The sequence below is a fragment of the Paenacidovorax caeni genome (assembly GCF_001298675.1).
Lineage (GTDB): Bacteria > Pseudomonadota > Gammaproteobacteria > Burkholderiales > Burkholderiaceae_C > Paenacidovorax > Paenacidovorax caeni.
Window position 1 is genome coordinate 1 of sequence record NZ_CYIG01000036.1, and the last position, 41,050, is coordinate 41,050.

At 64.2% G+C, this 41,050-nt stretch carries 36 protein-coding genes, 1 other RNA gene, 2 pseudogenes and 1 other annotated feature; of the genes and pseudogenes, 16 read left to right on the forward strand and 23 right to left on the reverse strand.

Features of this window, described 5'->3' with window-relative positions; all coding sequences use genetic code 11:
* A pseudogene (locus BN2503_RS20550) lies at positions 1-183 on the forward strand (peptidase M48); the annotation flags it as partial.
* A gap of 55 nt (positions 184-238) precedes the next feature.
* Here BN2503_RS20550 and rnpB read toward each other — a convergent pair.
* An RNA gene (gene rnpB / locus BN2503_RS14360) (RNase P RNA component class A) lies at positions 239-576 on the reverse strand.
* Positions 577-648: 72 nt separating this feature from the next.
* On the opposite strand from rnpB, the gene BN2503_RS14175 reads away from it, so the two are divergent.
* The 3 genes from BN2503_RS14175 to BN2503_RS14185 all read left to right on the forward strand — a co-directional run bounded on the left by BN2503_RS14175 (position 649) and on the right by BN2503_RS14185 (position 4,769).
* Positions 649-1,908: an HD-GYP domain-containing protein gene (locus BN2503_RS14175; RefSeq protein ID WP_054257311.1), complete on the forward strand. Its 1,260-nt coding sequence runs from the start codon at positions 649-651 to the stop codon at positions 1,906-1,908.
* A gap of 95 nt (positions 1,909-2,003) precedes the next feature.
* Entirely contained in the window at positions 2,004-2,921 is a 918-nt protein-coding gene (gene cysK / locus BN2503_RS14180) for a cysteine synthase A (protein ID WP_054257312.1), read from the forward strand.
* 63 nt (positions 2,922-2,984) lie between these two features.
* Positions 2,985-4,769: an alpha/beta fold hydrolase gene (locus BN2503_RS14185; RefSeq protein ID WP_054257313.1), complete on the forward strand. Its 1,785-nt coding sequence runs from the start codon at positions 2,985-2,987 to the stop codon at positions 4,767-4,769.
* A 12-nt stretch (positions 4,770-4,781) separates the two neighbouring features.
* On the opposite strand, the gene BN2503_RS14190 is transcribed toward BN2503_RS14185, so the two are convergent.
* Positions 4,782-5,639: a hypothetical protein gene (locus BN2503_RS14190; protein WP_054257314.1), complete on the reverse strand. Its 858-nt coding sequence runs from the start codon at positions 5,637-5,639 to the stop codon at positions 4,782-4,784.
* Between the two features lie 381 nt (positions 5,640-6,020).
* Between BN2503_RS14190 and BN2503_RS14195 the strand changes: the two genes are divergently transcribed.
* Positions 6,021-7,751, forward strand: coding sequence for an NAD(P)/FAD-dependent oxidoreductase (locus BN2503_RS14195; RefSeq protein WP_054257315.1), 1,731 nt, complete (start codon positions 6,021-6,023; stop codon positions 7,749-7,751).
* A gap of 42 nt (positions 7,752-7,793) precedes the next feature.
* On the opposite strand, the gene BN2503_RS14200 is transcribed toward BN2503_RS14195, so the two are convergent.
* The 12 genes from BN2503_RS14200 to flgB form a co-directional block, all read right to left on the reverse strand.
* Positions 7,794-8,282 (reverse strand): hypothetical protein, encoded by a 489-nt coding sequence (locus tag BN2503_RS14200; RefSeq protein ID WP_054257316.1) that lies wholly within the window; start codon positions 8,280-8,282, stop codon positions 7,794-7,796.
* 190 nt (positions 8,283-8,472) lie between these two features.
* Positions 8,473-9,354: a protease HtpX gene (gene htpX / locus BN2503_RS14205; protein ID WP_054257317.1), complete on the reverse strand. Its 882-nt coding sequence runs from the start codon at positions 9,352-9,354 to the stop codon at positions 8,473-8,475.
* An 87-nt stretch (positions 9,355-9,441) separates the two neighbouring features.
* Positions 9,442-10,236, reverse strand: coding sequence for a DUF3025 domain-containing protein (locus BN2503_RS14210; RefSeq protein ID WP_054257318.1), 795 nt, complete (start codon positions 10,234-10,236; stop codon positions 9,442-9,444).
* The gene (locus BN2503_RS14215; protein ID WP_054257319.1) at positions 10,233-11,060 is read right to left on the reverse strand and encodes an NYN domain-containing protein; all 828 of its coding nucleotides are present in this window, start codon (positions 11,058-11,060) and stop codon (positions 10,233-10,235) included. The genes BN2503_RS14210 and BN2503_RS14215 overlap by 4 nt, the downstream gene beginning before the upstream one ends.
* A 17-nt stretch (positions 11,061-11,077) precedes the next feature.
* Positions 11,078-12,121, reverse strand: coding sequence for a dihydroorotase (gene pyrC, locus BN2503_RS14220; protein WP_054257320.1), 1,044 nt, complete (start codon positions 12,119-12,121; stop codon positions 11,078-11,080).
* A gap of 136 nt (positions 12,122-12,257) precedes the next feature.
* Positions 12,258-12,947, reverse strand: coding sequence for a flagellar basal body L-ring protein FlgH (locus tag BN2503_RS14225; RefSeq protein WP_054257321.1), 690 nt, complete (start codon positions 12,945-12,947; stop codon positions 12,258-12,260).
* An 8-nt stretch (positions 12,948-12,955) separates the two neighbouring features.
* A complete protein-coding gene (gene flgG / locus BN2503_RS14230; protein ID WP_054257322.1) occupies positions 12,956-13,738 on the reverse strand; it encodes a flagellar basal-body rod protein FlgG in 783 nt (260 codons plus the stop codon).
* Positions 13,739-13,758: 20 nt separating this feature from the next.
* On the reverse strand, positions 13,759-14,499 hold the full coding sequence (gene flgF / locus BN2503_RS14235) for a flagellar basal-body rod protein FlgF (RefSeq protein ID WP_054257323.1): 741 nt from the start codon (positions 14,497-14,499) through the stop codon (positions 13,759-13,761).
* Positions 14,500-14,524: 25 nt separating this feature from the next.
* Positions 14,525-15,772: a flagellar hook protein FlgE gene (gene flgE / locus BN2503_RS14240; RefSeq protein WP_054257324.1), complete on the reverse strand. Its 1,248-nt coding sequence runs from the start codon at positions 15,770-15,772 to the stop codon at positions 14,525-14,527.
* Positions 15,773-15,803: 31 nt separating this feature from the next.
* Positions 15,804-16,472 (reverse strand): flagellar hook assembly protein FlgD, encoded by a 669-nt coding sequence (locus tag BN2503_RS14245; protein WP_054257325.1) that lies wholly within the window; start codon positions 16,470-16,472, stop codon positions 15,804-15,806.
* Between the two features lie 3 nt (positions 16,473-16,475).
* Positions 16,476-16,880 (reverse strand): flagellar basal body rod protein FlgC, encoded by a 405-nt coding sequence (gene flgC, locus BN2503_RS14250; RefSeq protein WP_054257326.1) that lies wholly within the window; start codon positions 16,878-16,880, stop codon positions 16,476-16,478.
* 19 nt (positions 16,881-16,899) lie between these two features.
* Positions 16,900-17,325, reverse strand: a complete 426-nt coding sequence (flgB, locus tag BN2503_RS14255) for a flagellar basal body rod protein FlgB (RefSeq protein ID WP_054257327.1) — start codon at positions 17,323-17,325, stop codon at positions 16,900-16,902.
* Positions 17,326-17,503: 178 nt separating this feature from the next.
* Between flgB and flgA the strand changes: the two genes are divergently transcribed.
* The 3 genes from flgA (at position 17,504) to BN2503_RS14270 (ending at position 19,091) form a co-directional block, all read left to right on the forward strand.
* Positions 17,504-18,253, forward strand: a complete 750-nt coding sequence (flgA, locus tag BN2503_RS14260) for a flagellar basal body P-ring formation chaperone FlgA (protein ID WP_054257328.1) — start codon at positions 17,504-17,506, stop codon at positions 18,251-18,253.
* A gap of 111 nt (positions 18,254-18,364) precedes the next feature.
* Entirely contained in the window at positions 18,365-18,679 is a 315-nt protein-coding gene (gene flgM, locus BN2503_RS14265; RefSeq protein WP_054257329.1) for a flagellar biosynthesis anti-sigma factor FlgM, read from the forward strand.
* A 64-nt stretch (positions 18,680-18,743) separates the two neighbouring features.
* Positions 18,744-19,091 carry a hypothetical protein gene (locus BN2503_RS14270; RefSeq protein WP_054257330.1) on the forward strand — a complete coding sequence of 116 codons (348 nt, stop codon included), beginning with the start codon at positions 18,744-18,746 and terminating at the stop codon, positions 19,089-19,091.
* A 225-nt stretch (positions 19,092-19,316) separates the two neighbouring features.
* Here the strand turns inward: BN2503_RS14270 and BN2503_RS14275 are convergent, their stop codons facing one another.
* From BN2503_RS14275 to motA, 9 genes are all read right to left on the reverse strand, one after another.
* Positions 19,317-20,030, reverse strand: coding sequence for an RNA polymerase sigma factor FliA (locus BN2503_RS14275; protein ID WP_054257331.1), 714 nt, complete (start codon positions 20,028-20,030; stop codon positions 19,317-19,319).
* 6 nt (positions 20,031-20,036) lie between these two features.
* The gene (locus BN2503_RS14280) at positions 20,037-20,813 is read right to left on the reverse strand and encodes a hypothetical protein (RefSeq protein ID WP_054257332.1); all 777 of its coding nucleotides are present in this window, start codon (positions 20,811-20,813) and stop codon (positions 20,037-20,039) included.
* Positions 20,806-22,434, reverse strand: a complete 1,629-nt coding sequence (gene flhF, locus BN2503_RS14285) for a flagellar biosynthesis GTPase FlhF (protein WP_054257333.1) — start codon at positions 22,432-22,434, stop codon at positions 20,806-20,808. Before flhF ends, BN2503_RS14280 begins: the two co-directional genes overlap by 8 nt.
* The gene (flhA, locus tag BN2503_RS14290) at positions 22,431-24,524 is read right to left on the reverse strand and encodes a flagellar biosynthesis protein FlhA (protein WP_054257334.1); all 2,094 of its coding nucleotides are present in this window, start codon (positions 24,522-24,524) and stop codon (positions 22,431-22,433) included. The genes flhF and flhA overlap by 4 nt, the downstream gene beginning before the upstream one ends.
* Positions 24,521-25,696, reverse strand: a complete 1,176-nt coding sequence (locus tag BN2503_RS14295; RefSeq protein ID WP_054257335.1) for an EscU/YscU/HrcU family type III secretion system export apparatus switch protein — start codon at positions 25,694-25,696, stop codon at positions 24,521-24,523. The genes flhA and BN2503_RS14295 overlap by 4 nt, the downstream gene beginning before the upstream one ends.
* Before the next feature lie 113 nt (positions 25,697-25,809).
* Complete coding sequence (locus tag BN2503_RS14300; RefSeq protein WP_054257336.1) at positions 25,810-26,433, reverse strand: protein phosphatase CheZ; 624 nt, start codon at positions 26,431-26,433, stop codon at positions 25,810-25,812.
* A gap of 4 nt (positions 26,434-26,437) precedes the next feature.
* Positions 26,438-26,821, reverse strand: coding sequence for a chemotaxis response regulator CheY (gene cheY, locus BN2503_RS14305; RefSeq protein WP_074930231.1), 384 nt, complete (start codon positions 26,819-26,821; stop codon positions 26,438-26,440).
* Between the two features lie 65 nt (positions 26,822-26,886).
* Positions 26,887-27,822 (reverse strand): flagellar motor protein MotB, encoded by a 936-nt coding sequence (motB, locus tag BN2503_RS14310; RefSeq protein WP_054257337.1) that lies wholly within the window; start codon positions 27,820-27,822, stop codon positions 26,887-26,889.
* 39 nt (positions 27,823-27,861) lie between these two features.
* A complete protein-coding gene (motA, locus tag BN2503_RS14315) occupies positions 27,862-28,722 on the reverse strand; it encodes a flagellar motor stator protein MotA (RefSeq protein ID WP_054257338.1) in 861 nt (286 codons plus the stop codon).
* Between the two features lie 311 nt (positions 28,723-29,033).
* Between motA and BN2503_RS14320 the strand changes: the two genes are divergently transcribed.
* The 8 genes and pseudogenes from BN2503_RS14320 to BN2503_RS14355 all read left to right on the forward strand — a co-directional run bounded on the left by BN2503_RS14320 (position 29,034) and on the right by BN2503_RS14355 (position 41,024).
* Positions 29,034-30,245, forward strand: a complete 1,212-nt coding sequence (locus BN2503_RS14320) for a class I SAM-dependent methyltransferase (RefSeq protein ID WP_139235417.1) — start codon at positions 29,034-29,036, stop codon at positions 30,243-30,245.
* Positions 30,246-30,296: 51 nt separating this feature from the next.
* Positions 30,297-30,980, forward strand: a complete 684-nt coding sequence (locus BN2503_RS14325; protein WP_054257340.1) for a class I SAM-dependent methyltransferase — start codon at positions 30,297-30,299, stop codon at positions 30,978-30,980.
* Between the two features lie 135 nt (positions 30,981-31,115).
* A complete protein-coding gene (locus tag BN2503_RS14330) occupies positions 31,116-32,189 on the forward strand; it encodes a DegT/DnrJ/EryC1/StrS family aminotransferase (protein WP_233495086.1) in 1,074 nt (357 codons plus the stop codon).
* Positions 32,186-33,397 (forward strand): DegT/DnrJ/EryC1/StrS family aminotransferase, encoded by a 1,212-nt coding sequence (locus BN2503_RS14335; protein WP_054257342.1) that lies wholly within the window; start codon positions 32,186-32,188, stop codon positions 33,395-33,397. Before BN2503_RS14330 ends, BN2503_RS14335 begins: the two co-directional genes overlap by 4 nt.
* Positions 33,398-33,408: 11 nt before the next feature.
* Complete coding sequence (locus tag BN2503_RS19510; RefSeq protein WP_074930236.1) at positions 33,409-34,113, forward strand: WbqC family protein; 705 nt, start codon at positions 33,409-33,411, stop codon at positions 34,111-34,113.
* Between the two features lie 37 nt (positions 34,114-34,150).
* Positions 34,151-39,298, forward strand: coding sequence for a glycoside hydrolase family 99-like domain-containing protein (locus BN2503_RS14340; protein ID WP_233495087.1), 5,148 nt, complete (start codon positions 34,151-34,153; stop codon positions 39,296-39,298).
* A gap of 115 nt (positions 39,299-39,413) precedes the next feature.
* A pseudogene (locus BN2503_RS14345) lies at positions 39,414-39,865 on the forward strand (transposase); the annotation flags it as partial.
* Positions 39,692-39,808 (forward strand) — a sequence feature (AL1L pseudoknot). It overlaps the preceding pseudogene by 117 nt.
* 62 nt (positions 39,866-39,927) lie before the next feature.
* A protein-coding gene (locus tag BN2503_RS14355) for an IS3 family transposase (protein WP_233495088.1) occupies positions 39,928-41,024 on the forward strand; the annotation gives its coding sequence in 2 pieces (ribosomal slippage) (positions 39,928-40,180 and positions 40,180-41,024; 1,098 coding nt in all).
* Positions 41,025-41,050 lie beyond the last annotated feature (26 nt).

The following is a 41,050-nucleotide window of genomic DNA, read 5'->3' on the forward strand; positions in this document are numbered from 1 at the left end:
GGCGACCTGCTGCTGGCTATGGTGCAGGACGCGCGTTCGGGCGGCAAGGACCCGCAGCCCGGCAAGGCCACGGAGCCCGGGCAGGACGAGGCGCACCCCATCTGGTCACTGCTGAGCAGCCACCCCGATACCGCCGAGCGCGCGCGGGCACTGCGTGCCGGGCAGGCGCCCGGTTGCTCCTGAAAAAAGAGCTGCTAGCGCTTGCCCAGTAAGGGCTGGAGGCTTTTTTGAATGAAAAGTGTGAAGCGCGCCGATAAGCCGGATTCTGTGCATGCGGTTGCCCGCACGTGACCGCCATTACTCTGGGCCGGGTGTCGCCACCACGGCTCGGTGCCACCTACCCGCCAGCTCCGCGGAACCACGTCAACGCTGGCCTACTTGGTGTTGCTGCGCGTAGAGATTGCCCGTTTCACCCCCAGTGGTCTACCTTGCGGCACTCCCCTGGGACTCGTCTCTGTTGCTCTGATCCTCACCTCACGGTGGGCAGCCGTTAGCTGCTACGCTGTCCTGTGCAGTCCGGACATTCCTCCAGTGCCTGGTTTCCCAGATCGCACCAGCGGCGGTCTGGCGTGCTTCACGGGCGCGATTATCACCGCCCGCTGCGCCACCGCGCCATGCGAAGATGCTAATTTTTGCCTCCCTGCGAACATGAAGCACTCCCGACGCAAGGCAGCCCACCGCATCGCCGCCGTCACACTGTTGATGGCAGGCTGCGCCAGCCCTGTGGCGTGGCTGGTGTCACGCGAAAACGCGGAGCAGCAGGTCGTGGCGTTTGCCCAAGAGGAGTCGCGGCGGGTCATCGCGGGGCAAGAGTCGCTGCGCCTGGACGGCCCGAACGCCGCCGCCAAGGCAGAGCAGGCGGCCCAACTGCTGACAGGCGGGCTGTTCGAGATTGCGGAAATCTACAGCGCCGCCGGCGACAAGTTGGCCGAATCGGTCACCGCTGCCGGGGAGCCGCTGGAAGCCCAATTGCCACCGCATGGCAAACCGAGCTACACCCGGGCCTCGTATGAGAGCCTGCGGCTCCCAAGCGATCAATGGGTTCTGCGCGTGTTCGTGCCGCTGCGCGAACTGGCCGATGGGCCCATCACCGGCTATTTTGAAGGCGTCCGGTTGATTCCAGCCTGGCAACACGCGCAGATCCTGTCGGACGCCTTCATCGTGGCGCTGATGGTCTGTCTGGCGTCGCTGGTCTGCGGAGCGGCCATTTATCCCGTGGTGGTGCGCCTGGCAGAGGAGAACGAGCGCAAGGCCCGGCTGGTGCTGGAGTCTCACATCGCGATGATGGAAGCCTTGGGCCGCGCGATTGCCAAGCGCGACTCCGACACGGGCGCGCACAACTACCGGGTGGCATGGCTTTCGGCCAAGACGGGGGAAGCCCTGGGACTGCAGGGCGCACCGATGCAATCCCTGATTGCCGGCAGCTTCCTGCACGATGCCGGCAAGATCGGCATCCCTGACGCGATCCTGCTCAAGCCAGGGCGGCTCGACGACGCCGAAATGCAGATCATGCGCACGCATGTGGAACAGGGCGAGCAGATCGTGAGCGGCGCTGGCTGGCTCGACGGCGCGCGGGACGTGGTGGCAGGCCACCATGAAAAGTGGGATGGCTCCGGCTATCCCCTGGGCCTGCGGGGCGAACAGATTCCGCTGGCCGCTCGGATCTTTGCCGTGGCCGATGTATTTGATGCCCTCAGCTCGCGCCGCCCCTACAAGGAGCCCTTCCCGCCCGAACAAGTCATGCGCATCCTGCAAGAAGGCCGTGGTCAGCACTTCGACCCGCAGGTGATCGATGTCTTTACGGACCTGGCACCGGCCCTGCGTGCGCAACTGGAGGGCCTGGACGAAGAGGGCGTGAAAGGCCTGATGAGCGACATGGTGCACCGCCACTTCGATACGCTGCAATGAAGCGGGCCTTGCGCCCATATGCATATAACGCCGGTGGTGCATGAACCATCGCAAAATTGACGGCCTACCCACCTTCACGACAAAGGCGATTCCCCATGAAAGCTGACAACATTCTGCAAACGATTGGCAACACCCCGCATGTGCGCATCAACCGCCTGTTTGGCGCGGGCGCCAATGTGTGGGTGAAGTCCGAGCGCGGCAACCCGGGCGGCTCGATCAAGGACCGCATTGCGCTGGCGATGGTGGAGGACGCCGAGAAGTCCGGTGCGCTGCGGCCCGGCGGCACCATCATCGAGCCGACCAGCGGCAACACCGGCGTGGGCCTGGCCCTCGTGGCCGCCGTGAAGGGCTACAAGCTCATCCTGGTGATGCCCGAGAGCATGAGCATCGAGCGCCGCCGCCTGATGCTGGCCTACGGCGCTTCGTTCGACCTGACGCCGAAGGAAAAAGGCATGAAGGGGGCCATCGCCCGCGCCGAGGAGCTGGCCGCGCAGACGCCTGGCGCCTGGATTCCGCAGCAGTTCGAGAACCCGGCCAACGTCGCGGTGCACGAGCGCACCACGGCACAGGAAATCCTGGCGGATTTTCCCGAGGGCCTGGATGTGCTTATCACCGGCGTGGGCACGGGCGGCCACCTGAGTGGCGTGGCCAAGGTGCTCAAGGCGAAGTTTCCGCAGCTCAAGGTGTTTGCCGTCGAACCGGCGGCCTCGCCCGTGATCTCGGGCGGTCAGCCTGCACCGCACCCGATCCAGGGCATTGGCGCGGGCTTCGTGCCCAAGAACCTGGACACCAGCCTGCTCGACGGCGTGATCCAGGTCGATGCCGAGCCCGCACGCGAGTACGCGCGCCGCGCGGCACGCGAAGAAGGGCTGCTGGTGGGCATTTCCTCGGGCGCCACACTGGCCGCCATCGCCCAGAAGCTGCCCGAGCTGCCGGCGGGCGCCAAGGTGCTGGGCTTTGCCTACGACACGGGCGAGCGCTATCTCTCGGTAGAAGGCTTCTTGCCCGCTTGAGTGTACGGACGGTAGGATCGTGCGCACGCATGCCCCGCGCTGTCCACTATCTCACCCCGTACCATGAGCAAGAACCCCCTTCGTTTTGCGCTGGTCAGCGCGCTGGCTGCCCTGGTGGCTGGCTGTGGCGGCTCCGATGCCCCTCAGCCCGTCGATCCACTGGCGCGCTACAAAAACCAGACGGTGCAATGGAACGACTGCAGCGCCTATCTGGAGCAAGACCCGGAGGGCTATGCCCGGAAGTTGGGCCCCCGCCTGCAGTGCGCGCAGGTGCAGGTGCCCCAGGACTACCAGAACCCGGACGCTGCCGCGGTCATGGTGTCGATCATGCGGGTGCGCGCGGCGCAGGCGCCGGACAAGAAGCCCCATTTGTTCTTCAACCCGGGCGGCCCTGGGGGCGACGGCCAATTCCTGGCGCTGTATTTCTCGCAAGTTTTCGCGCTGGGCAGCGCGCAGACGGCCGTGGGCAGGAAGTACCTGGAAATGGACGCGTCGTACAACTTCGTCGGATTTTCTCCGCGCGGAGTCGGTGACAGCACCAACCTGCTGTGCGCTGGCAACCAGCGCGTGTCCCCCGCGCTGGAGAGCCAGTGGGGCGTAGCGCCCGACAATGTCCGCAAGCTCACCGACCATGCGCTTTTCACGGCCACCAACTGCCAGAAGAACCCCGTGGCGGCGCATATCCACACCGATGCGACGGCGCGCGACATGGATTTGATGCGCCATCTGCTGGGCGACGAAAAACTGCACTACTACGGTATGTCGTATGGCACCTGGCTCGGGTTTTGGTATGCCGGCCTGTTTCCCGAGCGCGCCGGGCCCATGGTGCTGGACAGCAACATGAACTTCAGCCGCTCCATCCATGAGGCTTCAGCGGGCAGCAAGCAGGGGCAAGCCCTGACGTTCAACGAGTTCATCGCCCCGTATGCGGCGCGGCATGACGACTTGCTCGGCCTGGGTTCTACGGCCGCCCTGGTGAAGGCCAACCTCCAGTCCGTGGGGCGCGACGTGGCCGAGGCGCTGATCGCCCTGAATGCCACCGATCGGGCAGAGGCGAATCTGCTGACGGACTATCTCGCCACGCTCAAGGCGGCGGTGGAGACGCAGAGATTGCTCGACCACAACAGGACGCTGGAGGAGATTTCAGACATCCTGCAAAAAGACATCCATATTCCCAACGAGCCGCTGGCTGCGGCGTTCAAGCGCGCGGCCCAGCGCATGGTGGCTACGCTGCAGGCCAAGGCGACTCCAGGGTATTACGAAGCGTCCCAGCCTTTCTACCTGAGCAACATGGATTCCGTTTTTGAAACCGTGTTGTGCAACGACGAGCCCTTGCTGGACAAGAACCAGGACCATTGGGTCCAGAAGGGTTTTGCCCTGGCGCAGGCGCTGCCCATCGTTTCCAACGCCGTTGCCCGCCAACCCTGCCTTCACTGGAAGGAAAGAAAGGCCTACACCAAGCCGGGCATGGCGGCCCTGCAATCGGCTTCCGTGTTGATGCTGCAGTCCCAATATGACGTGCCCACGCCTTCCGCCGGAGCGATGGAGACCTTTGCACAGCTTCCTGCCGCCCGCATGGTGTACGTGGAGAACGAAGGCGGGCACGGGTTGGTGTTTTACGGCACGGAATGCGTGGATCTGACGGTCTATGAGCACCTGCTCGGCCAGTCCCCCGCCGCGCGTCAAACCACCTGCCAGGGCAAGCCCCTGGCGCTGGATGAGAAGCCCGCCAAGGCACAGGGTGCCGGCCAGGTGTCGCATTTCAGCGATCCGGAACGGGCCGAGCGCCTGTACCAGCGCCTGCGCCAGGGGCTGGATGCCTCGGCGCGCAGTGGGCGGTGGTTCTGACCCGCCCGGTGGCTATGCCAACCAGCAGCCGCTGAGCAGTTCGGTGGGGCGCTGGCGCGCGCGCACCTGCGCGCTGGCTTCCCAGGCGTCGCGCTGCACGTTCAGCCCGGCGTAGATGCCGTAGCCCGCACCGGCGCGGATCAGGCCCTCGGCCACCAGGCTTTCGCCCGCCTTGATGGCACCCTGTGCCGCGATGTCGTGCGCTGCGCGGATGCCCCAGCCCGCCTCGATATGGCCCGTGGCAGTGATCGAACCCCCGGCCAGGATGCCGTGCCCGGCGCGCAGGTTGCCCGCGCAGTCGATCTGTCCGCCCACGCGCAGGCCCTTGCCGCAGGCCGTGTCGGCCTGCACCAGCAGGTCTTGGCCCACCAGGGCGTGGCCCGCAAGGGTCAGTGGGCCATGGCATAGCAGGTCCCAGGCGGCGCGCGCATCGCCGCCGCCTTCGAAGGCGCCCTGCACCTCGATACCCCAGGCGCAGCGCACGTTGCCCCCCACCTTTAGCGCCCCGCCGCAGGCCAGGGCGCCTTCCACGCGCAGGTCCTCGCCCACGCCCAGGTTGCCGTCGGTGCGCAGCCCGGCACCCGCGCGCAGGGCGCGGCCCACGCGCAGCCGGTCCGCCGCGATGGCGCCGCGCACCACCAGCGTGCCGGCAAACACCAGGGCCTCGGCGTCGAGTGTGTCGAGCGTCAGCACCTCGTTGGTGGGGCCGAACTGGTCGAGCAGCCAGCAGGCGTCATCGACGCGCCCGGCCGCCACCAGGGTGTCCAGCGCCTGCTGGTAGCCGGCGCCGTCCTGTACGTTGCGCGAAAACCAGCGGAAACCGTCCGCACAAGGGCTTTTGGCCCGCAAGAAACGCTTGGTGAATTCCATTGCCTGCACCTTTCCATGCCAGGCCGCTGCCGGGCAGGCAGGCGGCCACCATCGCGCCGGGTGTGGGGCCCGGCGATGCATGAAACTGCGCGAATCAGAGGGAGGGAGATCGCCGGGCGGAGGAATGTGCAACCGGCTTGTGCAGCCAGCGCACCGCGCAGCGGCCCAGAGGGCGGTGCGCGGCCAAGGTGGCGTGGATGAAGGCGGGACGTTGCATGGCGGGTTCAAGAATGTGGCACCGATGGTAGCCGCCTGCCGTATCCGCACTCAAGCGGGGGGCCATGTGCCTGACCTGCTGCCGCGGGGTGCAGCGCCGGCGCCATGGCTTTATCATCACGCTCCCTTTTTGCCGACCGCCCGATCGACACGGGCCCGCACGCCATGATCCGCCTCTCCGAAATCAAGTTGCCGCTGGCTGCGGCGCAATCGCCCGACGCCGCGTTGCACGCTGCCGCGGCACAGACCCTGGGCATTGCGCCCGAGGCCATCGCGCAGGTCCACGTGTTCAAGCGCAGCTTCGACGCGCGCAAGGCCGAACTGCTGGCGGTGTACATCCTCGATATCACCCTGGCAGACGCCACCCAGGAAGCGGCTCTGCTGGCGCGGCATGCCGGGAACGTTCACATCCAGCCCACGCCCGACATGGCCTGGCGGCCGGTGGGCCAGGCGCCGGCCACGCTGGCGCAGCGCCCGGTGGTGGTGGGCTTTGGCCCGTGCGGCATTTTTGCCGCGCTGGTGTTGGCGCAAATGGGTTTCAAGCCGATCGTGCTGGAACGCGGCAAGCCCGTGCGCGAGCGCACCAAGGACACCTGGGGCCTGTGGCGCAAGCGCCAGCTCCACCCGGAGAGCAACGTGCAGTTCGGCGAAGGCGGGGCGGGCACGTTCTCCGACGGCAAGCTCTACAGCCAGATCAAGGACCCGCGCCATCTGGGCCGCAAGGTGATGCACGAGTTCGTCAAAGCCGGTGCGCCCGAAGAAATTTTGTACGTCGCCCACCCGCACATCGGCACCTTCAAGCTGGTGAAGGTGGTGGAGAACCTGCGCGCCCAGATCATTGCGCTGGGCGGGGAAATCCGCTTCGAGCAGCGCGTGACGGACGTGATCGTTGAGAGCGACGCCCAGGGCCAGCGCCACCTGCGCGGCCTGAAGGTGCTGAACCAGGCCACGGGCGAGACCACCGAGCTGCGGGCCGACCATGTGGTGATGGCCCTGGGCCATAGCTCGCGCGACACGTTTGCCATGCTGTACGAGCGCGGCGTGGCGATGGAGGCCAAGCCGTTTTCCATCGGCTTTCGCATCGAGCACCCGCAAAGCGTCATCGACCGCGCCCGCTGGGGCCGCCACGCGGGCCACCCGCTGCTGGGCGCGGCCGACTACAAGCTGGTGCACCACGCGCAAAACGGTCGCGCGGTGTACAGCTTCTGCATGTGCCCCGGTGGCACGGTGGTGGCGGCCACCAGCGAGCCGGGCCGCGTGGTGACCAACGGCATGAGCCAGTATTCGCGCAACGAACGCAATGCCAACGCGGGCATCGTGGTGGGCATTGACCCGCGCGACTACCCGCACGATCCCGCTGCGTTCGAGGCCCACCTGGGCCAGACCTACGGCGTGGATGCCTTGCCTGCCGGGCAGTTCCACCCGCTGTCGGGCAGCGTGTTGCAGCGCCAGCTCGAATCCAATGCCTTTGTGCTGGGCGGGCGCGACTACAGCGCGCCGGGCCAGCTGGTGGGCGAATTCATCGCGGGCAAGCCCTCCACCCAACTGGGCGGCGTGGAGCCTTCATACAAGCCCGGCGTGGCCTTGGGCGACCTGCATGCGGCCCTGCCCGGCTACGCCATCGAGGCCATGCGTGAGGCCCTGCCCGTCTTTGGCCGCAAGATCAAGGGCTTTGACATGCCCGATGCGGTGCTGACGGGCGTGGAAACACGCACCTCGTCGCCGCTGAAGATCGGCCGGGGCGAGAACCTGCAGAGCCTGAACACCGCCGGCCTGTACCCGGCGGGCGAGGGCGCCGGCTACGCGGGTGGCATTCTCTCTGCCGGTGTGGATGGCATCAAGGTCGGCGAGGCCGTGGCGCGCAGCTTGTTAAATTCAGGCGAAAACGGCCTCTAGCCCTTGCCAGGCAAGCGCTGAAAGCTATCAAATAAAGAGCGTTTAACGCCAGTCGCCCCGGCTGCCCGGCAGCGTGGGCCGATAGCCCGGCTGCGGCTGTGGCCTCGGAGGTGGCGGCCCGGCATCGCCAGGGCCATGCTCTGGCCCATGCCCGCCCTGCGGGGGCCTGTGCCAGCCCGGGCCGGGGGCAGGGCCGGGGCGGCCGGGTCTGTCTCCCCAGTGCGGTGGGGGAGCGGGCGGGCGGTAGCCCGGCCTGCTGTGCCAGGTGCTGCCGCCGCCGATCCAGACCGACACCGGAGGCGGGGCCACGGCCGGGTAGACCGGCTGCACGCCATAGCTGTAACCGTAGGGGGCATAGGTGCCATAGGTGCCGTACGTGGTGTAGGGCTGTGCCACGATGGCCCCGTCGCCCGGATAGACCGGAACCACGGGCCCCACGGCGCAGCCCGCCAGCAGCAGGGCGCTGCCCAGCAGTCCGGCGCCCAGCCAGCGGCGGCCGAGACGGGGGGGCACAGAGGCGATAGCGGTCATGGAGCACTCCTTGTAGGGCGTTGGCCTGCTTGTTCAACGCGCTACGGCCAGGGCTGTTGACGGTGCAGCGTAAAGCTGGCGTAAAACGGGGGGATGCCTCTGGGGAAAGAAAAAAAGCCGCCAGGGGCGCAGGGCCCGCTGGCGGCGTGTACTCGGGGAACTGTGAACAGAGGCGCTGATAGGCGCCGTGTCAGCCCTGTTGCTGCGCGTGTTGCAGCGCCGCGATGCGCTGTTCGATCGGTGGGTGGGTGGAGAACAGCTGGCCAATGCCACCGGCGATGCCCATGGCGGCCATGCTCTTGGGCAGCTCGCCTGCGTGCACCCCGCCCAGGCGAGCCAGGGCGTTGATCATGGGCTGGCGGCGCCCCATGAGCTGGGCGGCACCGGCGTCGGCGCGGAACTCGCGCTGGCGCGAGAACCAGGCCACGATGATGGCCGCCAGGAAGCCCAGCACGATGTCGAGCACGATGGTGGTGACCATGTAGCCGATGCCAGGGCCCGAGCTGTTCTCGTCGTTCTTGCGCAGGAAGCTGTCGACGGCGTAGCCGATGACGCGCGACAGGAACACCACGAAGGTGTTCATCACGCCCTGGATCAGCGTCATGGTGACCATGTCGCCGTTGGCGATGTGCGCGACCTCATGGCCGATCACGGCCTCGACCTCCTCGCGCGTCATGTTCTCCAGCAGGCCGGTGGAGACGGCGACCAGCGCCGAGTTCTTGAAGGCGCCGGTGGCGAAGGCGTTGGGCTCGCCCTGGAAGATGCCGACCTCGGGCATGCCGATGCCGGCCTTCTGGGCGAAGCCGCGCACGGTCTCGACGATCCAGCGCTCGTCGGGCGAGCCCGAGCCGTCGATGATTTGCACGCCCGCGCTCCACTTGGCCATGGGCTTGCTGATGAGCAGCGAGATGATGGCGCCGCCAAAGCCCATCACCAGGGCAAAGCCGAGCAACGCGCCCAGGTTCAGGCCGTTGGCTGTGAGATAGCGGTTCACGCCCAGCAGGTTGGCGACGATACCCAGCACCACGACCACGGCGAGGTTGGTGAGTATGAAAAGAGCAATACGTTTCATCGAAGGGACTCCACAAGGGAATGCAAAAGAGCCGCCGCCTGGGCAGCGGGCACCGGATGGATCAAATGGGGGCGAGAGCGCCGCGCTTCAAGCGTCGCGGCGGGCAGCGGGGACGGGGCCTGTTGTGTGGTTCTTGGGGTTCGGCCGGGCGCTGCGGAAAACGAGAGAGTCATCATAGAAGGAAAAGTTCTCGTTCTCCGGCCACCAGCCGGGTATACCCAGTACCGGCAGGGGGGTGAAGGGCTTGGCCGCGAGGTGCGCGGCGTCCAGGTCGGCGGCCAGCCAGGTGTCCAGGTTTGCTACCGAATCAGGAGCTGCTTGCGCTTGGTATACATGGGCTGTAAGCGGTTTTCGTGGGTGGACCAATTGCTCCAGCAGGGCGTGGCCGAACACCACCAGCCGCGCCTCGTGCCACAGCGGACGCAGCTCCACGAACAGCCGGCGCCATTGGCGCGTGCGCAGCGCTTGCCACAGCGCCTCGGGCGCCAGCAGCATGGCCCCGTTTTCATCGAGCAGCGTGGCCGCATCGCGCAGCGGCCCGCGCGTGGCGCCTACGCCCTGCGCCGCGATGGCCTGGGCGTGCAGCGCGTTCAGACGTTGCTTGGCCTGCGGAAAGCGCAGCCACACGAGGGCGTTGAAAAAGTCGTGCAGGTTGTCGCGTGTGGGCACCTGGCCGGTGGCGTGGATGAACTGCTCGTAGGCCATGCCGGGTGGCAGGGCGCTTTGCGGCACAAAGCGCACAGGCAGCGCGCCGGGCGCGGCGTGCGCGTTGAGCACGTCGGCAAGGGGTTCGCCCGCCGCGGCGCGCTGGGCGGCCGGGTGGCCCAGCCCGGCGAACGGCGCGAGCCAGGGGGCGCGCCAGTCGATGGCGTCCAGGCTCATGCGGGCGGCTGCGCCGGGGGGCGCGGCGCACGCTTGTCGCGCACGGCGACGCGTGAGGTGCCTTCGTCGCGGAACTCGAAGGCCTGCGTGGCCGCGAGCAGCTTGGACAGGGAGCTGTAGCCGTAGTTGCGTGGGTCGAAGGAGACCTTGTTGCCGATTTGCGTGCCCACGGCGCCCACATGCGCCCAGCCGGCTTCGTCCTGGCAGGCCTGCACGGCGTAGCGCAGCAGGCTCAGCAGGCGCGTGTCCTGGCGCAACTGCGCCGTGGGCACGCGCAGCCGCGGTGGGCTGGTGGGTGCGCCGGACACGGCCGCGTTTTCGGCGAGCTGCTCGGGTGTCCGGGGCGGGGCGGCTTTGGGTTCCACATCGACCTCGTCCTCGCTGACCAGCGTCTCCAGGTAGAGAAAGCGCGAGCAGGCGTTCACGAAGGGCTTGGGCGTTTGCGCCGCGCCGAAGCCGTACACGGCGGCGCCCTTGGAGCGCAGGTGCATGACGAGTGGCGTGAAGTCGGCATCGGACGAGACGATGCCGAACGCGTCGGGCCGGTCGCTGTAGAGCAGTTCCATCGCGTCCACCGTCATTGCCATGTCGGTGGCGTTCTTGCGCTTGGAATAGTCGAACTGCTGCATGGGGCGGATGCCGAACTCCAGCAGCCGGTCCTGCCAGCCGCCCAGGCCGGATTTGGTCCAGTTGCCGTAGGCGCGGCGCACGTTGATCTCGCCCAGCGTGGAAAGCTCGGTGAGGATTTCGTCGATCTTGTCGGCGGGCGCGTTGTCGGCGTCGATCAGCAGGGCGATGCGCAACTGGCGTTCGGGCGCGGCCATGCGGGCTCCTTCGCGGCTCAGGCGACGAGGCGCCAGGGCAGTGCTTCGCCCGCGCGCAGGGGCTTGAGCTCGGCCTCGCCGAAGGCGAAGTGGTCCGGCGGCGTCCAGCTTTCGCGGCGCAGGGTGATGGTGCCCTGGTTGCGCGGCAGGCCGTAGAAGGCCGGGCCGTGGAAGCTGGCAAAGCCTTCCAGCTTGTCCAGCGCGCCCGCGTTGTCGAACGCCTCGGCGTACATCTCGATGGCTGCATGGGCCGTGTAGCAGCCGGCACAGCCGCTGGCGTGCTCCTTCAGGTGTGCCGGGTGGGGGGCGCTGTCGGTGCCGAGGAAGAACTTGTCGCTGCCGCTGGTGGCTGCTGCCACCAGCGCCTGGCGGTGCACCTCGCGCTTGAGCACGGGCAGGCAGTAGTAGTGCGGCCGGATGCCGCCGGTGAAGATGGCGTTGCGGTTGTACAGCAGGTGGTGCGCCGTGATGGTGGCGGCGGTGCAGGGGCCGGCCTCGGCCACGTACTGCGCGGCTTCGCGCGTGGTGATGTGCTCGAAGACGATCTTGAGTTCCGGGAAGTCACGGCGCAGCGGGATGAGTTGCTGCTCGATGAACACCGCCTCGCGGTCGAACAGGTCGATGTCGCTGCTGGTGACTTCGCCATGCACCAGCAGCAGCATGCCGGCCTGCTGCATGGCTTCCAGCGTCTTGTGGATTTTGCGCAGGTCGGTCACGCCTGCATCGCTGTTGGTGGTGGCGCCGGCAGGGTAGAGCTTGCAGGCCACCACGCCGGCTTCCTTGGCGCGCGCGATCTCGTCGGGCGGCAGGTTGTCGGTGAGGTACAGCGTCATCAAGGGCTCGAACGCGATGCCCGTGGGCACGGCGGCGAGGATGCGCTGCTTGTAATCGAGCGCCTGCGCCGCCGTGGTCACGGGCGGGCGAAGGTTCGGCATGATGATGGCGCGGCCGAACTGTGCGGCGGTGTGCGGCACCACGGTGGCCAGGGGCGCACCGTCGCGCACGTGCAGGTGCCAGTCGTCGGGGCGGGTGATCGTGAGGGTGTCGATGGTGGCTGTCATGGGGGCACATTGTCCCATTGGCCACGGTAGGTCAATTTTTGATAGCGGCTAGCGCTTGCTATGTAAGGATTTCAGGTGCTTTTGTTGCTGAAATCCTTTTGGGGCAAGCGCTACCAGCTATCAAAGAGGGAGCGCTTCAGAACGGCGTGACGCTGTTGAAGAAGCGCCCCAGCCAGCCCATGGCCTGGGCCTCGGCCTGCTCGCCCAGGCCACGCGAGACCACGCGCACGTTGGCCACGTACTGCGAGTCGATCACATTGCCGGGAGCGATACGGCGCGGGTCGATGGTGCCGGAAAAGCGCAACACGTCCACGCTGCGGTTCACGCCGACCTGCTTCTCGCCCGCGATGACCAGGTGGCCGTTGGGCAGCACCTCGCTGACGATGGCGGTGATGTTGCTATTGAAGGTGTTGGTGCTTTGCGTTTTGCCGCCGCCCTCGAAGGCGTTGGAGTATTCCGCGCCGATGGCGGTCTTGTCGGCCAGGTTGCCGCCGAAGAAGGGCAGGGCGGTGATGCTGCCGCTGACCTTGGGGTTGCGGCTGACGTTGGAGGTCGAGTTCTGCGTGGCCGAGGTCTGCTCGCTGATGCGGATGGTGACCACGTCGCCCACCAGGCGCGCGCGCGGGTCTTCGAGCGCGGGGCGGTAGCGCGCGGCGTGGAACAGGCTGCCCGTGGGCGGGGCCGCCGTGTGCTGCTGCGGCATGGCGGACAGCGGTGGCGGTGCGGTGGGCAACACGTCCACGGGCGGCGGCGGGTTCATGCTGGCGCAGCCGGTGGCGAGGGCCACCACGGCGCAGGGCAGGGCAAGGCGCAAGGCGATGGTCATGGCGAACCTCACAGCTGGGAGAGCTTGGCCAGCATCTGGTCGCTGGTCGAAATGGCCTTGGAGTTCATCTCGTAGGCGCGCTGGGTCTGGATCATGCTGACCAGCTCTTCCACCACGTTGACGTTCGATGCCTCCAGGAAGCCCTGCTTGATGTAGCCCAGGCCGTTGGTGCCCGGTGTACCCTGCTGCGGTTGGCCGGAGGCAGCCGACTCTTTGTACATGTTCTGCCCCACGGGCTCCAGCCCGGCGGGGTTGATGAAGGTGGACATGGCCAGGTTGCCCACCTGCTGCGGCTGCGCGTTGCCAGGGATGGTGGCGGACACCACGCCGTCCGCACTGATGCTGACTTTGGTGGCGTTGGCCGGAATGGTGATGCCGTTGGCCACCGGCAGGCCGCTGGAGGTGACCAGGCGCCCCTGCGCATCGACCTGGAACGAGCCGTCGCGCGTGTAGCCGATGGTGCCGTCGGGCAGGTTGACTTCGAAGAAGCCGTTGCCGTTGATGGCCACGTCCAGGCTGTTGTTCGACTGCTGCAGGCTGCCTTGGGTGAAGGTGCGGCTGGTGGCCACCGTGCGCACGCCCAGGCCCAGGTGCAGGCCGGTGGGCAGCTGGTTTTGCTCGGTGGTCTGCGAGCCGACCTGGCGCAGGTTTTGGTAAATCAGGTCTTCGAACACGGCGTTGTTGCGCTTGAAGCCGTTGGTCGAGACGTTGGCGAGGTTGTGCGAGATCACGTCCAGCTGGGTTTGCTGGGCGGTCATGCCGGTCTTGGCGATCCACAGGGAATTGATCATGGGGTTCTCCTACGGCCGCGTTAGCCGTTGATGCTGAGCAGCTGGGCGGCGCTCTTGTCGCTGGTTTCGGCGGTCTGCAGCAGGCGCATTTGCTGCTCGAACTGGCGCGCGGCGGCGATCATGCCGACCATGGACTCGACGGCGTTGACGTTCGAGCCCTCCAGCGCGCCGGACAGCAGCGTGGCGTTCGGGTCCTGCGCCAGCGGGTTGCCCGAGGCGGCGCGGAACAGTCCGTCGTCGCCGCGCTGCAGCGGGTCGTCCACGCCGGGCGTGGCCAGCTTGATGCGGCCCACGGGCGCCGGGGGCTGCCCCGGCGTCTGGGCGGTGATGGTGCCATCGGCGCCGAGCGTGATCTCGGCGCCCGGCGGCACGTCGATGGGCGCGCCGCCGTCAGACAACACGGGCAGCCCGGTGCTGGTCACCAGCTGGCCCGCCTGTGTCACCTGGAACGAGCCGGCGCGCGTATAGGCCTCGGTGCCATCCAGACCCTGCACGGCGAACCATGCGTTGCCCGTGGCCATGGCATCCAGGTTGCGGCCGGTGCGCTGCACGGGGCCAGGGGTCTGCACATGGCCCGACGTGGCCTCGAGCGCGAACACCCGCGTGGTGGCGCCGTCGCCTTGCATGGGCACGGAGCGGAAGGTCGACATCTCGGCGCGGAAGCCGTTGGTCGAGACGTTGGCCAGGTTGTTGGACAGCACCGCCTGCCGGTGTGCGGCGGCGCTGGCGCCGGTCATGGAGGTGTAGATGATGCGGTCCATGGCGTGGCCTCGGATTCAGTGCGCGTTAGCGCAGGTTCACCAGGGTGGACATGATCTGGTCCTGGGTCTTGATGGTTTGCGCGTTGGCCTGGTAGGCGCGCTGCGCGGTCATCATGTTCACCAGCTCGGCCGTCAGGTCCACGTTCGAGTCTTCCAGGGCGCCGGAGCGCAGCGCGCCGAAGGCGCCGTTGGTGGGCTGGCCGACGGTGGGCTGGCCCGATTCGTAGGTTTCCACCCAGAGGTTGTTGCCGATGTCCGACAGTCCCTGCGTGTTGCGGAAAGTGGCCAGCGACACCACACCCTCGGGGCGCGTCACGCCGTTGGAGTAGCGCGTCAGGATGGTGCCGTCGGTACCGATGTTGATGCCGGTGAGCTGGCCAGCGGTGTAGCCGTCCTGCGTGGACTCGGAAACGGCCCACTTGGTGCCGTACTGGGTTGAGTCGCTGAAGTCGAAGACCACCGGGAAGGTGGGGCCGGGCGTCGGGCTGTTGGGGTTGGCCGGCGCCGTGGCGATGTTCAGCGTCAGGGTCGAGCCGCTGGTGATCTTGCCGTTGCCGTCGAAGGTGATGGTGCCGACCGGCGTGGCCACCACGGGCGGCGTCGCGTTCGGGTCGTCCAACTGGTTGTACACGTTCCACTCGTTGGGGTTGGCCGTTTTCTCGAAGTACAGGCTCACGGTGTTGGGCACGCCCTGGCTGTCGTAGACGGTGATCGAGGTGCCGTAGGTGGCGCGCGGCGTGGGCGGCGTGGCAGTGGCGGCCTCGACGGCGCGCGCGTCCAGGTTGAACGTGACCTTGGCGTTCGCGGTCTGCTTGGCCGGGATCGGCGCGCCGGTGGGGAACACCAGCGGGCGCGGCGAGCCGGCCGTGGGCTTGCCGGTGGCCGGGTCGACAGGGTAGCCCATCACCTTGCCGCCGGCGTTGGTGATGACGTTGCCGTCCTTGTCGAGCTTGAAGTTGCCAGCGCGCGTGTAGGCCATGGTGCCGTCGTTTTGCTGGATCTGGAAAAAGCCGTTGCCGTTAATGGCCACGTCCAGGTTGTTGCCCGTCACCGAGATGCTGCCCTGTGTGAACTGCTGGGCGATGGCGCCCACGCTCACGCCGATGCCGCCGTTGGTGCCGTTGGCCGAGCCAATGGCCGAGGCCACCATTTCGTCGAATTCGGTGCGCGACGCCTTGAAGCCCACGGTGCCGGAGTTGGCAATGTTGTGGCCGATCACGTCCAGGTTCTTGCTGGCGGCGTTCAGGCCCGAGAGACCTTGTTGAAAACCCATGGTTAACTCCTTGAAAGAGGGTGCGCCGCGCTCAGACGATGTTGCGGAACAGGCTGTAGGGGATGGTGTCGCCGTTTTCCAGCGTCAGCGTGAGTGCGCCGTTGTCCCATCCCGTGCCGACGACCTTGGACTGCATGAGCGTGGAGCTGTCCACCGCGCCGTCCTTGTTCGCGGCCACCACGCGAAAGCGCAGCGTGCTCGGGTCGCCGGCGGTGTATTTGCTGGTGTCCCAGGTGAAGTCGTGGCGGCCTTTTTCTTGCGCGCCCAAATCCACCGTATCCACCACCTGGCCGCTGGGACTGAGCACCTCGATCTTGGTCGAGGTGGCCGTGTTGCCCAGCACGAAATAGCCTTTGCCGCTGCCTTTTTCATCCACGGCCAGGCGGTCGCCCTCGGTCAGCACCGAGCGGCCGATCATCATCGTGCCCTGCAGCGTCTGCATGGCGGCAAATTGCTCGGTCATGCCCTGCATGCTCAGGTTCAGCTGCTGGATGCCCGTCACCGTGTTGATCTGCGCCATCTGCGAGGTCATCTGGGCGTTGTCCATTGGGTTCATCGGATCCTGGTTGTTGAGCTGCGCCACGAGCAGCTTCAGGAAGCGATCCTGCGCCGCGTTGGGATCCGTCGTTGAATTGCCCTTCGTGGAGGTGGTGGCAGCGCCCGCGTCGAGCGCGCTGGTGTCGATCGGTGTGATGAACATGGCTTATTGCCCCATCTGCAGGGTTTTGAGCAGCAGCGTCTTGGCCGTGTTCATGACCTCGACGTTGTTCTGGTACGAGCGCGAGGCCGAGATCATGTTGACCATCTCCTCCACCGCGTTCACGTTGGAATGGTTGACGTAGCCCTCACCGTCGGCCGAGGGGTGGCTGGGGTCGAAGACACGCCGCCCCGGCACCTGGCTCTCCTCGATGCTGCGCACGCGCACGCCGGCGGCAGCGTCCGAGCCCATGGGCGTGGTCTGAAACAACACCTGGCGTGCCTTGTAGGCCTGGCCATCGGGGCCGGCCACGGCGTCCACGTTGGCCAGGTTGCTGGCCACCACGTTCAGGCGTTGCGACTGGGCGCTGATGGCGCTGCCGGAGACGTTGAAGATGGAAAACATCGACATGGCGAAGGCTCGCTTTCTCTTACTGGCCCTGGATGGCGCTGAGCATGGTCTTGGAATTGCCGTTGATGAAGCGCAGCGTGGCCTCGTAGCGCACGGCGTTGTCCACGAAGTTGGCACGCTCACGGTCCATGTCCACGGTGTTCTTGTCCAGGCTGGGCTGGGTCTGCACCCCGTAGCCCAGGGCGCCAGGTTGTTCGCCACTGCGCGCCGCGGGCAGGGGAATGTGCCCGGCGTGGCTGGTGCCGTCGGTGCCCAGCTTCTGCTGCACCAGCGTCGTGCCGCCATCGGTGGCGGCACGCAGGGCGTCGGCGAACTGGAAGTCGCGCGCCACGTAGCCCGGGGTGTCAGCGTTGGCGATGTTGCTGGCGATGACGCGCTGGCGCTCGGCGCGCAGCATCAGCGCGTTGCCGTGGAAATCCAGCCGTTGCGTCATCTTGTCGAGCATGGGGGCCTCTGGTGGGGAAAAGCCGGGGGGCTATGGGTCGTGCAGCGATTATGAAAATGCGCCCTGATTTCTAAAGCCCGAAGAAGCCAGGTTTGGGTGCGCAATTCCCGGCATGGCAGCGCGGCGGCCGGGCCTACAGTGCATGCGTTGAATTGGCCCTGCGCTGCAGGAGGCGCTCATGATTTCCACTCTTTCTTCACCTTGGTCCTGGCTGCGCCGCGCGCTGCCCGGCATGGCGCTGGGTGTGGCCCTGGGCGCTTTCGCGCAAGTACCGGCGTCGACGCCCGGGGATTCGCTGGCCGACATCGGCCCGCTGACGCAGCGCTGGCTCGACGATGCGCTGCAGCGCGTGCAGGCGGGTGGATCGGCGCTGCGCATGGAGGTGGTGGTCGGTACCCTCGATCCGCGCCTGCGCCTGGCGCCGTGTGCGCGCGTTGAACCTTACCTGCCTGCCGGGGCGCGTCTGTGGGGGCGCACGCGCCTGGGGTTGCGCTGCGTTGAGGGCCAGGTGCAATGGAATGTATTCCTCCCCGTGACCATCAAGGCTTGGGGCCCTGCCTGGGTGCTGGCGGGCAACGTGCAATCGGGCAAAGTGCTGACGGCGGCTGATGCCGTGCAGGATGAGGTGGACTGGGCGGCCGAAAGCGCAGCCGTCCTGGCGAACCAGGAGTCCTGGGTCGGGCAGGTGGCATCGCGCCAGTTGCTCGCCGGCCAGGCGCTGCGCCAGTCGATGGTGCGCCCGCCCGAGCTGTTCCGTGCAGGCGCCCAGGTGCGCGTGGTGGCACAGGGTGCGGGTTATGTCATCACGTCTGCGGGGCAGGCCCTGAGTTCCGGGGCTGCGGGGCAGGCAGTGCGTGTACGCATGGACAACGGCCGTATCATTAGTGGTACCGTGTCCGAGGACGGCGCCGTGGAAGTGGCGCTGTAGCCTGCTGCGGCAGTTTGCAAAAAAAGTTCCAAAAAAACCTAAAGTCTGGGAACGAGCCGCCGAAAACATGGACACGCAGCCTCCTGTCCACTGGAGGCGATGGAGAGAACCATGAAAATAGGTCAGCACCCAGAAGTCGCCAATGCGCTGTCGCAGCCTGCCAAGCAGCAGGCCAAGGCCGCCGCGCCTGCGGCACAAGCCGTTGCCCAAAGCACTGTGGCAACGAGCAATGGTGCGCCGGTCACGTTCTCGAACGCGACGCGTAGCCTTGACTCTGCTGCTCGCGCCCAGGGCGACTTCGACGCGGGGAAAGTCAAGGCCATGCGCGAAGCCATTCAGAACGGCACGTTCAAGGTCAATCCCGAAGCGATTGCTGACAAGATGCTGGCCAACGCCCAGGAAGTGTTCGCGCGCGTGCACAACTGAAGGCACCCGCTTCCATCGGCTCTTTCCCTCTCTCTTTCCCTTTCTCTCCTGAGCAGGCACGGCGATGACCTTCCAAGCCATCCTGGCCGCTGCCGAGGAAAAAGTACAGGCCGCCTCCGATGCCCTGCTGGCGGCCGACCCCCTGAAGCTGGAGCAGTGCAGCGGTTTGCTGCGTGATGCCGCTGCAGCGCTGGCGCAGTTGGCGCAGCGCCAGGGCGCGCAGGCCATGGACGCCGCGAGCGTGCAGCGTATCCAGGCCCTGGGTACGCGCTTGGCGCTGGTGCGTGACCAACTGGCGCGCGTGGCCGCACTGGCCGACCGCCAGGCCGCCACCGTGCTGCCCCCGGTCGAGCCCTCTACCTACGGCAGCCCCAAGGGCAGCGCCGCGCGCATCTACCGCGCCGCCGGCTGATTGCTCCCAAAAACATAGCTGCCAGCGCTTTCTACATAAGCGCTAGAGCCATTTTTTCCTTGTATTCCGCTTGAACCCATGGCGCAGCCCATGCAACCGGCGCGCCCTAGGCCAGCAGACGCCGCGCAAGGGCCGCCCCGCCGCGCTGGCATCGTCCCTCTGCCCGCCACGCGCAGCGTGGCGAGAGCGGGGGGAAGCCGCGCAGCGGCTCAGGGGGGTGTTCTCTCAATGCGCCCGCATCTTGGTGCGCAGGCGGGCGACGGCTTGGCTGTGTAGCTGGCACACGCGCGATTCGGTCACCCCGAGCACGGCGGCGATCTCTTTCAGGTTCATGTCGTGCTCGTAGTACATGCCCATGATGTGCTGCTCGCGCTCCGGCAAGGCCTGGATGGCGCGCACCAGCGCATCGCGCAGGCGCTGGTCCCGTAGCATGGCCAGCGGGTCGGCACTGGCGTCGGCCACGTGGCGGTCGAGAAAACCCTCGTCGCCATCGTCATGGTGCATGTCTTCGAGGTAGACGAGCTGGGTGCCTCGCACTTTGCCCAACAGGCTCTGGTAGTCCTCCAGGCTCATGCCCAGCTCGGCGGCGATCTCGGACTCCAGCGGGCTGCGCCCGAGCCGCTGCTCGACGCGGTGCAAGGCCTGCTCGATGTCTTTCTGGCTCTTGCGCGAGCTGCGGCTCATCCAGTCGCTGTCACGCAGCTCGTCCAGCATGGCGCCGCGGATGCGCTGGGTGGCAAAGGTTTCGAACTGCACGCCCTGTGCCGCCTGGTAGCGCGACAGGGCTTCTGCCAGGCCGATCATGCCGACCTGGATCAGATCATCAAGCTCCACGTTGGGCGGCAGCTTGGCGATCATGTGGTGCGCAATGCGCCGCACCAGCGGTACATGCTGGCGCAGCAGAGCATCGCGGTCGAGCTGGCCTTTGGCGGTGTACATCACGAATCAGTGGCTCCGAACGAAGGGTGCGGTGGCCGGTGCAAGACTGGCATACAGCGGCGGCATGGCCACCGCTTCTTCGATGGTGCCTGCGTTCTCCAGCAGTTGCAAGGCCATGCGCTGCAGATCCTGGGGGTTATCCGCATCCACGACCAACCCCTGCTGCGCCAGGCCCAGGTAGTCGGCCGCACAACGTTGCAGCGTGGCGATCTGTGTGCGCGCCTGGCGCTGCTGTGCCGGGCTGTCGCCGCGCACCAGGGCGCAGACCTGGCTGCTTAGACCCGCTTGCACCGCCAGTTGCTTGATGTGCCGGTAGGCCTGCTGCGTGCCCGTGGTGCCCGGTGTGGTCAGGATCAGGGGCACGCTGGTGTGCTGGGGTAGCAGCTCCGCCAATTGGTGCACAGGGGCGTGCAGCAGCACCAGCGCATAGGCACGGAACATGGGGTGCAGCGGTGCCAGGGGCGCGGTGTCCGGCAGGCGTAGCAGGCCGCGCGCTGCGGGCAGCACGGCTACGCAGGCGCCGTCGCCATGCAGGGGGCCGGGGGGCGCGCGCCAGCTGTCCTGCTCCAGCAGCTGCTCCAGGCCCGGAGCGTGTGTGCTTTCCACCGCGCAGCCATCAAGCACGATGGTGGGGTAGCCCAGGCGCTGCAGTTGCTCGCACAGCAGCCACAGTACCTGCAGGCCGAGCGCATCCGGCGCGCTGCCCACCGCAGCGAAGCGCAGCGCCTCGGCGGGGGCGCGGTGCAGCAGGCCCATGCCTTGGTGCATGCCGCGTTCAAGCATGCTGCGACCCGGGCGAGAAGAAGAAATTCAGCTCCATGGCCTTGGGGTCGAACGCCGACTTGGCCGGCGCGCGCATGGACTGCTGGATGAGCTGGTGCGCGTTGGCGGCTTCCCAGTCCTCGGGTACGCGCTGGCCGTTGGTCACACCGCGCAGCAGCGTCTGGTGGCGGATCAGTGCGTCCATGGCGGGGCCGAGCTTCACGGCCTCGTCGATCTTCGACAGGATGGCTTGCTGTGGCGCGCCGCTGGTCTTGAAGGCGTCGAGCACGTCGTCCAGCGTATCGCCGTGGCAGCCGGCGTTGAGCACCAGCAGGCGCTGCACGCCGGGCAGGTCGAGCACTTCTTCCATCTCGCGCTTGCGCGGATCGCGCGGAGCCACGCCGGTGGTGTCGATCAGCACCATCTTCTTGCCGACCAGCAGGCCCAGCAGGTCTTGCAGGGCTGCGCGATCGTGGGCCAAGTGGGCCACCACGCCGAGCATGCGGCCGAAGCTGCGCAGTTGCTCATGCGCACCCACGCGGTAGGTGTCCAGCGTGATCAGGCCGACGCTGCCCGGGCCGTACTGGCGCGCGCACATTGCGGCGAGCTTGGCCGTGGTCGTGGTCTTGCCTACGCCTGTGGCGCCCACCAGGGCGAAGATGCCGCCCTCCTCGTACAAGGGCTCCATGCGCGCGTCGGTCTTGAGGTTGCGCTCCAGCACTTCCATGAGCCAGCGCACGGCGTCGGCGGCCGACAGGTCTTCGGGCAGGCGTTCCAGAATGGCGCGCGACAGCGCCGGGGAGTAGCCCGCGCGAATCAGCTTGAGCATCAGGTTCGACTGGATCGGGTCTTGCCGCGCCTGGCCCAGCCAGGACAGGGTGTTGAAGCGATCTTCAATCAGCTCCTTCATGGCCTGCAGCTCATTCATCAGCCCTTGTTGGCTGATGGCAGGCTCGGTGCGACGGCGCGGCTCCTCGGGCAGGTCCATCGGAATGCTGCGCAGCGGATTGTGGCGTGCCACCACCGGCGCGGCGGCTACCGGGCGTGGTTCATGCACCGGCGCGGGGTCGCGCAGGGGCTCACGGGCGATGAATTCCGGCTCGCGCGCGCTCGGACGCTCGGGCGCGAACTCGCGCGCACGGGGCTGCGGCTCGGGGGCGAAACCGCGCGTATGTTCAGGCTGGGAGTCGCGCGCACGCTCGGCAAAGGTCGGCAGGCGCTCCGGCAGGACGGGCTCGGCCTTTGCCGTCGGCGGGGTGCCGTGCATGGCTTCGTGGCGGCGGCGCAGCATGCGCTCGCGCACGTAGTCCTGGAACGACAGGGTGCTCATGGCCAACTGCTCGGTGTCGGCCTCGACGCTACGGCGTGCGGGCGCCGGGGAGGGCGTGGGCTCGGAGCGCGTGCTCGGTGTGGGCGCGGTGCGGCGTGGTTCCTCGCTGGTCTGCATGGGTTGCAATGCGGGCCGTGCAGAGGGTGCGCTGTCCTGGTCGAGCGCATGCAGCGTGTCTTCCGCGGTGGCAACGACCTCCACGCCATTGGCGGTGGCGCGGTTGGACAGAATTAAGGTGCCGTCGCCGAAGGCCATGCGGGCTTTGGCCAGGGCCTCACGCGAGGTCGCGGCGTGGAAGCGTTTGATGTTCATGCTGCACCTTGAAGAATCGGGCCGATGCGGATGGTGTGGGTTTCAGGTATCTCGCTGTGCGCGAGCACCTGCAGCCGGGGTGCGACGCGGCGCACCAGGCGGGAAATGGCGCCCCGGATGGCATCGGGCACGAGCAGGCAGGCGGGCATCCCCATCTCCTCTTGGCGCAGTGCGACTTCGGCGGCCTTTTGCGTGAGCATGTCCGCCACGCCGGGATCGAGGGAAGGGCCGTTGGCGGCATTGCCCAGGGCCTGCACCAGCAAGCGCTCCAGGCCCGGCTCGATGGCGATCACGTTGAGTTCGCGTGTGGGCCCGTAGATCTGCTGCACGATGGCGGGCGATAGCGCAATGCGCACGCGGCGCGCCAACTCCACCGGGTCTTGCGTGGCGGTGGCGTGTTCGGCCAGTGTCTCGATGATGGTGCGGATGTCGCGGATATGCACGGATTCCTCCAGCAGAAGCTGCAGCACCTTCTGGAAAGTCGTGATCGAGACCATCTTCGGTACCACCTCTTCTATGAGTTTCGGTGCCAGCCTTGCCACGTGCTCCACGAGTTGCTGCGTCTCGGTGCGCGACAGGAGCTTGGCGGCGTGAACCTGCATCAAGTGTGACAAATGGGTGGCCATCACGGTCTCGGAATCAACGACCGTGAAACCAGCCATTTGTGCCGCTTCGCGCTGGGCGCCGTCGATCCAGTGCGCTGGCAGGCCGAATGCCGGGTCGGTCGTGGGGGTGCCGATCAGCGGTGTGCTGATGCCGCCGGGGTTGATGGCCAGGAACATGCCGGGGAAGGCTTCGCCCTCGCCTACGACCACGCCGCGCAACGTGATGCGGTAGGCGCTGGGCTTGAGTTCAAGGTTGTCGCGCACATGCACGGCGGGTGGCAAGAAGCCCACCTCCTGGGCAAACTTGCGCCGCACCCCCTTGATGCGCGTGAGCAAATCGCCCTGGCGGCTCTTGTCCACCAGTGCGATCAGGCGGTAGCCCAGCTCCAGCCCCAGCAGGTCGATGGGCTGCAGGTCGTCCCAGCTGGCTTCGCCGTCGCTTGCCGGGGCCGGCGGGGCCTCGGTCTCGGTGGCGGCCGCGGCAGCCTGCTTTTCACGCTGCACCAGCAGCCAGGCGCCGTAGCCGAACAGGCTGCCCATAGCGAGGAACACCACGTGCGGCATGCCGGGGATCAGGCCCAGCAGGATCAGGATGGCTGCGGTGACGCCCAACACACGCGGCGACATGAAGAGCTGGCGCACGATCTGGCCACCCATGTCCTGCTCCTTGCCCACGCGGGAGATCACCATGGCCGCGGCCACGGAGATCAGCAGGCCGGGAATCTGCGCCACCAGTGCGTCGCCCACAGCCAGCAGGATGTAGCTGTTGGCGGCCTCGCTGGCCGACAGGCCGTGCTGCGCCATGCCGATGGCGAACCCGCCAACGATGTTGATGAGCAGGATCAAGATGCCGGCGACGGCGTCACCACGCACGAACTTGCTGGCGCCGTCCATGGAGCCGAAGAAGGCCGCTTCTTCCTGCACCTCGGCGCGGCGGCGCTTGGCCTCGTCCTCGTTGATGAGGCCAGCGTTCAGGTCGGCATCGACCGCCATCTGCTTGCCGGGCATGGCGTCCAGGGTGAAGCGCGCGGACACCTCGGCAATGCGCTCTGCGCCCTTGGTGACCACGACGAAGTTGATGACCACGAGGATGGCGAACACGATCAGGCCGACGGCGAAGTTGCCGCCGATCAGGAAGTGGCCGAAGGCCTCGATCACCGCGCCAGCAGCGCCAGGGCCGGTGTGGCCTTCCAGCAGCACCACGCGGGTGGAGGCTACGTTGAGCGACAGGCGCATCAGCGTGGTCAGCAGCAGTACCGAAGGAAAAGCAGCGAAATCCAGTGGCCGGATCATGTAGGCGGCCACCATCATCACCATCAGTGCCACAGCAATGTTCAGTGTGAAGAAGGTGTCTAGCAGCCAGGCTGGGATGGGCAGCACCATGAGTGCCAGGATGGCCACCACGAGCAGCGGGGCTGACAGGCCTTGGACCATGGCGCCGTTGCTGCTGGTCCACTGGCGCAATGCGGTCAGAGAGGTGTTCATGCGGCACTTCCTTCAGGCGTCCGGGGTGCCTGTGTACGGGCGGCTTGGTGGTGCGGATCCAGCTCGGGTGGAACGAAGGGTTCCGCCAGGGCCTCGGGCATGCGTCCTTCGCCGCGCAGTGCAGCCTTGAGGCGGTACACGTAGGCCAGCACCTGTGCCACGGCGGCATAAAGCTGTGCGGGAATGGGCTGGTCCAGCTCGGCGTGCGCGTACAGCGCGCGTGCCAGCATCGGAGATTGCAGCACGGGGATCTGGTGGCTGTTGGCCAGGTCGCGGATCTTGAAGGCGACCAGATCCGTCCCTTTGGAAATCACCTGGGGCGCGTTCATGGTCTGGTCGTCGTAGCGCAGTGCCACGGCGTAGTGGGTCGGGTTCATGACCACAAAGTCGGCTTTGGGCACCGCGTTGACGCTGGCGCGGTCGGCGATCTCGCGCTGCTTTTGGCGGATCTTGCCCTTGATCTGCGGGTTGCCTTCGGCTTCCTTGTGCTCGTTTTTGACTTCCTCGTGCGACATCTTCAGGCGCGACTTGAACAGAAAGGCTTGGAGCGGGACGTCGATCACGGCGACCAGGAAAACAACCAGAAGCAGCAGCGCCATGCCCATCATGAGCCAGTCGGCCACGTGGCTGATCGCCAGCTTGGAGGGTTGCAGCGCCACCACCACCACCTGCTCGATGCCGTTGCTGAAGTATTTCCAGGCGACGAAGGTGAGCACTGTTGTCATGAACAGCATCTTGGCCACGTTGACCAGCTGCTGCTTGGAAAACAGGTTGGCAAAGCCCTGGAGAGGGTTGAGCCGGTTGAACTGTGGGGCAATGGGCTTGAAACTGAAAATCCAGCCGCCAGCGGCGATGGCGCTGGCCACCGTGGCGAAGCTGATCAGCAGCGCGAAAAGCAGGCTGGCGCCGACACCCGTCAGCACCATCTCTTGCATGCGGATGAACATGAATTGAGTGCCCTGGACCGTCTCAGCGTTGAAACGCAACTGTCGCCCCAGCGCAAATTGCAAGTGATCGACCAGGGGACGTGCCAGCACCACCATGGCAACGGCACCCACACCCAGGATGGCCAGGTGCGAAAGGTCGCGCGAACGTGCAGCCTGGCCGTCATCGCGCGCTTTTTGCAGCTTGCGGCCGGTGGCTGGTAGGTTCTTGTCTTGGCTGGAGTCCATAGGGGCACGACACTAAGGGTCGTGCCATTGTCGTGACGCAGTGCCAAAACTAAAGGCCGAATAACGCCCCTGAAGGGGTGCTATTCGGCCTTGGTGGACGGCGTGGAGTGCGGTTAAAAACCCAAACTGGCGAGTAGATCGTCCACCTGCGACTGGTCGGTGACCACATCCGGGGTGTTCTCGGGGTCCACCACGGGGCCAGGCAGGTGTTCACGTTCGGCAGGCTGTGGCGCGGTGGGGGCATAGCTAGCGGGGGCGGTTTGCACCAGCAGCTGCACCAGTTGCTGCTCAATCGTCGACGCCAAGGTCACCACGCGCGCGATCACCTGGCCGGTCAGGTCGTGGAAGTCCTGCGCCATCATGATCTCGGTGAGGTGCTCGTCCGCTTCCTTGGTCACACGCTCCATGTCTACCAGATGGTTGTAGACCTCTCCTTTGGCCACGGCGGCAACGGGGTCCTTCACCAGCGCATCAAGCACGCGCTTGGTCTCGGCCGCGATGTACTCATGCTGGGTCTTGGCCTGCTCCACGCGTCCTAGCACTTTTTCGGCGGCTTCCCCCGTCAAGCGGGCAATGTAGGACAGGCGGTTTTGTGCATCGGGCAGCTCTCCGGCGCTCCCGCGCAGCTTGTCGGCGTAGCCCAGCTGGTTGAGCGCGTCGTGCAGCTGGCGCGTCAGGAGGCCGATTTTTTGGTGTACGTCGGGTGTGCTGTTCGATGGTGTTTCCGGGGTGTCCATGGTTTCATAGCCCCATCTTCTTGAGAATCAAGGTCACTTTCTCTTCCAGCGTGGCCTTGGTGAAGGGCTTGACGATGTAGCCTGCGGCACCACCTTGCGCAGCCGCCACGATGTCTTCCTTGCGTGCTTCGGCCGTGACCATCAGCACGGGAAGGTGCTTGAGCTTCTCGTCCCCCTTGATCTCGGCCAACAGTTGGAAGCCATTCATGTTTGGCATGTTGATGTCTGTCACCACGAAATCAAACTTGCCATTGCGCAGTTTCTGCATGGCAGCGACGCCATCCTCTGCCTCGTCGGCATCGGCAAAGCCGCTTTCCTTCAGTAGGTTGCGGACGATGCGCCGCATGGTCGAGAAGTCGTCAACGATCAAGAAACGAAGGTCTGCCACGTGGGACCCTTTCGGTCGGTATTTATGGTCAATGGTCTCATGGGCGCAGCCGCTGTGACAAGTGGTTACGGCTGCTTACCCGGTGAGGGATTGTCCTGCTTTTCAGGAAGCAATTGTTCAATCGGGACTTCGAGGGGCTGTTTGCCCAGCAGACGTTCCTCGGCCTCCCGGGTCAGGATGGTGATGGTAATGCGCCGATTGATGGCCGCGCGCGGGTTGGTCGGCTCCAGTGGGTCACTTGCGGCCAGGCCCACCACGCGGGCCAGCTTGGCGTCGGGCATGCCGGCGGCCACCAGCTCGCGGCGCGAGGCATTGGCCCGGTCGGCGGAAAGCTCCCAGTTGCTGTAGCCGCGCTCGCCGTTGCCGTAGGGTGTGGCGTCGGTGTGGCCTGCCAGGCTCACGCGATTTTCCACGCCCCCCAGGGCAGATCCGATAGCACCCAGAATGTCGCGCATATAAGGCTTCACCAGTGCGCTCCCGCTGTCGAACATGGGGCGGTTCTGGTCGTCGACGATCTGAATCTGCAGGCCGTCGGGCGTCACATCGATGCGGATCTGCGAGCGGTACTCATTGAGCTTGGCGTTCTCCGTGATCATCGCGTCAATCTTGGCGTGCAGCGCGCGGATCCGTGCCGCATCCTGGCGTGCGCGTTCGGCGCGGGAGCTCAGGTCCATGCGGCGGTTGGTGTCTTCCGCGGAGTCGGAGCGGCGCACCTGGCCATGCACTTTGGAAAGATCCGTGCCGCCGCCCGGAATCACACTGGAGCTGTTGCCCGCACCGTCGCCGCCTGCCATTGCCACTTTGAGCGGCGAGGCGAAGTAGGCAGCGATGCCCTGCAGGTCGCCCTTAGCCGTCGAGCCCAGCAGCCACATGAGCAGAAAGAAGGCCATCATCGCCGTGACGAAGTCGGCGTAGGCGATTTTCCAGGCCCCGCCATGCGCGGCATGCGCGGTTTTCTTGACGCGCTTGATGATGATGGGCTGGAGCTTCTTTTCGGCCATGGCGTTGCGTAGTGGCGGGCTTAGGGCGCAGACACGTGCTTACTTCTTGCCCTTGACGTGGCTTTCCAGCTCGATGAACGTAGGACGGTCAGTGGAGAACAGCACCTTGCGCCCGAACTCGATGGCCGTTGCCGGGTTGTAGCCCTGCATGCTGGCGAGCAGGGTGGACTTGATGCATTCGAACTCCTTGGCGGCGTCCTCGGCCTTCTGCTCCAGCAGGCCAGCAAGGGGCTCGACCAAACCATAGGCCAGCAAGATGCCGAGGAACGTGCCCACCAGCGCGGAAGCGATCATGCCGCCAAGTACAGCGGGCGGCTGGCCCACCGAGCCCATGGTGTTCACCACACCCAGCACTGCCGCGACGATACCGAAGGCGGGCAGCGCACCGGCCAGGCGCGTGAGCGCTGCCACCGGGGCATGGGCTTCCTGGTGGTGGGTCTCGATTTCGCTGTCCATCAGCGCCTCGATTTCATGCGCGTTGAGGTTGCCCGACACCATCATGCGCAGGTAGTCGGTCATGAACTCCACCACATGGTGGTCGGTGCCGACGCCCGGATATTTAGTGAACAGCGCCGACTCCTTGGGGTTCTCAACGTCTCCCTCGATCGCCATCAGCCCTTCCTTGCGCGCCTTCTGCAGGATGTCGTAGAGCAGCGCCATCAGGTCCATGTAGCGTGCCTTGGTGTACTTGTTGCCCTTGAGCGCTGCAGGAATGGCAGCCATCGTGGCCTTGAGCACCTTGGGCTGGTTGTTCACGATGAGCGCCCCCAGAGCTGCGCCGCCAATCGTGATCATTTCAAACGGCAGCGCCTCCAGCAGCACGTTCACGTTGCCGCCGTGGGCTACGAATACGCCGAAAACGCACCCAAAAGTGATGAAGTAGCCGAGAATGACGAACATGATCCACCAATTGTGTCAGAGTAGAACGTACTCTAACTCCAGATTAGGGTCGGCATACGTGCTCAGTTCCTGTGAGGCGCCTGCAGTGATGACTCCTTTGATGTGTGTTGAGCTGTGCTGGGCAGCCATCCGGCATCGGTTCGAAGATGCGCGGCTAGGAGAGTTAGGGTGTGTCTGATTCACTATTTTATCTAGATATTGGTTTTTAAATTTTATCAATCAGTTATTCTGGTTTTTGGTGGTTGTTTGGGTGGGTTTTGTTCTGAAAACTCTAATATATTACAATATTTTTTCATGGTCTTGGGGGTAAATTGTCTATTCCTGAATTCGAAGCTTTGCGTGAGGCTGCCTATTTGGATTTTTCTGAAGGCCGCTTGGAGGATGCCTTGTGGCAACTTCAATCTCTAAACGAAAAATGGGGAGGGGCTGATTTCCGGATTTTGAATGATCTGGCTGTTGTTGCTTTCCGGTTGGGGCGCGTCGGCGAGGCTGCTGGATATTTCCTTCAGGCTCATCGTCAGCAGGCGGAGGCGGGGGAGCTGCTTATTGATAATCTGGTGGAGGCCGTAAAGGGGTTGAGCGCTGAATCTTCTCTGGAAGTTGGCAACCAGGTAACGATTTCTTCAAGTCAGGCGAGCGAATGGCTGGCGCAGTGGCTGGGCGATAGTGCATCCGCGCTGCATGCCGATGCGCAGCGGCTGAGCGACGCACAATGGGCGTCGGTACTGTTCGATAGCGTCGCCGGAAAGCCATTCAACGGACACCTGCTGCCTGCCTTCATCGGCGAGGATGCGCAGCGCATGTTTGTCGGATCTTCAGGGGTTGCCGCGCTGCAGGAGGCTCAGAGATTCATGCAGGTACTGTTGGCGCAACTGAGTAAGCATGGCCTCTCGCTGTCGGATGACAGTGTCGCCGTGGACTTCGGTAGCGGATGGGGGCGTTACACGCGCTTCATGCTCAAATACGTGCATCCCGACAACCTGTATGGGTTGGAGGTCAATCAGGGCATGGTCGAGCATTGTCGCAAGGCCTTTGGCATGGCTAACTTCCTCAAGGTCGGAACCTTGCCGCCCTGTCCACTGCGCAGCGGCATGGTGGATCTGGTGTTTGGCTATTCCGTTTTCTCGCACCTGGCGCCGCACTGCGCCGACGCATGGATTGCAGAGTTCGCTCGTGTCACCAAACCTGGCGCTTTGGTGCTTATGACCACCCAAGGGCGCAGTTTCATTGATTTTTGTCGTGATGTGCGCGAATCCGGTGATCGATCCCATCCTTGGTTTATCTCCCTGGCAAAGGCTTTTGCTGATTCTGAGCAGGCTTTTCGAGATTACGATGTTGGGCAATTTTTGCATTTTGGGGAGGGGCAGTATGGGGGTACCTACGGAGAATCGCTGATTCCTCGTGGTTACATCGAGCGCTGTTGGGGGCGATATTTTGATCTGGTGGATTTTATCGATGATCGTCAGGTATTGCCTCAAGCGTTGTTTGTGCTTCGGCGCAATAGTTTGGTTTGCGCGGCTTGACTGACTGCATTTTTGATTAATCGGGCGCTAACTAAGTGTGAGGCATCGCATATGGAGTCGGATTTCAAGGAGTATCCGAAAAAGTGCTTTCCTACAGATTTTTGGGGTCAGGTTAAGCGTACGGTGAATGGGCAACCTGTTTCGGAGTCGCAGATAGCACTGATCGTTGATGCCATCAGGCAGGCGCTACACCTACAACCGGATGACCGCCTGCTCGACCTAGCGTGCGGGAACGGTGCGTTGTCACATCACTTTTTCGGTGAATGCAGTGAGTTCCTAGGAGTGGACTTTTCAGATGTGCTGATTAATGTTGCGCGCCGGAATTTCGAGCAGCCCGGGCGAAAGTTCGTGCTCGACGATGTCGGGCGCTATATCGTGCGTGAGCTGGAACCCGAGCGGTTCACCAAGGTACTTTGCTACGGCAGTTTTTCATATTTTCCTGAGATGACGGCGAGGCGGGTGCTCACACAACTGTGCACCGCGTTTTTGAACGTGGAGCGTGTCTTCATCGGCAATCTGCCAGACCTGCGATTGCACCAAGCCTTTTTCACTGATGGGCGGGATCATGCCAGGGAGCTCAAGGATCCAGAGTCCAAGATCGGCATCTGGCGCAGTGAACAGGAATTCCAGGCCCTGGCGGCCGATTGCGGCTGGTCAGCGTCGATACAAAGGATGCCTCAGGCGTTCTATGCGGCGCATTACCGCTATGACGTGCTGTTGACTCGTGTGGCCTAGGATATGTCTACCTCGTGCGAAAAAAACCATCGAAACGACCTCGCGTTGTTCGGAGGCTCGCCTCTGTTCGAGCGCCCTCGGTCGACGTCTAGCTTGGCTGCGCCGGATTTTGAGTGTTTCCTGACATATTCGCGTGTGTTTTACGAGGCCCGCCAGTTTTCCAACAACGGCCCTCTGGTGCGGCAACTCGAGCAGCGCCTCGCGCAGTTCCACGGAACGACCCATTGCGTAACGTTCTGCAGTGGCTTCTGGGCGTTGGTGCTTGTGATCAAGTGCCTGGCCCTGCCGGGACGCAGGGAGGTTCTGATGCCCTCCCTGACGTACCGTCGCATGGGGGACGTAGTGTCCTGGGCGGGATTGGTGCCTCGCTTCTGCGAAGTCGATTTACGGACGCTGGCTGTGAGCGCAGAGACAGCTCGCCCGCTGGTTAACGAAGATACGGCGCTGCTGTTGGGCGTGCACCCCATCATAAATTGCTGCGATGTGGCGGGGCTTGAGCGCTTGTCCGAAGAAACTGGGGTTCCGTTGTTTATCGATGCCGTCGAGTCGGTTTATGAAACCTTCCAGGGTCGCAAGGTGGGCAGCTTCGGCCGTGCCGAGTGCTTTTCATTGCATGCCAGCAAGCTGCTCAACGGCTTCGAGGGGGGGTATGTCACGACCAACGACGCGTGTTTGGCTGGCCGACTGGTGCGTATGCGCGGTTTCGGCTTCTATACGCCCGATATCGTGCAGGAGTTCGGCATGAACGCCAAGCTCAACGAGGTTCATGCGGCCATGGCCCTCGCTGGACTGGACAGCCTTGAGGTGCAAGTGGCGCGTAACCGTGGGCGCTACCAGGCTTACCGGCAAGTGCTGGCGGGGCTTCAGGGGATGCGCCTAGTGCCCTTCGACGAGAGTGAGCAAAGTGGTTATAAGAGCATTTTGGTCGAACTTCGGGGCGACTGGCCACTCACCCGCGAGCGAACTCTGGATCTGCTGAATGCAGAAAACGTGCTTGCACGTGCCTATTACGCACCACCCCTGCATCTGCGGCCCACCGATTACCCCACGCTGAGCGGCCCGTTGCCCCTGACGGAGCGGCTCGCCGAACGCTTCATGCTGCTGCCATGCGGGCATTTTGTGGACGAAAACGACATCCGGCGGATCGGGGCGCTGTTGCGGTTTATCCATGCGCACGCGTCTGTGCTGCAGGGGGAGGTTTTTGTATGAGCGAAGGCACGCTTGCGCTGTTGGGGGGCGCCCCAGCGTTCGAGAGTGCTGTGCCTGTGGGGCAGTTGTACTTTCCCGACTGGCCGGACTACGTGGAGGCGATGCGGGGCATCTTTGTGCGCCAGTACTACACCAACCAAGGGCCTCTGGTTCGGGAACTGGAGTCCGCGCTGCAGGAGCGCCTGGGCGTGCGTCATGCGATCTGCGTAGCGAATGCCACCATCGGCCTCATGATGGCGGCAGATGCGCTGGGGCTCAGGGGGCGGGTGATAACGTCCGCGTTTTCGTTCATCGCCACGAGTCAGTCCCTGACGTGGGCCGGGCTTGATCCCCTGTTCTGCGATGTGGACGCTAGCAGCCACCACCTCGACCCAGATCGGGTTGAGCACGCGCTGCGGCAGGAAGATGTGAGCGCGGTACTGGCTGTCAACCTCTGGGGCGACGTGTGCGACCATGAGGCACTCAGCCGCCTGGCGGCGCGGCGCGGCGTGCCCTTGTACTTTGACTCGGCCCATGCCTTCGGCTGTGAAGCAGGCGCGCGTGCGGTGGGCGGCTTCGGTGCGCTCGAGGTTTTTTCTTTCCATGCGACGAAGGTGCTGAGCGCGGCGGAGGGGGGCTGCGTCTGCACCAACGACGACATGCTAGCTGCGCGTCTACGCAACATTCGCAGCAGCTATGGCGCCGGGGCGCCCGTGCACGTACGCCGTACGGCTAACGGGCGCATGTCCGAGGCCCAGGCCGCCATCGCCCTGATGAGCCTCAAAGGATTCCCCTCGATCCTTGAGCGCAACCGTGCGCTGTTTGCGGCCTACGAGGCAGGGCTTCAGAGTGTGCAGGGGCTGCGGCTGCTGCGTCCCGCTGCAGTCAATCGGACCAACTACCAATATGTCGTCTGCGAGATCGATGCCGGGGTGTTTGGTTTGGACCGTGACCAATTGCATGCGGTCTTGCGTGCCGAAAATATATTGGCTCGACGCTATTTCTATCCGGGCATCCATCGATGCATGCCGTATCGGGAACAGTTCCCGAGCGCTCCGGCGGATTTGCCCGTCACCGAGGTGCTTTGCAGTCGCGTGCTCCAGTTACCCATCGGTCAGGCTGTCGATGAAGCCGCCGTAGCGCGTATCACCGCGGTCGTACGGGCTGCACAGACGAATGCGCAGCTTGTACGGGCTGTGCTGGCGGGACAGGGGGAGGTGCACGCGTGAGATTAGGCATTATGCAGCCTTATTTCTTCCCCTATGTGGGGCATTTTGCGCTCATTGCCCACACGGATCGTTGGATAGTGTTCGATGCCAGTCAGTACACCCCACGGTCGTGGATGAACCGCAATCGAATCTTGCATCCGCAGTCGGGGTGGACTTATGTGAATGCGCCTCTGGCGCACTCCTCGATCACCCTACGTATATGGCAGGCGCGAGTAGGGGCGCCGCGCGAAGTGCGCCGCAGCCTGCTGGGCAAGCTTAGCCACTACCGGCGGCGTGCTCCCTACTATGAGCGGGCTATTGCGCTGGTCGAGGAAAGCTTCGAGCGCTTGGGAAGCGACGATTCCCTGGTCGCGCTGGATGTCTGCGGCTTGTCCTCAGTGTGTGACTACCTGGGGCTTGATTTCAATTGTCAGGTATGCACACGGCTTGGCCTTGATTTACAAGACGTCGATGGGCCAGGAGGGTGGGCGCCCGAGATTGCACGTCAGCTTGGAGCGCAATCTTATCTTAACCCAGCAAATGGCAGAGAACTATTCAATCCCGAGGACTTTCGCCGCCATGGCATAAACCTAGAGTTTCTGGAATTCAGCGAATTCACCTATGACGCCGGCGCCTATGTCTTCGAGCCGGGGTTGTCGGTGTTGGATGCTGTAATGTGGAATTCGCCTGAGAGAATCCGCCAAGCAATTTTCGACGGGACGAGGATTGTGAGATAGGTAACGGACATTTAGTGGATACGCGATGGAAAGACGGATGAATCATTATCAGGACAACCGAGCTCGCTTAGATGCCCTCGTGGTGCAGGCTCAGCAGGCCGTGGCTACAAGCGCGTTTGGTGACGCGATTGCCTATCTATCAGCAGCCGCCACGTTCGCGTGGAAAAACCATACAGGCGTTTTTCTTGACCGCCGTATGGAGTCGCTCATTGAACAAATTGCCCTGCATGTGAATGCCCGCTACGCCACCACCCCGCTTTGCGGGGCACAAGTTGGCTTCCTGATGACCAGTATCCACACTTATGGTGGGCACTCCAAGATTGCTTGGCGTTGGATGCAGCTTGATCAGAAACATAGTTTCCAACTGGTGCTGACAGCGCAAAAAGGGTGTTCAGTACCGGAGCAGGTTAACGAACTTGTGCGAATAGGGCGAGTTGTTTGTACAGAGGTTTCCGATGGGGATGATGCCTTGACTCGCATCCGTCACGCGCGTGACCAGCTTGCCGGGGCAACATTCCTCATTGCCAATATCCATCCGGACGATGTGACTAGCGCTGTTGCGCTGGCGTGCCTGCGCGATACGCTTCAAGTGGTCTACATCGACCATGCCTTTTTTTCATTCTCGCTTGGCATGCCAAGTGCCCATGCCATCTGCAGTACCAGCCCGGCGGCGGTGGCTATCGCGACTCAAGAGCGCATGGTGTCTCCAGAGCACCTCGTGTGGTACAGAAATTCGCCCGAGTGGCTGGGGCAGGAAGCTCCCCCGGACAGCAGAGCGCTGCGCGAGAAATTAGGCGTGCCTGAAGGAGCGCCACTGCTACTGTCTTCGGGTAGCGAGCACAAATACTACCCGGTGCGTGGTATGGGGCTGCTGGATTTGGTCGCCCCCGTGTTGGATCTCGCGCCGCAGGCGCATCTTGTCGTTGTGGGCATCTTGCGGCCAGAGCGGTTCCAGGACTCCCTGGCCGAGCGTTTCGCGCAGCGCTTGCACTGGCTAAGCCCGGTCAGCGAACGTGAGTTGCTGCAATACATCGCGGCGTGCGACATCTACCTAGATTCTGTTCCGAACCATTCCGGTGGCGCGGCGCAACAGGCCATGCTGCTGTCCAAGCCCACACTGGCTTACGTCGACGCCCTGACCTTCCGTGCTCATCTGGCGCCACAACTCTTCAGCGTGGACGATTTCAGCTGGATTCATTTTTCGGCGAGCTCTTACCGGGCCGACTTGGAGTCGCTCATCGGGAACCACGAATTGCGGCTAGGGCGGGGACGCACCTTACAAGCACAGGTGTCTTCACGCATCAGCGAAAGGGACAATCTGGAGTCGATCCAGGCTAGCTATCGCAAGGCTCTGCAGACGCCACTCGTAGCCCAGACGTTGCTGGACGAAGCCTGGCGCGTGGAGAATCCTGCGCTGCACCAGGTGCAGTACGAGATCACGCGGGGCCTAGATGCCTACAGGAAGCCAAAGGAAGTGGGGCGTCCTTCGATGCAGGTTGCCGTGCGCGCCATTGCCTTCCATCTGCCCCAGTTCCACGCTATCCCCGAAAACGATGCCTGGTGGGGAAAGGGTTTCACCGAATGGAGTAATGTGCGCGAAGGGCGGCCGCTGTTTGACGGCCACTACCAGCCGCGTGTGCCGGCGGAGATGGGTTACTACGACCTTTCCGATGTCGATGTGCTGGATCGTCAGGCCCGCTTGGCGCGCGAGCATGGGCTGGAAGGCTTTTGCTTCTATTACTACTGGTTCGATGGCCAGCGGTTGCTGGAGAAGCCTGTCGATCAACTGCTGAACCGCCCCGATATCGACCTGCCGTTTTGCCTGTGTTGGGCCAACGAGAACTGGACGCGCCGCTGGGACGGTGGCGAGCAGCAGGTGCTGATGCGCCAGAGCTATTCGCCGGAGCTTGACGAACGCTTTGCGCTGGACTTGATGCCTTACCTGCGCGATGCGCGCTACATCCGCGTGAATGGGCGTCCACTGATTATGGTTTACCGGCTCGACATCATCCCGGACGTGGCTCGTTCTGTCGCCGTATGGCGGGAGGTCTGGCGCCGCGAGGGGCTGGGTGAGGTCTACCTGGTTGCTGTGGACAGTTTCAAGTCGGTGCCTCCGGACGCGGCAGGCTTCGATGCAGCGTGCGAGTTTTTGCCGCACCAGGTCAATTTCTCTGCCCTAGCGCCTGAAATGGCGCTGCGCGATCTGCGTGACAAACAGATGAGCTTGGTGGACTACACACAGTTGCCAGATTATTGGCTGGGCAGGCCGCGCCCCGCCTACAAGCGCTTTCGCGGCATTGTGCCCGCGTGGGACAACGCGGCTCGTCGGCGCAAGGGTGGCGCAACAGTCATCCATGGCTCCACGCCCGAACTCTACGAACAATGGCTGCGCCGCACCGTGGCTCGTACCCTCGATGAGCAAGCGGGCGATGAGCGCATCGTCTTTATCAACGCATGGAACGAATGGGGCGAGGGTTGCTATCTGGAACCGGATGCTAAGTTCGGTCGTGCCTATCTGGAGGCCACGCGGCGCGTTCTGCAAAGCCCGCCGCAAGCGCTGCTGGAGGACCTGCGGCGCGAGCGGGAGGCCACCTCGTCTCGGCACGATGCCTTCGCGCAATGGCTGGAGCGGCGCGACCCCGAAGGCGCGCGCCTTCGCATGTCGCAGGAGGTGGGCGCAGCAACTGTCCACATCGTCATCGAAGGTGAGGAGGGTGAGGCGGCAGAATCCACGCGGCGAAGCCTGCGTGGGCTGGATGGGGGCTATCCGCCCGGCGTAGCGGTATCGGTGCTGCCTGAGGGTAGTTACGCCTACCTCATGGTCTTGATGAAGCAGCATGCAGAGCAATGGTGGTTGCGCGTGCCCGCAGGGGCGCAGTTCCTGCCTTCAGGGGTGGAAATGGTGCGCCAGGCGTTGCTGCAAACGCCCGCGTTCAAGGCCGTCTATGCGGACGAGGTGGTTCCAGGGAGCAAGGGGGTGCTGCCCTTGTTCCGCCCGGACTTCAATCTCGACCTGCTCGTGAGCTTTCCCGGGGTGATGGGCCGGCACTGGCTCTTCCACCGCGAGGCACTTGAGGCCATAGGCGGGTTCGACCCCGAGGATGGCGGTGCGTTTGAATTAGGCGCCTTACTGCGCATGGCCGAAAGTGGTGAATTCGGTAGCCTGGGGCATGTACCGGAGCCATTTCTCATCGCTCCTGCCACCGTGTCCGCTAGCGAGGATGCTCGGCGGGCAGTGTTGTCCCACCTGCACAGACGCGGGTACGTCAACGCCCGAGTGGTGGATGGCGCACCAGGCACCTTCCGTGTGCTGTATGGGCATGAGCAGGCACCGCTGGTTTCGGTCATCATTCCGACCAAGGATCAATTGCCGATGCTTCAGCGTTGCGTGGAGACCCTGCTCGGCAATACCGCCTATCGCAACTTTGAAGTGCTCATCGTGGACAACGGCAGCAGCACTCCCGAGGCGCAGGCCTGGCTGGATGGCATCGAGCGCATGGGTGTGGACCAACTGCGCGTTCTGCGCTATCCGCACCCGTTTAACTATTCGGCCATGAACAACCTGGCAGCACGACAAGCGCGAGGCGAATACCTGCTGCTGCTCAACAACGACACGGCGGTGCTGCAGGAAGACTGGCTCGACGCGATGCTCAATCACGCGCAGCGCCCCGAGGTGGGCATTGTCGGTGCGAAGCTGCTTTACCCTGATGGGAATGTGCAGCACGCCGGGGTGGTCTTGGGACTGAATGGGCCTGCGGACCATCCTTACAACGGTGCTGCGCTGGATGCACCGGGCGACATGCACAGATTGCTGGTGGATCAGAATCTGAGCGCCGTGACTGGCGCATGCCTCATGGTGCGCAAGTCGCTTTACGAGGCAGTGGGTGGTTTGGATGAGGGTGACTTTAAAGTTTCCTACAACGATATCGACCTGTGTCTCAAGATAAGGCAGTCAGGTCACCTCGTGGTGTGGACGCCGCACGCGCTCATGATGCATGTAGGCAGCGTGAGCCAGAAAAGCGTGGGCTCTGCTGCCGATGAGGCTAAGCGCCAACGGTTTGCCGCCGAGCAGGACGCGATGTACGCGAAATGGCTCCCGGCGCTAGCACACGACCCGGCCTACCATCGGCACTTCACCTTGTACGGCAAGGGCTACGAGATCGAGCCGCATCTTCGTATGCCCACAGGAGCTCCTTCATGCGGCCCGCGGATACTGGCGCATCCTGCCGATGTGCAGGGCAGCGGGCATTACCGGGTCATCCAGCCATGGCGGGCATTGCATGCTGCCGGACGCATTGAAGGGGGTTACGCGGTGGCCCCGTTGGATCCGCCTGAGCTCGAACGCTATGTGCCTGACGTGATCGTGCTTCAAAGGCAGATTGGCGAAAGGCAGATCGAAGCCATGCGCCGAATACATACTTTTTCGCGCGCGTTTAAGGTGTATGAGCTCGATGACTACCTACCCAATCTGCCTTTGCAGAATGCGCATCGCCACGCTCTGCCGCGCGATGTGCTTAAAGCACTGCGCCGGGGGCTGGGCTATGTGGATCGTTTTGTCGTTTCCACCGACCCCCTGGCGGAAGCCTTTGCGGGCTTGCACGCGGACATCCGGGTGGTGGAAAACAGGCTTCCTCCTTCGTGGTGGAGTGCATTGACACCCATGCGCCGCCAGTCCGCAAAGCCCCGGGTGGGCTGGGCTGGCGGTGTGGGACATTCGGGCGATTTGGCCTTGGTGATAGATGTTGTGCGAGAGTTAGTGCAGGAAGTGGAATGGGTCTTCTTTGGCTTGTGCCCCGACGCTTTGCTGCCGTACGTTCACGAGTACCACCGAGGTGGTCCCATAGGCCGCTACCCCGCGCGTCTGGCGGCCCTGAACCTGGATCTTGCGATTGCGCCTCTGGAGGACAACCTTTTCAATCAGTGCAAGAGTCAGCTCAAGCTCCTTGAATATGGCGCTTGCGGCTATCCAGTCGTTTGCAGTGACGTGGGGCCGTATCGGCGCACGAGCTTGCCGGTAACAAAAGTGCGTAATCGGTTCAAGGATTGGGTGGATGCTATTCGCATGCACGCTCGCGATCTCGATGCGGCCGCCAAGGCGGGGGACGCCCTGCACACTGCCGTCCGCCGGCAATGGATGTTGGAGGGTACAGGGTTGGACGTTTGGCTGGATGCTTGGTCGATCTGAATCGTCCAGGATTTTGGGGTGGCTCCTGACGGTAATCCCCCCGCAAATCCAGTGCACAGAGAAGTTGAACCGCCCATGGTTTTGAGGAGGCTCCAACTCTTGAGAAGATGGAGCCATGAACAAGTCACCGAAGTTCTCCCCGGAAGTGCGCGAGCGCGCCGTGCGCATGGTGCAGGAGCACCGAGCCGACTACCCGTCGCTGTGGGCAGCCATTGAATCGATTGCACCCAAGATTGGCTGCGCGCCGCAGACCTTGAACGACTGGGTCAAGAAGGCCGATGTCGACAGCGGCCAGCGCCCCGGCACCACCACTGCAGACGCCCTGCGCATCAAGGAACTGGAGCGTTAGGTCAAGGAATTGCGCCGGGCCAACGACATCCTGAAGACGGCCAGCGCGTTTTTCGCGCAGGCGGAGCTCGACCGCCGACTCAAATCGTGAAGGCCTACATCGACCGCCACCGTGATGACTACGGGGACGAGCCCATCTGCCGGGTGCTGCAGATGGCCCCGTCGTGTTACTGGCGCCACGCAGCCCGACAACGCAACCCGCAACTGCGCAGTCAACGTGAAGTCCCCTTGAAAACCTGAACCAGGTGGAAGTAGAGAATCCAACCCCACGGAGTCTCTACATGAAGAAATCCAGATTCAGCGAAGCTCAGATAGTCGGCATCCTCAAGGAGGTCGAGCTGGGCGCCAAGGTCGCCGAGACATGCAGGAAGCATGGCGTGAGCGAGCCGACCTACTACAAGTGGAAGAGCCAGTTCTCGGGCATGACGGTCTCGCACCTGGCCCAACTGCGCCAGTTGCAGGACGAGAACGCCAAGCTCAAGCGCATGTACGCCGACCTGGCGCTGATGCACCACGCTCTCAAGGATGTCGTTGACCGAAAGCTCTGACCCCGGAGCGTCGCGAGATGGTTGTCCAAGGTCTTATGGTCGAGCACGGCATGAGCCAACGCCGCGCCTGCCAGGCCAGCGGCATTGCCCGCTCCACGCTGCGCTACCGGCCCGTTGCACGCGACGACTCCGGGGTCATCACCTTCATTCAGGCCTACATAGCGCTGAATCCGCGCCACGGCTTCGGGCTGCTGTATGACAGCGCTCGCTACCAGGGCAAGCCGTGGGGCAAGACGGTGCTCTGGCGTGTGTACTGTGAGCTGCGGTTGAACCTGCCGCGGCGTGGCAAGAAACGGCTGCCGGCGCGCATCAAGCAACCGCTGCAGGCTGCAGGCCAGCCCAACCAGGGTTGGAGTTGCGATTTCATGTCTGATGCGCTGTGGTCTGGCCGCAGGTTTCGCACATTCAACGTCATCGATGAATTCAACCGCGAAGGCCTGCGCATTGAGGTCGACACCAGCCTGCCTGCCGCTCGTGTCATCCGAGCTTTGAACGAGTTGGTGGAGGTGCGCGGCGCGCCGCTGTCGATTCGCCTGGACAACGGCCCGGAGTTCATCGCCAATGCGCTGGCTCAATGGGCGCAGAGCAAAGGCATCGCCTTGCAGCACATCCAGCCCGGCAAACCCACGCAGAACGCTTATGTTGAACGCTTTAACAAGACCTACCGCACCGAGGTGCTGGACTGCTACGTGTTCGACTCCTTGACGGAGGTTCGAGACATGACAGCGGACTGGCTGCACCGCTACAACCACCACCGGCCCCATGAAGCCCTTGGCCGCATCCCACCGGTCGAGTACCGTGTCAAACTGTTCCCCAACCTCTACTTCTGACTGGCTCAGGAATTCGAGGGGACTTC

Excerpts from the sequence above, each read along its gene's own strand:
- BN2503_RS14175 (WP_054257311.1), top strand. The coding sequence starts at position 649 with ATGAAGCACTCCCGACGCAAGGCAGCCCACCGCATCGCCGCCGTCACA.
- cysK (WP_054257312.1), top strand. The coding sequence starts at position 2,004 with ATGAAAGCTGACAACATTCTGCAAACGATTGGCAACACCCCGCATGTG.
- BN2503_RS14185 (WP_054257313.1), top strand. The coding sequence starts at position 2,985 with ATGAGCAAGAACCCCCTTCGTTTTGCGCTGGTCAGCGCGCTGGCTGCC.
- BN2503_RS14190 (WP_054257314.1), bottom strand. The coding sequence starts at position 5,639 with ATGGAATTCACCAAGCGTTTCTTGCGGGCCAAAAGCCCTTGTGCGGAC.
- BN2503_RS14195 (WP_054257315.1), top strand. The coding sequence starts at position 6,021 with ATGATCCGCCTCTCCGAAATCAAGTTGCCGCTGGCTGCGGCGCAATCG.
- BN2503_RS14200 (WP_054257316.1), bottom strand. The coding sequence starts at position 8,282 with ATGACCGCTATCGCCTCTGTGCCCCCCCGTCTCGGCCGCCGCTGGCTG.
- htpX (WP_054257317.1), bottom strand. The coding sequence starts at position 9,354 with ATGAAACGTATTGCTCTTTTCATACTCACCAACCTCGCCGTGGTCGTG.
- BN2503_RS14210 (WP_054257318.1), bottom strand. The coding sequence starts at position 10,236 with ATGAGCCTGGACGCCATCGACTGGCGCGCCCCCTGGCTCGCGCCGTTC.
- BN2503_RS14215 (WP_054257319.1), bottom strand. The coding sequence starts at position 11,060 with ATGGCCGCGCCCGAACGCCAGTTGCGCATCGCCCTGCTGATCGACGCC.
- pyrC (WP_054257320.1), bottom strand. The coding sequence starts at position 12,121 with ATGACAGCCACCATCGACACCCTCACGATCACCCGCCCCGACGACTGG.
- BN2503_RS14225 (WP_054257321.1), bottom strand. The coding sequence starts at position 12,947 with ATGACCATCGCCTTGCGCCTTGCCCTGCCCTGCGCCGTGGTGGCCCTC.
- flgG (WP_054257322.1), bottom strand. The coding sequence starts at position 13,738 with ATGATCAATTCCCTGTGGATCGCCAAGACCGGCATGACCGCCCAGCAA.
- flgF (WP_054257323.1), bottom strand. The coding sequence starts at position 14,499 with ATGGACCGCATCATCTACACCTCCATGACCGGCGCCAGCGCCGCCGCA.
- flgE (WP_054257324.1), bottom strand. The coding sequence starts at position 15,772 with ATGGGTTTTCAACAAGGTCTCTCGGGCCTGAACGCCGCCAGCAAGAAC.
- BN2503_RS14245 (WP_054257325.1), bottom strand. The coding sequence starts at position 16,472 with ATGTTCATCACACCGATCGACACCAGCGCGCTCGACGCGGGCGCTGCC.
- flgC (WP_054257326.1), bottom strand. The coding sequence starts at position 16,880 with ATGTCGATGTTTTCCATCTTCAACGTCTCCGGCAGCGCCATCAGCGCC.
- flgB (WP_054257327.1), bottom strand. The coding sequence starts at position 17,325 with ATGCTCGACAAGATGACGCAACGGCTGGATTTCCACGGCAACGCGCTG.
- flgA (WP_054257328.1), top strand. The coding sequence starts at position 17,504 with ATGATTTCCACTCTTTCTTCACCTTGGTCCTGGCTGCGCCGCGCGCTG.
- flgM (WP_054257329.1), top strand. The coding sequence starts at position 18,365 with ATGAAAATAGGTCAGCACCCAGAAGTCGCCAATGCGCTGTCGCAGCCT.
- BN2503_RS14270 (WP_054257330.1), top strand. The coding sequence starts at position 18,744 with ATGACCTTCCAAGCCATCCTGGCCGCTGCCGAGGAAAAAGTACAGGCC.
- BN2503_RS14275 (WP_054257331.1), bottom strand. The coding sequence starts at position 20,030 with ATGTACACCGCCAAAGGCCAGCTCGACCGCGATGCTCTGCTGCGCCAG.
- BN2503_RS14280 (WP_054257332.1), bottom strand. The coding sequence starts at position 20,813 with ATGCTTGAACGCGGCATGCACCAAGGCATGGGCCTGCTGCACCGCGCC.
- flhF (WP_054257333.1), bottom strand. The coding sequence starts at position 22,434 with ATGAACATCAAACGCTTCCACGCCGCGACCTCGCGTGAGGCCCTGGCC.
- flhA (WP_054257334.1), bottom strand. The coding sequence starts at position 24,524 with ATGAACACCTCTCTGACCGCATTGCGCCAGTGGACCAGCAGCAACGGC.
- BN2503_RS14295 (WP_054257335.1), bottom strand. The coding sequence starts at position 25,696 with ATGGACTCCAGCCAAGACAAGAACCTACCAGCCACCGGCCGCAAGCTG.
- BN2503_RS14300 (WP_054257336.1), bottom strand. The coding sequence starts at position 26,433 with ATGGACACCCCGGAAACACCATCGAACAGCACACCCGACGTACACCAA.
- motB (WP_054257337.1), bottom strand. The coding sequence starts at position 27,822 with ATGGCCGAAAAGAAGCTCCAGCCCATCATCATCAAGCGCGTCAAGAAA.
- motA (WP_054257338.1), bottom strand. The coding sequence starts at position 28,722 with ATGTTCGTCATTCTCGGCTACTTCATCACTTTTGGGTGCGTTTTCGGC.
- BN2503_RS14325 (WP_054257340.1), top strand. The coding sequence starts at position 30,297 with ATGGAGTCGGATTTCAAGGAGTATCCGAAAAAGTGCTTTCCTACAGAT.
- BN2503_RS14335 (WP_054257342.1), top strand. The coding sequence starts at position 32,186 with ATGAGCGAAGGCACGCTTGCGCTGTTGGGGGGCGCCCCAGCGTTCGAG.
- BN2503_RS19510 (WP_074930236.1), top strand. The coding sequence starts at position 33,409 with ATGCAGCCTTATTTCTTCCCCTATGTGGGGCATTTTGCGCTCATTGCC.
- BN2503_RS14340 (WP_233495087.1), top strand. The coding sequence starts at position 34,151 with ATGAATCATTATCAGGACAACCGAGCTCGCTTAGATGCCCTCGTGGTG.